The following is a 45,324-nucleotide window of genomic DNA, read 5'->3' as shown; positions in this document are numbered from 1 at the left end:
GAACAATTCTTTTAACCTATGGCATCCTACTAGATAGGAGCGGGCCGGTAGATCAGTGGTAGATCGCTTCCTTGGCATGGAAGAGGCCGCGGGTTCAATTCCCGCCCGGTCCATCCCGTTTTCGATTTCGTTTTCGATTTTTCCTGATTCGTCTTCCCGGTGTCCTGATCTTCCGGGGGTTCCTGGTTGTTTCCGGAAATTTTCCGGCCCGTCAGGCAAATTCCTTCCAGTCAGGAAGTACTTTTTTATACTCAGGGAATAAGGGTAGCTTTGAATATCATGCGTATCCGTGACCTGATCCTGCCCGAAGACAAGGTTTTTTTCACGCTTTTTCTCGAGATGGCGGAAAAAATCGGGGAGTCGGCAACGACCCTCAACGAGATCACCCATGAACTCCCCGGGGGCACGGAGAAGGCCCACAAGGTGCGCCAGATCGAGCACCACGGGGATGAAATCACTCGGAAGATCTTCGAACAGCTGGACGAATCGCTCATCACGCCCCTTGAACCGGAAGAGATCGCACGCCTTGCCCCGGTCCTCGATGATGTGCTCGACCGCCTTGACTGGGTCACCCACCAGCTCTGCAACTATGGGATCCCGGAAACAAACGATGTGCTCAAGGAATACTCGTACCTCATCATGCTGGCGAGCATCGAGATCAGCCACGCAGTGAAGAGTCTTTCAACCCTGAAAGATCCCGACGAGGTCAGGACCCACGTGGCAGAGATCAGCCGGCTCTACAACCTCTCGACCGAGCTCCTGTCCCGCGCCATCCTCGATCTCTTCAAGACAAAGGATCTGCTCCTGATCATCAAACTCAAGGATATTTACGAGGGGTTGGCCCGGGTCATGGAGAAGTGCAATGACGTAGGCCACGCGCTCAGTGACATCGCCAAGGCCCATTCGTGATCATGGATTCCCTTGTCCTCTTCGGGATCATCCTTGCTCTCGCACTGAACTTTGTCAACGGGCTCAACGATGCCTCACATTCCATTGCCACGGTGGTCGCAACCAAGGCCCTTTCACCGGGTAAAGCGGTCCTGTTTACTGCAATCTGCAACATGATAGGACCGTTCCTCTTTACGACTGCCGTCGCTGCTACTATCGGCACGGCAATCGTCTCAAAGAGCGGGCTTACACCCTTCTCCATTGTGGTCGCCATGGGAGCCGCAATCATCCTCGTCTTCGTGGCAACCCGTGCCGGGATCCCCATCTCCAGCAGCCACGCAATGGTCGGGGGCCTGCTGGGAGCCGGGATTGCAGCCGCCGGCCTGTCCGTAGTGATCCTCCCCGATAACGGCGTGCTTGTGCAGGTAGTAATCTACGGCCTGATCGGTGCAGTAATAGGTGGCATCGTGCTTGGCCTGTTTACTGCTTCCTTCCATGAGGACATCCGTCTCGGTGCCATGCTCGGCGCGATCTGCGGAGCGGCGTTGATCATCCCGGTCCTGATGCTCGCGGGCGTCATAAAAGTCTCAGGTCTCCTGGCCATCGTACTCTTCATCTTCATCTCCCCGATCATCGGGATGGTGAGTGCATTCCTCCTGGACATCCTCGTCTCCCACCTCTTCCGGCACTCCCGCCGGAACCGGATGACGCGGATCTTCCAGCCGTTCCACGTGCTCGCCTGCCTTGTCCAGGCGACCGCCCACGGTGCAAACGACGGGCAGCACGCAGTCGGTGTCATCACGGCACTGCTCGTCGCGTCCGGCATACTCATGACGTTTGACGTTCCCTCGTGGGTGATCCTGACAGCGGCAATCGCCATCGGTCTCGGGACCTGTTTTGGCGGCTGGCAGGTGGTGGACAAAATGGCAAAGGACATCACGAAGATCCGGCCGTACCAAGGGTTCTGTGCTGCCACGGCCAGCAGCGCGATTCTTGTCAGCGTGACCCAGGTCGGGATCCCGGTTTCCTCGACCCACGCGATCAACGGTGCGATAATCGGAGTAGGTGCTACCCGGGGCAGGAACGCGGTGCAGTGGAAGGTAGTCCGCGAGATGATGACCGCCTGGATCATCACCATCCCGCTTGCCGTCACCGTTGCATGGGTCGGGTACTTTGTCACATCGTTTGCCCTGACGGTAGTATAGAGTCAACATATTTCGCTATATTTTTAAGATCTACCGTCTATTACCACTGGGTTTGTTATGGGTCTCCGTGAATTGCTGATACCGCAGGATAAGATCTTTTTTGATTTGTTCGAACAGCAGGCAGGGATTGTCAAGGAAGCTGCCTGGCAACTGGTAGCCCTGACCGAGGATTTCACGAATGTCAAGGAGAAACGCCACGCCATCTGGCTGCTCGAGAGCAAGGGAGACCAGGTCACCCATGCGATCTACGACCAGCTGAACCATACCTTCATCACTCCGCTCGACCCCGAGGAGATCTCACGACTCGCCTCGACCATGGACGACGTGCTGGATTATATCGACGGGGCAACGGAGAAGATGTTCTATTACGGGATCGCGTCTACCGACTCGCACATGATCGAACTTGCGAAACTGATCCACATGTCCACCGTAGAGATCGAGAGTGCGGTCAAGGGGATCCGCTCGATCAAGGACCCCCGCTACATCGATGAGCGCTGCATCGAGGTGAACCGGCTGGAAAATATCGCCGACGATGTGCTGGCCCACGCAGTGACTGACCTCTTCAAGACGGATAATGCGATCGAGATCATCAAGCTCAAGGACATCTACGAGCACCTCGAGACGGCAACGGACTACTGCGAAGACGTGGCAAACGTGCTCTCAGACATCGCGATCAGGCATTCATGACCATGGGATACCTGATACGTGAGGGGATTGCATGATCGAAGCCACATGGGAACTCATTGCTGCCATCATCGGCATCGCGCTCGTATTCGATTTTACGAACGGGTTCCATGATTCAGCCAATTCCATATCGACCGTAGTCTCGACAAAAGTCCTCTCCCCCCGGAACGCGGTGGTATTTGCCGCCTTTTTCAATTTCGTCGCTGCCTTCGGGTTCGGTGTCGCCGTGGCAAACACCATCAGCACGATCGTGGAACTCAACGTTGTCTCCCTCGCTGTCGTGCCCTATATCGTGCTCGGGGCGCTGATCGGGGCGATTGCCTGGAACATCATCACCTGGTTCTTTGGTCTTCCCACGTCCTCTTCCCATGCACTGATCGGGGGTCTGGTCGGGGCGGGGATCTCGGCTGCCGGCCTTGCCGCAATTCGATGGAACACGGTCGGGACCGTGGCGCTCTTCATGGTCCTTTCTCCGATCATCGGCCTGATCTGCGGGTTCTTGTTTATGGCCGCAATCCTGTGGCTGACGCGTAAGGCCAACAAACAGTCTGCGGAGAGCCATTTCAAGCGGCTCCAGCTCTGCTCGGCAGCGGCCTACAGTTTCAGCCATGGTACAAACGACGCCCAGAAGACCATCGGCATCATCCTGCCCCTGCTCTTTGTCGTCGGTTATGCTGGTGTCGGCACCAACCCGAACCACCTCCTCGTTCCTGCCTGGGTCATCATCGCTTCCTACACGACCATTGCGTTTGGCACGCTGGCAGGAGGATGGCGTATTGTCAGGACCATGGGGTATAAGATCACCAAGCTCCGGCCGGTCCAGGGTTTTGCTGCGGAGACTGCCGGTGCTGTCACCATCCTCGGCGCATCGGTCGCAGGAATTCCCGTCAGCACGACCCACGTGATCTGCTCCTCGATCATGGGGGTTGGTACGACGATGGGAACCAGCACCGTGAAGTGGGGGGTAGCCCGGAGCATTGTCATCGCATGGGTCCTTACGATCCCGATCAGCGCCATCATCGGGTTTGCCGCATTTGCCGTGATCCGGGTAATCATTGGATATTGATTCTTCGTGAAAGCACCCCCGATGTACCCCCAAAAGCAGCCAGTCCCGGGGATGGAGCGGTTCGTCCTATCTTTTTTTATCCTCACGCGTAAAGAGGACAACTACACAACAACCGCTGCCACGGCCAGTACGTGCAGGGAATTTCCCCGGTAAGATTTCCGGGTAACCGTGACCATCATGGAACCGCTCATACTGTTTGGAATCATCCTTGCGCTCGGCCTTGCATTTGTCAACGGGCTCAATGATGCCTCGCATTCCATAGCAACCGTTGTCGCCACCCGGGCCCTTTCACCGGCAAAAGCGGTCTTCCTCACGGCGATATGCAACATGATCGGCCCGTTCATATTCACCACGGCAGTTGCGGCCACGATCGGCACGACAATTGTCACAAAGAGCGCCCTGACCCCGACATCGATCATCGTAGCCATGGCAGCCGCCATACTCCTCATATTCGTTGCAACCCGGATCGGGATCCCGCTCTCCAGCAGCAATGCAATGGTCGGCGGCCTGATGGGGGCCGGTGTTGCGGTCGGGGGGATCGGTGCCATTCTCCTTCCCGGTACAGGCACGGTACTCCATGTCATATTCTACGGTCTTGCCGGTGGCGTTGCCGGTGCCCTGATCCTTGCCGGCCTGACGTACATGCTCGGGGCGGATGTCCGGCTCGGCGCACTGCTCGGGACGATCTGCGGGGCGGCACTGATCATCCCGATCCTTATGGTGGCAGGCGTACTCAAACTCTCCGGCCTGCTCGTCGTCGTGATGTTCATCTTCATCTCGCCGATCCTAGGCATGGTCTCTGCATTCCTCTTCGATATTGTCATAACCCACCTGTTCCGCCATTCCCGTCAGAACCGGATGAAGCGGATCTTCCAGCCGTTCCATATCTTCGCATGTCTTCTCCAGGCCGCAGCCCATGGGGGCAATGACGGCCAGAACGCCGTGGGGCTGATCACGGCCCTGCTCGTGGCATCCGGCATCCTCGCCAGTTTTGCCGTGCCGCTCTGGGTCATCCTCGCTGCTGCACTCGCCATCGGCCTCGGCACCTGTTTTGGCGGCTGGCAGGTAGTGGAGAAGATGGCACACGGGATCACGAAGATCCGGCCGTACCAGGGATTCTGTGCCGCCACTGCCAGCAGCGGGACGCTTGTCATGGAGACGCTCTACGGTATTCCCGTCTCCTCAACGCACGCGATCAACGGGGCAATCGTCGGGGTCGGGGCAACCCGGGGCAAGGATGCGGTACAATGGCGTGTGGTCCGGGAGATGATGACGGCATGGATCATCACCATCCCACTGGCATTCGTATGCGCATTTGCCGGCTACCTGGCATTCTCCACCGTCATTTTCATCCTCGGGAGCATCTGACGATTAGTTCAGAGAAAATCTATGCATAGCTGAAAGAAGAACTCTGAAGAAACAGACATGAGCCATTAAGGTTCACTCCGGATGAAAATTTGTGAGGCTCCCCCGCCTCAGGGCCACTCCGGGGAGGCAATCGTCGCTTCAGCGAGGATTGACTGGAGAAGAATACGCAAGGATTCTTCGACTTGCTGAATCTCATGAGAGATGAGGCACGGCGGGGCGGGGAAGTTTTTTTAAATTGCTTTCAGTCAATGATCCGTTGCGGGGGCGTCCCGCCGGGGGCGGCGGCTTCCATCGTAACCGGGGGTATGGGGGTTTCAACCCCCATCATCAAACCTGAAGAGCACTATTTTCAAAGGAAATCCTTGTGTTAAAACAATTTTAGTATTATATTTGAGTGAGGTTGTGACAGTACCTGTCCTCATGAAGAACCTTGCGGATTCATCTCAAGCCAGCTCTTCCCTTCGGGAACAGCAGGTTCCCCCGAGAGCGTTACTATTTTTACAATGTATACAGAGCAGAAAAATGAAGTGAGAGGAGGACGGAAAGACCGCTTATTATTTCAGGTCCCGGTAATACCGGCAGTATTCCGTGATCACGCACCGGTCACAGAGCGGCTTCTTCGCATCGCAGGTGGCCCGGCCATGGGCGATGAAGACGTCCGTAAGATCGCCCCATTCGTCCTGCGGGTAGAGGGCCATGAGATCCCGCTCGATCACGGCCACGTTGTCGGTATCCGAGAATCCGATCCGCTGTGCCAGCCGCCGGACATGGGTATCGACCGCGATCCCCGCGTTCCGTCCGTGCGCATGGTACATCACGATGTTGGCGGTCTTGCGCCCCACACCCGGGATCGTCAGGAGCTCGTCCATCGTCTCCGGGACATTTCCCCCGAATGTCGAGAGCAGCGCCTGCGATGCCGCGATGATGTTCTTTGCCTTTGCGTGGAAATAGCCGAGGCTGTGGATGATCGGTTCCACGTCATCCGTCTTTGCCTTTGCAAGTTTCGCGGGCGTCGGGTATTTTGAGAAGAGCGCTTTCTTTACCTTAAGCACAGCCTTATCGGTCGTCTGGGCGGAAAGGATCGTGAGGATGAGTACTTCAAACGGTGTGCCCCGGGCAACGGTCAGGGGAGCTTCCCGGGCATCCGGATAGCGTTTTAGCAGAAGAGAATAAACCCGGAGTGCATCCTGTTTTTTCATGGTCCAATGGGGTAGGGCGGATTCGAACCGCCGTCAAAGCGTCCCAAACGCTCTAGGATGGACCAGGCTACCCTACTACCCCGCGCCATCATAGTTGCGCCGGGAAGATAAAAATAGGTAGTGGTGAGATCGCGCACTGGAAAAATTACGGCCTGTGAGAGAACGAACCTATTGATAGTCTGAACTTTTTATGGTCCGGGGTTGTCATCAGGCAGAACCAGGTCCGACAGGGGCCGTTCTAGCAAAAATATTTTTGCTATATGCCAAAAAGTTTATACATAATGCACAATAAACTGTGCATTGTGGGAAATATGAAACAACACGCCATTGCAATTACTCACCCCCAGAGGGAAAGAGAGCATCGTACCAAACCAGTCCAGGAGAAACCATGAAAATTCAACAGAAATCAGGCACAGTTCTCATCTGCCTCGCCACACTCATCCTCGTCGCGGCCATTGCGATCGCCGGCTGTGTAGACTACGGTCAGGGCCAGCAGAGCCAGATAACACCTAATGGTAATCAGCAGAGTGAACACCCTGCCGCCGTCACGATAGTCACGACAAGGATAACGATTGCACCGGCACCGCTGAAAACTGCTCAGCCCACCCAGGCACCGGGTCTTTCTACCGCGGGCATAGCGATCGATCCTATCGGTGTCAAGAACACCGGGGACAAGTTCCTCATCACCGGCACGACCAGTCTTCCCGCAGGCACAAACCTCTTCTGGCAGGTCATGCCGGATACGGGAACACCCCCGACCGGCCTTGACGGGAACTCACAGATGAGTATTGTGGGAAACAGCCAGGTAACGAAAGGGAGTGGCACATCGAACCGGATATCGATCGCTGCTGACCTGGGCAGTCTTGTGCCGGGGAAGTACGTTGTCATTGTGGGTGAGATGAAAGGAGATCCGTCAGATTTTGCGATTGGGAACCGGTATGGATACACATACTTTACCCTGAAATAGGCCGGTATGCACTCCATGAGAAGACATCCATCAGTCTTTTCCGGAAACCAGGCAAACCAGCAAAAATCCTTGCAACGGGCAGGAAGCGGCTTATCGCAAAAGTTCCTGTTCGCCACGATCCGGGAAAAATCCGGCGATTACTATCCACCATATGAAAGGAGAGAAACCACGGAACAAATGAAGGAGATATCATGAAAAACAAGACCCTCATGTACGGCAGCATCCTCGCTGCCGGTATTATCGTCGTCGTATTATGCGTCGGCATGGTCACCGGATTTTCGGTCGCAAAACCGTTCATCTCCGTTGACCCGATCAGCGATAAGAACATTGGTGACCAGTTCACCATCACGGGAAACACCAGCCTTCCGGCAGGAACTGAAATTCTTTTCCAGATCTATCCGGCATCCTTTGAAGCTGCAGCAACAGATCCACAGACCGGCGCACAAAACGGTGAATTCACCGGGGCAACCGGAACCGTGACAGTCACACAAGGCACCGGGGGTACGAACACCTGGTCTGTGGATGTAGACCTGACGACTTTCCTGCCAACGGAATACCTCGTGAATGTATCATTATTTACCGGGGACGCAAGCAGGGGCGATTTCTCCACGGGCAATCCTTTCGGCACAACGACATTCACTGTCCACCCGGCTTCCGGGTCAGCGGTCACGGCCGGTACATCCCGGCTTTCAGATAACGCTGCCCCGGGCGGTATCCTCATCGATCCCATTCGTGACACAAGCGCCGGAGATCTCCTTGTCGTGACCGGAAGGACCAACCTGACGGTTGGCACGGATCTCATCGTAAAAGTGATCCCTGAATCCACGGATAGTGCTCGTATCGTCGGTGATTACCAGAACCCGGAGAATGCTGCAATTACAAAAGTTGTCAAAGGCTCCGGTTCAGGCAACCGCTTCTCAGTCTCCTTTGATACCCGGCTCCTTCCCCCTGCGGAACATATCGTCACGGTCTCCAACGTGAAAGGCAATGCAGCCGGTATTGATTCCGAACCTGGTACCGTAACCGGGTCCTATCTGTTCAACATTATTGCGGGCGCAGCCGGCACCAGCCAGTCCGGAAATGACACTTCCGTGCCCGGTATCTTCATCAATCCCGTAGGTGATACAACCGTGGGAGATCCCCTGGTTGTATCGGGAACGACCAGCCTACCGGTCGGCACGGGATTCATCGTGAAGGTTATTCCTGAATCAAGTACCGATAACCAGCACCCGGAGATTGCAGCAAGTACAGCTGCTGTCAAAGGTTCCGGTACTGCCAGCCTCTTCTCAGTCACCCTTGATACAACGAAGCTCAGACCGGGCGGGTATATCGTTTTTGTCTCGGATGTGAAAAGTGATGTGTCCAGCGGGAATTATGAGCCCGGCCAAGCAACCGGGTCCGCACTCTTTGCCGTAACATAGGTCGTTATGCACACAACGAGAAGACACCCATCAGTTTTTTCCGGAAACCGGGCAAAACAGAAAAAATCCCCCCAACGACCAGAAACCGGGTTATCGCAAAAGTTCCTGTTCGCCATGATCCGGGAAAAAATCCAGCGATTGCTCTCCCCCATGGGAAAGTGCATCGTACAAAAAAAGTCTGGGAGAAACCATGAAACATCAACAGAAATCAGGCCCCTTACATATCTGCCTCGCCGTACTGATCGTAGTCGCGACCCTTGTGATCGCCGGTTGTATGGAATCTACGCCCGGCCAGCAGGGCCAGATGACCGCCACGAATGATAAGCAGAACGAAAACCATGCCGCTGGCACGACCACCACGACAGGGACAATGAATGCACCAAAACCGCCAATAACTGCACAGCCCACACCGGCACCGGATCCGTCCTCCCCGTCCATAACAATCGATCCCGTCGGTGACAAGAACCTCGGGGATCTGCTGGTTATTTCCGGGACTACGAACCTGCCGGAGAAAACATGGGTCTATCTCAGTTGGACCTATGGGAACTCAGGAGAGGAGAAGATGGTAGCAAACAAACAGGTCCTTCCCGGCACGAACGGGATCAACCACTGGAGATTTGCATTCGATACAAGCGGGTTCAGACCCGGTTCCTATAACCTGACCGTCGCAACCCGGAAAAAAGACGTGGCGGGGTCTGCGCAGTTATCCCTTAAGGGGACGTTCCTTGGCACCGATAATCCGGTATATTATTCCGGAACGTCAGGGTCATCGGGATCGGCCGGTATACCATCTATCGCCGTACAACCGCCGGGAGACCATCAGCAGGGGGACATCTTCCTTATATCGGGCACGACCAGCCTTGCCCCGGGGACGCTCCTTTTATGCCAGGTGTATCCCGCATATTTTGAAGATAAAACAAAAAGGCCGGCCTCCTCATACGGTACGCCCACGAGTATTGCTGTCGACAGCATTGTTGTCAGGGACACGGGAAATGCCAACCGGTGGGCATGTGCCCTGGATACGGAAGGGTATGAAAAGACCGGGTATATTGTGAACGTTTCAACAATGAGTGAGGATAATACCGGGACAGAAATTTCCGGTTCGGCACAATTCACCATCCGGTGATCCGGACAAAGACCCCGTAGCCTGATGCGGGATCAAAGATAAAAAAATTTGTCTTAATGCACAAAATACATTACACGTGGCCCTTATGAAAAAGAAATATCTGACGTATGCCGGGATTGTCTCTGCAGCAATACTTGTCATCATGTTCGCGGGTATTCTCCTGACGGGCACGTTTTCCCTCTTCTCTTCAGTAACCATCGATCCTATCCTGGATCACCCTGCAGGGGATCTCGTTGTTATCACGGGGACAACGAACCACATGGCCGGAACAGTACTGGAACTGGATATAGTCGCAGTTTCACCCGCTCCCGGGACGAACCCCAGTGCCGGTGCAACAGATGCGTTTATTGTCCGGGGCGGGGGAATGTCGAACACCTGGTCAGCTGCACTGGATACTTCCGCTATCCCCCCGGGGGAATACCTGGTAAAAGCCTACTGGGTGAATGAAACCGTGCGGAGCGATCTCCTCGCAACATCCCGTCTCACGCTGACCGGTACGAAACCAACCCTGACTGAATCTCCCGGCACGGGAACGAACCAGACTGTATATATCACGGTAAATCCCCCCGGCACGATATGGCGCGGGGAAAAACTCCTGATAACGGGAACAACCAACCTGCCGGAAGATACCGGACTCCTCTATGCAGTCATCCAGCAGTCCAACACATCGGTCTTCACCGTGGACCCGAAGACCGGAAAACAGGAAGTACGGGGTGGGTCCACGCGAACGGGACTTATCCATGTACTGCCGGGGATAGATGGTGTCAACCGGTGGTCGTTTGCAGCCGATACTACTGAATTCATCCCGGACCAGTACCAGGTAATAGTCACGCTGGAAAATATCAGCACGGAGAATATCGGTAAGGAGGGCCCCTCTGGCACTGCACCCCTGATCGTGAAAGAAGCGATCCTGGACAGTGCTGCATCACCGGTACCGGAAAACAGTCCCTGCCAGGTCATCACAATTGATGCATTCCCCGACAAGTGGATCAATCAGACCTATACGATCACGGGAACAACCAGCTTTCCTCCAGGAACGGAACTGCTTGTACAGGTTTTTCCCATGGAATATGACCTGACCATAAACATGGGAATACAACAACCGGCTGCAGTCATGTCGGGTGCAGTGGGAACAGTGACCGTGGAGAAGGGGAACGGGAGCACAAGCCTCTGGTCCCTGACACTGGATAAGGGGAGGATGGATACGGACCAACAGAATTATCTCGTGAATATCAGTAATGACCGGATCGATAACCGGACATATGAAACCATATACGGGGACACATTCTGCTCAAAAAGACTTGTCCTCCCGGGCTGATTGTCATGAAACGCCTTACTTATCTTACCTGTTCCCTTATCGTGGCATGCATGGTTGCTGCGATGGTCGGGTGGTCGATGGCAGCCGGAAATTTCCTTATCCCCGTCATCGCCATTCCGCTTGGGATCATCGTGGTCCTTGCCTGCCGGGCACAGGTCGACACCGTAATAGCAGATGAGCGGGAAAACCGGATCCGGAGTAAAGCAGCGCTCCGCACTCTCGAAGTCATCGTCATCGGGGGGGCGATTGCCACGATCATCCTGTACTCCTACGTGGTGAGTGTCCCGCTCACGCCGGTAATAACCGGAAAACTGTTCATCAATGACGACGGGACACAATCCATGACGATCGCCGAGTATAAGGCTGGGAGCGTACCGGGCCCCGGGACCCTTATCCGGTCAACGACCATAAAGAACCTGAATGCCATGAACGAAACCGAAGCGATGACGTACTGTACTTACGTCCGTGAGGGCTTTTCTGAGAACGAACGGAAAGGCCTTGCCGGAATGACTATCGGCTTTGGCCTTGTTGCTCTTCTCGCCACGTTCGGAGCATTTTATCTTTATTACAACCGAAAGTACTAACCGCAGACTGCCATGAAAAACCGTATCAGGGTGCTCCGGGCCGAACTCGACATGACGCAGGAACAACTCGCAGAGCTGGCCGGAGTCACGCGGAACACGATCATCTCCATGGAAAAGGACAAGTACTGCCCGTCCCTCAAACTCGGCTTCCGCATCGCCCGCATCTTCGGCGTGGGGATCGATCAGGTATTCACTTATGAGGAGGACAAAGACGGGCCGTCATCAGAAAACGATAACTGACACTCATTTTTTCTTATTTTTCTTATAATTTTTTTAAGAGAGGCCGGTATTACAGCGGCAGTGGTTTCTTCTTCCCTTCCGAGACCACGGTGCCCCGGAACTTCCCCTTGAGGATCGCGTTCGAGAGGTTCTTCGGCTCCCTCCCGTCAAGCACCACGAGCGGGATCCCGCTCCGCTCCACGACACGGGCTGCTACGATATCGAGCACATTGTTGGAACCGGCGCCAAGAGCCGAACTCCCGACAATTTCCAGCAGTTTCTTGGGTGTCATCTCATCAAACCGGGTCGCTTCAGGGTCCTTCCGCGGGTCGGCAGTATAAATCCCGTCGACCGAGGTCGCGTTGATGAAGACCGAAGCCCCGACCCGTTCGGAAAGGACTGCGGCCACTGCATCGGTTGTCTGGCCCGGCGTTATGCCCCCCATCACCACGATCTTGCCTGACTCCCCGTACTTCTTCGCCTCCGCGTGGCTCTCTGCCACTTTCGGGTACGCGTCCTCGCCCAGCGCCGCGATCAGCATGGTCGCATTCAGCCGGGTGATCAGGATCCCGACTTCATCGGAGGTGCCCTCGTCGATCCCGAGTTCACGGGTGATGCTGATGTACCGGCGGGCCTCGCCACCGCCCCCGACCACGACAAAGAGCCGGTGCTTCTTTGCGATCTTCCTGAGGACGGGGACGTACTCTTTGATGGTATGGTTTTCGAGGGACGGAATCAGGATCGAGCCGCCCAGCGAGATGACAACCTTCTTCATTGCACTAGTTTTTGTACCGGGTGCTCATATAGAGTTGCTGACCATGTTTTACTGCCCGGTCTGCAAGAGTCCTGATATCTTCCCGGTAGCGGGAGGATACATGGGCCAGGTCTATGCCTGCAAGAAGTGTAAATACCGCGGTTCGTTCGTGCTCGAAATCGACGAGGCGGATGCGACTCCGGATACAGAAAACCGGGAGTAACCCGACCGTTATTATCCTGCCAGGAGGCACGTCAATGCACGAGGCTCGCCAGTATACAAAGACGGAGAACGATACCGTCACCTGTTCCGTCTGCAACCATCGCTGCATCATCAGGGAAGGAAAACACGGGATCTGCGGGGTCCGCATCAACGACAAGGGGACCCTGTTTGCCGGGACATACGGGAAGATCAGTGCCGAAGCGGTCGACCCGATCGAGAAGAAGCCCCTCTTCCACTACCTGCCCGGCACAACGTCCTACTCACTGGGGAGCGTGGGCTGCAACTTCCACTGCCAGCACTGCCAGAACTGGCATATCTCGCGGACAGATCTCAAAGACGCGATGCTCCGGGACCTCACTCCTGATGAGGGTGTACGCAGGGCAGTTGCCAACGGGAGCCGAAGCATCTCGTGGACGTACAATGAGCCGACCATCTGGCACGAGTACACCCTCGATATGGGCACGCTTGCGCGGAAACAGGGACTCGGGACCATTTACGTCACGAACGGCTACATAACGGAGGAAGCACTGCGGGAGCTATCTCCCATGCTCGGGGCCTACCGGGTGGACCTCAAAGCATTCACAAACGATTTTTACAAGAAGATCTGCGGGGCAAAACTCCAGCCGGTGCTCGACTCCGCGGCCCTGGCCCGGGAACTGGGCATGCATGTAGAGACCGTGACGCTCGTCATCCCGGGGCTCAACGATAGCATGGAAGAGCAGGAGCAGCTGATCCGCTGGGTGATTGAGCACCTCGGGCCGGAGACCCCGATGCACTTCTCCGCGTTCCACCCGGACTACAAGATGACCGACCGTGGCGGGACACCGGTTGCAACGCTCGAGAAGATCTACCGGAAGGCAAAGGAACTCGGGCTCCGGTTCCCGTACCTCGGCAACGTGTACCACCACGAGTACGAAAACACGTACTGCCCGGCCTGCGGGGCGATCCTGATCGAACGGCAGGGATTCAGCAGCCGGTTCCGGGAGCTGGACGTAATGCAGTGCAGGAAATGCGGCGAACACATTGAGATCGTGAGAGATGTTACCTGATTCCCCCCACCCGCCCCCACCAGGTCCCGGGACACGGTTCATTGCTGACAGGATGCTCGGCACCCTGACCCGCTACCTCCGGTTCATGGGGTACGACACCACGAGCGCAAACGGTCTCGCGGAAGGGAACAGCAAGGAGGATACGCTCCTCCTCGATATAGCCATGCAGGAGCACCGCATACTCCTGACCCGGGACGCAGAGCTGGCAAGGCGGGGGAAGGAACATGCGGTGCTTATCGGGCCGGAAGAAGTGATGGACCAAGTGCAGCAGCTGATCGACGCCGGGCTTGCCGAGCGGCGCATCACCATGAGCCGGTGCTCGCTGTGCAACACGCTCCTCCGGGAGGCACGGGACAGGGAAGTTTCAGGTGCGGACTATGCTCCCCGGGACAGGACGGGTTTTGTTTTCAGCTGGTGCGAGCACTGCCGGAAACTCTACTGGAACGGGTCGCATGGCAGGAATATTGGGGAGAGGATCGACCGGGAGCTGAGGGAGCGGTGATCGGGACCAGTGATTATTTTGACAGGTCACGGACTTTTAACGTTCATGGATTCGTCAGCCGGCTGATCCAACCCGGCACGATCCCCCAACCACTATATCCCAAAACATCCCATTTCTACCCATGGCAGTCCACCCCATCGAGGAGCGCTATGGCACAAAGGAGATGCGTGCCATCTGGAGCGAGACAAACCGGTTCTCGGCAGTGGTCAGTGCCGAAGTCGCACTGGCAAAGGCCGAGGCCCACCATGGCATGATCCCGGCAGCCGCCGCGATCGAGATCGATACGAACGCCCACAACGCCTCGCTCGAGCGGGCGAAGGCGATCGAGCTCGAGATCAGCCACGACATGATGGCGATCGTCAAGGCGATCTCGGAGGTCTGCGGGGAGTCGGGCCGCTGGGTGCATTACGGTGCGACCAGCAACGATATCCTTGATACCGCGACCGGGCTCCAGCTCGGCCAGACTCTCGACCTCATCGACGCAAAACTCCGGAAACTGCTCGCCGTTCTCCTGAAGCGGTCGGAGGAGACAAAGCACCTTGTCTGCATAGGCCGGACCCACGGGCAGCAGGGCGTGCCCACTACCTACGGCCTCAGGTTCGCAATCTGGGCAAGCGAGATGGCCCGGCATATCGAGCGCCTCGAACAGCTGCGCCCCCGGGTCGTGGTAGGGCAGATGACCGGCGCTGTCGGGACGCAGGCAGCACTCGGACCGATGGCGATGGAAGTGCAGGCCACGATGATGGCAAACCTTGGTATCAGTGCGGTGGACGTGTCGAACCAGGTGATCTCCCGGGACCGGTACGCGGAGTACTTCATGTTCTGTGCGGGGGTCGCGACAACACTCGACAAGATCGGCATTGAGATCCGCTCTCTCCAGCGGACCGAGATCGGCGAGGTCGAGGAAGCGTTTGGGGCAAAGCAGGTTGGCTCCTCCACCATGCCCCACAAGCGGAACCCGATCAAGAGCGAGCAGGTCTGCGGCCTTGCCCGGATCATCCGTTCCTCCGTCGAACCGTCACTCCAGAACAACACGCTCTGGGATGAGCGGGACCTGACCAACTCCTCCTGCGAGCGGGTGCTCTTCCCCGAGGCCTCCATCCTCACCGACCACTGCCTCAGGCTGATGGCCGTGGTCATCGAAGGACTCGTCATCAACCCCGCCGCGATCCGGCGGAACCTCGCGTTCCTCCACGGGATCAACATGGCCGAGGCCGTGATGATCGAACTCACGAAGAAGGGCATGAACCGGCAGGACTCCCACGAACGGATCCGGATGGCAAGCATGCAGGCCCTTGCCGAAGGCCGGCCGCTTGCCGAGATCCTCGGCACCGATCCCGAAGTGGTGCGGTACTGCTCAAAGGCCGACATCGCTGCTCTTCTTTCGCCGGATTCCTATATCGGCACATCTGTCAAACAGGTCGAGCAACTGATCGCAAAACTCTCACCGCTCTGCAGGTAACAGGATCTTCTCCATTTTTTACCACAGTCTGACACACACGCCTTCGCTCACGACTGAACATGCGTAAAAGATACTATATTTATAACCTCAAAGAGTAAACACCGGGAGTATCCATGGATCGGAACGTCAGGATCGGGGACTATTCCATAACGCACACGGATATCGTGCGTATCTGCGTCATCCTGTCGCTTACCCTTTCCTGTATCTTCATCACGTCGATCTCCCTCTCCCGGCATGTCGAGACCATCTACGCCCAGCTCTTTTACTTCCCTATCCTGTACGCCACTTATTTCTTCCCGAAACGCGGCCTCTACCTTGCCGGGTTCTGTGCGATTGTCTATGAAGTCCTCGCGTATATCTATGTCTTCCCGGACACGGGCGGCCTGATCTTCACCACCGGCCAGGCAATCCTTTTCATAGGTATTGCGGCGGTCGTCGCGTATTTCACGGAGAAGATCAACCAGAGCGAGGCACGCTACCGCAGCATCTTCGAGACCTCGCTCCTCGGGATCATCCTCTTCGACCAGAACAGTTTTGCGATCCGCATGACCAACTCGCACCTCGCGCAAATGCTCGGGTTCCCGGAGGAAGAACTGGGAAAAATGACATTCTCCCAGCTCTTCTTTGCAAAAGACGGGCAGCGGAGGTTCTTTGAATACCTGGGCTCGAGCGAGGATGTAGTCAACTTCGAGACCCTCTTTGTGGCAAAGGACAGGCGCCCGGTCTGGGTGAACCTGTCCTGGAGCAGGATCGACGATAACCTCGTTTCCTGCTCGGTCATCGACATCGACCAGCGCAAACAGGCCGAGCAGGCAGCCGAAGAGAATTACACGCAATACAAGCAGGTCACCGAGAACGCCCCGACCTGCATTATCATCCTTGCCCACAACCGGATCGTGTACGCAAACCCCACATTCCGGGCCTTCACCGGGTACGAACCCGGTGAGCTGATGGGAAACGATCTCCGGCCGATCATTCATCCCGAAGACCGGGACCGGTTCCCTGTCTTTCCCGATGCGCCCGATCCCCGCCAGCCCCTGCCCGGTATGACGGAACTCCGGTTTCTCACAAAATCCGGCGATACACGCCTCGGCACCCTCTTCTTTACCTGGATCCTCCAGAAAGGCAGCCATGCGGTGCTGATCAACCTCGTGGACATCACCGAACACGAGAAACTCAAGGTGACGATCCAGCAGGACAACGAGCGGCGGCGGGGCATCATCAGCACGGTCGCCCACGAGCTCAGGACCCCCCTGCAGCCGATCATGGGATACCTCAACCTGCTCACCCAGGATCCTGAGGCCTATGGTGTGACCGACGAGACAAAGGCGATCCTGGACCGGTGCGCAAAGAGCGTGGACCGCGAACGCCAGATCATCAACCAGATGCTGGAGCTCTCGGTCCTGGATTCGGGAAAGATCCCGCTGAAGTCGTCCATCTTCAATGTCCCTGACATGCTTAAAACGATCATCGAGGCCGGGGGATATACGACCAAGGCAGACATCAGCATGGATGTCCCGCCCGGCCTCCGCTTTGACGCCGATGAGAACAAGATCTCGATCGTGATCGATTCCATGCTCTCAAATGCGGTGAACTACTCCAAGCCTCCGCGGAAGATCCGGATCGCCTACCTCTCGAATGCGCAGGAGAAGATGCACAGGCTGGCCATCCAGGACAACGGGGTCGGCATCACCAACTCCCAGCTCGATGAGATCTTCGAACCATTCCAGCTCCCCGACTCGGGGAACGTGAGCAGGAAATATGATCGCATCGGGCTTTCGCTCTCGATTGCAAAGAAGTATATCCGGATGCACGGGGGATTCATCAGTGTGGATTCCGTAGTGAATATCGGGAGTACGTTTACCATCCATATCCCGAAACAGCGGCAGCATGAGGAAAAAGTATGAAACAGAAGATTTTTGTTGTCGAGGATGACGAGCCCATCCTCGACCTGATGGACATTCTGATCAGGAAACTCGGGTACGAACCGGTTCTGGTCGCAAACGGACTTGATGCACTTGAGATGATACAGAAGGAGCCACCGGCACTCATCCTGCTCGATATCATGATGACGCCGATCGATGGCTGGGAATTCCTGGAGAAACTCCGGGGAGAATATGGTAAGCAGGATATCCCGGTGATCATCTTCACCGCATCACCGGCCGTGGAAGAGCGGATGGCGCAGATCCATGATCCCCGGCTTGGGGTCCTCCATAAACCGGTCTCGTTCACCGAGCTCCGCGAAGCGATAGACCGGTATCTCAAACACTAAAACCGCCTCATTCCCTGCCGGTTCCCACAACTATCCTTATCTAGTATAAGACGAGAGGAATAAATATCAGGCGTGCCCGCCCGGAGAATTCCATGATCTCGATCCTTTACGTCGATGATGAGATAACCCTTCTTGAAGTCACCAAGCTCTACATGGAACGGACAGGTGAGTTCACGGTCGATACCTGCACATCGGCACACGCCGGCATTGAAAAACTGGACGCACACGTTTACGATGCTGTGGTCTCCGATTACCAGATGCCGGAGACGGACGGGATCGAATTCCTCAAGTACCTCCGTCCCCGCTACGGTACCCTGCCTTTCATCCTCTTTACCGGCAAGGGACGCGAGGAAGTGGCAATCGAGGCGCTCAACTCAGGCGCGGATTTTTACCTCCAGAAAGGTGGTGAGCCAAAGAGCCAGTTCGCAGAACTGCAGAACAAGATCCGTCACGCAGTTACACGCCGGCGGACAGAGGCGGCACTCCTTGAATCCGAGGAAAAATACCGGGATCTCGTGGAGAACATCAACGATGTCCTCTTTATCGTTGACACCAAAGGAACGATCACTTATATCAGCCCCATGGTCAGCCAGTTCGGGTATACTCCTGAGCAGGTGATCGGAAGACCGCTGCTGGAATTTGTCATACCGGATAAAGCGTACAATCTCCAGCAGAGGTTTGAGGAGGCAAGGCAGGGAATCATAAAACCCTATGAATTCCGGCTTCGCGACGACAAAGGGAAGAGGCGCTGGATCCGGAGCTCCAGCCGCCCGGTTTTCGAGGGGGAGAAGCTCCTCGGGCTCCAGGGCATCCTGACGGATATAACCGAACAGAAGGAAATGCAGGACGCCCTCCGGGTCAGCGAGGAGCATTACCGGGGAATATTCAACAATGCCCCGATCGGCATCTTCCACTCAACGCCGGATGGGAAGATCATCGACGTCAACCCGGTCTACTCCCGCATGTTCGGGTACGGGACTGCGGAAGAACTCATAGAAATCGTCAACCGTGTTGGCGTGGCCGGGGCACTCTATACCGATCCCACAAAACGGACCGGGTTTGTCTGGAAAGCCAGTGAATCGCGTGACTGGCAAACTTTCGAAAATGTGTACAGGAAGAAAGATGGCAGCACATTCGTTGGTCTCCTTTCATTCCGGTCCTACGTGAACCCATCTGCCGGCAACGAGGAACTGGAAGGATTTATTCTTGATATTTCTGAGAGCAGGAAAGCGGAGGCCCGGATTAGTGCGGTCGAACGGCGTTACCACAATGTCTTCGATGCGGCCGGCGATGCAATGCTTGTGCTGGACTACAATACCGGGGTGATACTCGATGCAAACCCGGCAGCTATCCATATGTACGACTATACCCGGGATGAGCTGAAGTGCCTGCAGCACAGGGACCTGTTTGCAGAGCCGGAGGCAACAAAGGTCACAGAACAGTGTACGGTACCATATCAGCCCCTGTTCTATTACCGGAAGAAAGACGGTACGGTCTTTGCTGCCGAGACCACGTCCAGCCAATACCCCCAGAAAAAGCGCACCATCTGCATCGTGAGCATCCGTGACATCACAGAGCGGAAAAATGCCGAAGAGCGGATGATCGCGGCCCAGCGGCTCTACGCGGTCCTGTCCCAGATCAACCAGGCCATCGTTCGGGTAAAAGATCTTGAGACCCTCGTTGCCGAGATCTGCCGGATATCGGTTGAATTCGGCCGGTTCCGGATGTCGTGGGTGGGCCTGCTCGACCACGAGTCGGGCACCTTCCGTCCCGTAGCACATGCAGGGTACGAGGAGGGCTACCTCGCATCGGGGATGATTAGTGTCGGGGGTGATGATGGGAAAAGCAGGGGCCCGACCGGCACCGCCCTCCGGGAAGGGAGGTACGATATCTGCAATGATATCGGGACCGACCCCTGTATGGAGCCGTGGCGGGATGAGGCACTGAAACGCGGTTACCATTCATCGGCCGCTTTACCCTTCCGGCTCCATGGCGAAGTGATCGGGGCATACACGATCTATGCGTCGGAGACGAACTTCTTCAACGAGACCGAGATCGCCCTGCTTGAAGAGATCGCAATGGACATCTCGTTTGCGCTTGATATGCTCGACGAACAGGCAAGGCGGACGCGGGCGGAGAAAGCCCTTGCGGGCAGCGAGGAACGGGTGGCATTCCTTGCAGAAGTGCTCGAGCTCTCGTCCCAGCCATTCGGCGTGGGATATCCGGACGGCCGCTTTGGGATCGTCAACCCTGCGTTCTGCGATCTTCTCGGATATCCGGAAGAGGAACTGCAGAACCTGACCTGGTCCGGCATCACTGCTGCCGAATACCGTGAGCCTGAGCGGCTCGCACTGGAAGAACTCGTAAAGACCGGCATTCCATTCCGGTACGAAAAAGAGTACGTCCGGAAAGACGGGGCACGCGTGCCGGTGGAGATTTTTGTTCACCGGGTCGTGAATTATGAGGGCAAGCTCCAGTATTTCTATGCCTTTATCACGGACATCTCCGCGCGACTTCTTGCAGAGAAAGCGGTACGGAAAGAACGGGACCAGGCCCAGCAGTACCTTGACGTTGCCGGTGTTATGCTGGCGGTGCTGGGAAGGGAGGGACAGATCACCCTGATCAACCGGCGGGGCTGTGAGATCCTCGGGTACCGTGAAGAGGAACTCATAGGCAGGAACTGGTTCGATCTCTGCCTTGACGAAACGATCCGCCCGGAAGTAAAAGACGTATTTGGAAAACTCATAGCGGGAGATGTTGCTTCGGCCGAATATCACGAGAATCCCGTGCGGACGAAAAGCGGAGAGGAGCGCATTATCGCATTCCATAATACAATCCTTACCGGCCCCGAAGGGATCACCGGCATCCTGTTCTCCGGTCAGGATATCACGGTGCAGAACAAGATGGAGAGCGCACTCCGGGGGAGCGAGGAGCGATTCAGGAACCTGATCCAGAAGGCCTCCGACATGATCCGCATCATCGACCGGAGCGGGCATATTGTCTACAGTTCCCCGTCCACCCTGCGCATAGTGGGGTACGATCCATCCGAGGTAATCGGGAAGGACCCGATCGATTACGTGCACCCCGATGACCGGGAACGCGTGAAAGACGCCCTCGGGGAGGTCCTGACCGGGACAAACCCCGGGATACCGACGGAATACCGGGTCCGCCATGCCGACGGGCACTTCATTGACGTTGAGGCCATTGCGACAAATCTGCTGGACGTGCCGGGGATCAACGGGATCGTCACGACCACCCGGCCGATCACCGAGCGCAGGAAAGTGGAGCAGGCCTTGAGGGAGAGCGAGGAGCGGTACCGTACGATATTCGAGGCCTCGGCTGATGCGATATTCCTGATGACCGATACGTTCCTTGACTGCAACCCGGAAGCGGAGCGGATGCTGGGGTGCAGCCGCGATGAGATCATCGGGCATGTCCCGGAAGAATTCTCCCCGGAGATCCAGCCGGACGGCCAGCGCTCACGGGACGCTCTGGCAGCGCATATCCGTGCGGCATTTGATGGCAGCGCACAGGTGTTCCCCTGGGTGCACCGGAGAAAAGACGGGACCCTGATCGATACGGAAGTCTCGCTCCGGACAGTGACAGTTTTGGACGAACACCGGCTCATTGCAATCATCCGCGACGTGACCGGCCTGAACCGGGCGGAGCGGCAGGTACGCAGGCTCGCCTCGTTCCCTGCCCTGAATCCTGACCCGGTCATCGAGATCAACCTCCGGAAGGAGATCACGTATGCAAACCCTGCCTGTTACCAGGCACTCGGCCGACTGAGTATGCCAGAGGATCCTGCTGCATTCCTTCCCGGCGATACCGGCGGGATAATCCAGGCGATCGGTGAGGGGAATGATGGAGATATCTACCGGGAAGTGCCCGTGGGGAGCGCACTGTTTGGCGAGACTATTGCCTATTCCCCGGAGTTTTCCGCAATCCGGATCTATGCGCACGACATAACGAACCAGGTCCGGATCACCAGTGCACTGGAGCAGGCGAACCGGAAACTGAATCTCCTGTCCAGTATCACACGGCACGATATCAAGAACAAACTGACCGGGGTGCTGGGATACCTGGAGCTCTCCCTTGGATCAACCCAAGACCCGGCCCTGCTGGACTTTTTACACAGGGCCGAGACATCGGCAAACGCTATCCGGCACCAGATCGAATTTACCAAGGAGTACGAGAACATGGGGATCAGGTTCCCCGTGTGGCAGGAACTGTCACCGGTCATTGAAGAGGTTAAAAGCCAGCTCGAGCTGGGGCCGATCACGATCGATGAAGAGACGGGCGGGATCAGTATCTATGCTGATCCGATGATCACAAAAGTGATCTACAATCTCATAGATAACTCTCTCCGGCACGGGCAGAAAGTCAGCAGGATAAGGTTCCTGACACGAATGTCCGAAGATGGCTGTACCCTTGTCTACGAGGATGACGGTGTCGGGGTACCCGCAAAGAATAAGGAGAAGATATTCAACCGCATGACACGATCAAATGTCGGCATCGGGCTCTTTCTGGCACGGGAGATCCTGGGCATCACGGGCATCACGATCGCGGAGACAGGAGAACCGGGCCGGGGTGTGCGTTTTGAAATTTCTGTTCCAAAAGGAAAATTTAACCTGAAATCGACAGAATGAAGTTTTTCCAAATTAATAATATTTAAATACAAAAAAATGGAACTAGTACTGTACCACACCGTCATAAGCCGGTGCAGTGCCCGTGAACCTCCATGATTTCCGTTCTTTTAATCGATGACGAACCGGATCACCTGGCCACTGCCAAGATGCATCTTGAAGGAACCGGCTCGTTTACCGTGGACATCTGCCCCTCGGCACACGAAGCCCTCTTCCTGCTCGCGCAGAAACAATACGATGCCGTAGTCTCGGATTACGATATGCCGGTGATGACCGGGCTCGATCTCCTTAAGAAACTGAAGGCACAGGGCGATCCAACACCATTTATCATGCTGACCGGCTGCGGACCCGAGCATGTCGTTATCGAGGCATTCAACGAGGGGGCCTCGTTCTATCTTAAGAAACACGATGACAAGGAGCGGCAGTTTGCCGAACTCTCCCACAAGATCCAGCTGGCGGTGCGGAGGCACAAGGAGAAACGGAACCTGGATCTCTTTGTGGATGTCACCCGCCATGACCTGCTCAATAAGGTTGCGGCGCTCTCCGGATATGTCGAGCTGGTCAGGGCGGATTCGCAGGATACGAAGATTCTCGGGTACCTGGCAAAACAACAGCTGCTCCTGACTTCGATCCGGGAGCAGATCAACTTCACCCGGGACTACCAGAACCTCGGCTCCCAGAAACCCCGGTGGCAGGAACTCGGAGAGACGATCCGGCATGCAGTCGCCATGTTACCACCCGACATCACTCCACCCGTCTGCACAGGGTGCAAGGACATCGAGATCTTTGCCGATTCACTGCTGGTGAAGGTCTTCTATAATCTGCTGGACAATTCCCTCCGTCATGGCAGGCATGTCACCTCCATGCGCTTTTCCAGTCACAAACAGGCAGCCGGGCTTGCCATCGTCTACGAGGATGACGGGATCGGCATTACGGACCGGGAGAAGGAATCCATCTTCCAGAAAGGGAAAGGCAAAAATACAGGCCTCGGCCTCTTCCTTATCCGGGAGATCCTCGGCCTTACCGGCATCACGATCCGGGAGACCGGCCACCGGGGAACAGGAGTGCGGTTCGAGCTGCTGGTGCCGGCTGACGGGTACCGGACAACAGATCGTAAATCAGCGGAGTGAGACTGGTGCAGCCGGCACATCATATTTGTGATACCAGCCTTGCGCGATTGCGCCCGGGTTTACCGGGGCGAAACAGAGATTCCACGGATTAAAAAGACACTTTTGCAGCCGGGCTTCTCTTAGTCCCCTGACCCGGTCCACTTCGGGTTTCCCCAGGTGATATTGAACACATTATTGATCGCTTTTGTCACGGATTCGTTCGCGATCCAGATCGCGATCAGGTTCTCCCGGTCCGCCATCTCCGCCTCGGCCTGCGGGAACATCATCAGCATCTCCTTGTTGTCGATGGTCAGGGTCCGGATGAACGGCTCCGGGGCTACCTGGACATCCTTGGTGACCTGGGAGAATGCACTGTACACGTCTACGATATTACCTTTCAGTCTCACCGGATTATTCGAGGAAATCCGGATCGTTATGCCCCGCCGCTTTGCGGCAGATACCTGCTGCTTGATCAGCTCCAGCTCCTCGGGATAGTAGAGGGTGCCGAACAGGTACAGGTTTGTCCGTGCCCTCCCCATCATCTCGACCGTTTTTAACGAGATGTTCCCGATACCCCGGATGAGGGTGGTCTTCGGGGATTCCCTCTCCATACGCTTCTCATAATTCATGGTAAATTCGTTCGACATCTTCTCGAGCCCGGCATCCAGCGTAGATTTCCGGCTGCCGATGACCTCCGCAGGACAGAGTGGAGTGACCTTCCCCGGCCTCCCCCGTTCTACTGTGATCCAGTTCTCATTCTCAAGACGCTTGATCGTCTCGTAGATTTTGGTCCTTGGAATGCCGGCCTCTTCGGCGAGGATGAACGGGGTCGTGCTGCCGATCCCGACAAGGGTGGCATACGCCTTCGCATCATACAGTGTCAGCCCAAGAGTCTGCAGGAGCGCGATCGTCTTGGTATCGATCTTCATGCCGGGACAATACACATTATACCCATATATAAGTTACAAAATCATTATCCACTGCGTTATGCATAATGGTTCAACAGACAGGAGGATACCCCAATGTCAACAGTTGAAGAGAATATGCGTCTCATGCAGACGCTGGATGATGCCTGGAACACGCAGGATTGGGCAGTGTTCGAGAAACGCCACGCAAAAGAGGTAGATGTCTTCTGGCCGGGCCAGCCGGTGCCAACCCATGGCCGGCCATCCCACAAGGAAGAGGCAATCGCATTCTTCACAGCATTTCCCGACAACAAGGTCGGGAACCGGCCGTATAAAACCCTCTTCGGACAGGGAAACTGGACGTGTTCAGTAGCCGAGTTCACCGGGACCTTTAAAGGCCCGATGACTGCTCCTGACGGAAAGGTTATCCCACCGACCGGGAAGAAATTCAAAGTCGAGTTCTGCACAGTCGCCCACTGGAAGAATGGGGAGATCATCGAGGAGAAGCTCTTCTACGACAAGATGTCCCTGATGCAGCAGGTCGGGCTGATGTAAGAACCGGTCCATTTTCTTTTAGACAAACCGGAGATGGTCTGACAGAAGAGATGCGATGCGGGAGAGAGACGTCTCCTTCGTTCAACAGACAGATTCCTGTCCCGCACCGGCATCTCTTCTGCGGAGACGGGAGGAGTGAGAAACCATGAATTTTGTTGAAGTTGCATCCGTTAATGAGATCCCGGCTGGTGAGACCCGGCATGTTGAGGCAAAAGGGATCGAGATCGTGCTTGCAAACGTTGAAGGCCGGATCTATGCGGTGAGCGAACGGTGCGGCCACCAGAACGCCCCGCTCTCGAAGGGAACACTGAACGAGAATATCATCACCTGCCCGCTCCACCATGCGCAGTTCGACGTCACCACGGGAAAGATGATCTCCGGCATGGTCGAGCTCTCGCTGTCCGGGATGGACGAGGCGCCACAATCGGTCCAGGAAGCGATGAAGGCGATCGGCGAGATGACGTCGCATATCAAAACCCATGACCTCCAGTCATTCCCGGTGAAAGTAACGGGAAAACGCATTTTTGTTGCGGTGTGACCGGGTCACCCGCTTTTTGAATATCTGAATTTGTATCGCACCACAACCGGGTCACGTGGTGCACAATACCCTGTTTTCGTAGCAGGCTGGTGCACCTGCCAGGAACTGTTGAGGATGCATGTGTGCATTCCGGATCGCATTTGAGCAGGATCAAAATGCGAAAACGATGGCGTTTGAAAAATTTTAAACGCGATCAGTGGGGTCGATTGAAAAAAATTGATCGCGGTTATTATGCGGTTTTGTGTTTTTGAGATGGTGCAGCTGGATGTGGGGATGTGGTGCAGTTAAGTACGTTTTATTGAGTTTTTAAAAATAATAGACCGTAGCGATGCCTTACGCGCAAAACGCCGATCGGGTTTTACGCTACTCATTACCTTCATCCAATAATGAAACGATATGCCCCGCCCCCCCCAGACGGGGGACGTCACTGCGGCGGTCCAATTACCGTACAAAAAGAATTTCAGGGCAAAGGTAATCTGCCCGGCGAGGCCCCGCCGAGGCAGCCGAGCGATCCCCATCAGGGAGTGGGCTGACTCGTATTTACAAAAAATATCCCCAACAATCCTCCCGGAAGCCTAAAATCCCACTTTCCTCATACCCCCGCCATTCAGGGCACCCCCTCTCGGTTTCTCAATCCAAAAAGGAATACAATACGCCGGTTTTTTCGCTTCCAAATCACCCGGTTTCCTGAAATACGTATTTTATACGGATATTCGTAAAACATGATGCAAAAAATGTCGAATTCGGCCGGTCAAAGATGGAAAAAGTCATGAAACAGAGCCCTTATAGGGCCCGGACGGGATCATCTTCCTGAGGGAGATCCGTATTATTGCTCATCCGGAGGGATGGCAATTATGAGGCAACAGGAAAAAGCGTGAAAAAATTCTTACCGGAAGTAACAAAAAAAGAGTTTCAGATATACCGGGCCTTCATCGAAAGTTTCCGGGGAGTATAGAGCGGGCGGAACGGCTTGCCCGGGTTTTCATAACTGACGAGGTAATAATTTCTTACGTCCGGCCACCCGTTCAAGATACTCGCGGGAAGAGAGCGGCATATTCCGGGCATTCTCAATGAAACTGTTGACCAGTGCTCCCTGCTGTCTGCTCCACACGGCATTTGGTGTTCGCTTCACCCAGGACGCATAGCTCCGGACAAACGAGAGGCGTTCTCTCTCATTTTCCTTCCGGTCAAACAACAATTCCATACTCATCCCCCCGGACTCCGAATATCTCCATCTGGCACTTCAGACCGGCATGATCGAGATCGTCTTTGAAGATCTCCCAGAGATACAATGCATCTTCGATATCTTTCTGTGAGCCAAGATAGAGCTTGTATGCGATCTGGATTCCGATTGGTGAAATAAAGACGTTTGCATCCGGCAGGCTCACTTCAATACGATCCCGGAGAACAATACGGTCGACATCATCCTTGAGAAATTTCAGTTCAATGTTGGGAATGAACTGGCCGGCTCTTGCAATACGTATACCCATATTTTTCGAGAGCATGTCGTGCAGACCGTTCGCATCTTCCGCATTCAGGAATTCAAACCCACCATGCACAAGAGCATCGTGCAGCCTGAAAAATGCCTCCTGTTCAAGGAGGGGGATGAGAATATCTACATCCTCCGTACCCCGGGAACGCCCGAAGAGAATGGCGACATACCCGCTCACGATTACATACGGCGTTTCCGGCTCAAGTATCCGGATGAAATCCAGCACGAACTGATCCAACATTGTGAGGTACTTTTCACCCACAACGATCTTCCTGTCAGAGTACTGGATATCCATAATCTCAAACACCATTAGTCTGTTGTATCACAAGAGGATATCGCCCGGGCATATTATGGAAGAAGATCGTAAAAAAAAGAGTTTCAGATATACCGGGCCTTCATCGAAAGCTTCCGGGGAGTATAGAGCGGGCGGAACGGTTTTCCTTCTGTGTCCTTCTTCACTGCGGCAATGAGTGCCTCGGTCGTCAGCTGCTCCTTGTGCGGCTTGTTCGGCTCCGACTTCTTCCGGATCGTCACGGTCAGGTTCTTCGATGCGATCTCATCGTCACCGACAACGATCACGTACGGGATCCAATCCATGCCGGCCTCGCGGACCTTCTTGCCCACGCTCTCTTCGCGGTCATCGAGATCACATCGGACCTGGGCGGCATTGATCGCATTGCAGACCTCGGCAGCGAACGCACCGTGACGCTCGGCAACCGGGATGACCCGTGCCTGCACGGGCGAGAGCCATGTCGGCAGCGCCGGCACTGGCTGGGTGGATATGTTTTCCAGGATTGCGCACATCACACGCTCAATACTGCCCGTTGGCGAGCAGTGGAGGATCGGGGGGAAAACGGGGGTGCCGTCCTCCTTGTGGTACTTGATGTTGAACCGGGTCGAGCTCTCGACATCGATCTGGACAGTCGGGTTCTCGATCGGGCGGAGCTGGCCGTCGATGGCTGCGAGATCGATCTTCGCGACCCAGTAATGGACCCGGTCGGAGAGGATCTCGATGAGCATCGGGCAGTCGGACTCCTTCACGATCTTCTTGACCCAGGCCTCGTGCTGGGCATAGAAGTCCTTCGTGCACCGGAACGCGGCCACGAGTTTGGTCTCGAAGTCCCTGCCGGTCTGCCATCCCATAGCAAGCTGCTCCTCGAAGCACTTGAGGGCCTGCGGCATGTCAAGGCAGAGCGAGTGCATGTCGGGCATGGTGAAGCACCGGAGGCGCTTGAGCCCGATCACTTCACCCTTCTGCTCGTGGCGGAAGGAGTAGGTGGAGAGCTCGTACATCTTCATCGGGAGATGGTTGGGGGAGATGTGCATGTCCCGCATGATCGAGAACATGCCAAAGCAGGCCGCAAACCGCAGCATCATGTTCCGGTTGTTGGACTTGAACCGGTACTGGCGCTCACCGAACTTTTCAGCGTGCTCACAGATCGCCTTGTCGCCAAGGTCGTACATCACGGGGGTTTCGACCGGCGTGCCGCCGTATTCGAGTACCATGTGGAGCACGTAATCGCCGAGCAGGTCGCGGATGATCTTGCCCTTGGGCATCCAGCGGAGGCAGCCGACATCGCTTGCGGGCTCGTAGTCCACGAGCTCTTTTCCGCGCATCAGGTCTACGTGTGCAGGTTCGCCGCCGACCGGGACTGCAACGCCGAGCTCCTTCTTCACAAGGCAGCCGAACGGGGAGTCGTCGAGATACTCCTTGTAGTCGTGCTGTTTCCCGTCGGGAGTAAGCACGAACCAGTCGTGGGTGACCTCTTTCTTCTCCTTCTTGACCGTTATCTCGCCGGGCACGATTGTCTTGGAGAGCTCCGAGAGCGGGTGGCCCTTGCACGAGAGCTTGAAGGACTTATACCAGCCGAACGGGGCGCGCTTGACGGCAAACCCTTCTGCCTCAAGGCCGGCTTTCAGCGCATTGAGGACCGAAATCGCAGTCTCCGGCGACGCAAGGTCGCTCGAGAGGTGGGCGTACGGGTAGACAACGATCTTGGTGACGTTGACCTGTCCGGCAGTCTTTTTTATCTCCTCGATGCCCTGGAGGATGACGCCTTCGAGGTCTTCCTCATCGATCGATTCCACGGCGCAGAAGACGGTGAGTGCCTCGGTCTCCTTATCCGAGAGGACGGAACACTCCTCTGCCATCTTGGTCTTCTTTTTTGCTTCGTATTCTATGTAGTCTGAATGGATCAAAAGAAGTCGCATTGGTTCATCTCCACATGAATCCGGTCATCCGTATAAAATGGGTTTTCCCGGTATATATAGTGCTTAAGTCTCCGAATGGTTCATCAGAACCATGAGGACGAGAAGAACACATCAGTGTTCTTCGAATTCGGAGTCACAGAGTGCTTCAAACGCTAAGACGAGAAGAACACATCAGTGTTCTTCGAATTCCGAATCTTATCGGTCATCAGATATACCCATTACTCGCACTTCCGGTTGCCATGATACCGTGAAAGCGTAGCGGAGTGCTGGTCGAGATACTTCGCGTCGCCTTTCTTATCGTACGGCTTCTCCGCCCGCTCTGTCGTATAGAAAACGAGCTGGCCGATCGGCATCCCGGCGTACACTTTGACCGGGCGGGCATTGACGTTTGCCATCTCGAGCGTGATGGTGCCCCGGAACCCGGCATCAATCCAGCCGCCGGTCTGGTGGAGCGTGACGCCGAGCCGGGCGATGCTGGACTTGCCCTCGATCGTGGCGACGATGTTGTCGGGAAGGCCGATGCACTCCAGTGTCTCGGCAAGGACGAACTGCCCGGGATGCAGGACGAACGAGTCCGCGTGGGTCTCTTCTACTTCGGACGCAACACTCTCCCGGTTGTAGGGGTCGATAACTTCTATCCCGGGTTTGTACCAGATAAAGTGGTTACCGAGCCGGATGTCTACCGAGTTGGGCTGGATAAGTTTTGGGTCGTAGGGATCGATTTTGATATGGCCCCGGGCTATGCGGTCGCGGAGCTGCCAGTCTACGAGAATCATCGGCTCCAGTATGGGTGCTGATCGGACATAAGGGGATCTTCCGGGAACGAAAAAGGGAGGTGTGGATCAGGATGGTGCCCTGCCGATGTGGAATGTTGCCATGGGTTTGAAATTACTCGTAAAGACCACGTCCGTGGGGTCCGGATGCGGCGAGACTTCGAACTCGTTGCCATCGCTGAAGGAGAAGGGCGTCCCGAGGCTTCCACCCTGACTATCGGTATAACAGGACGATGCCGGATCGATGAGTCCTCCCGGCGTAACGGCCTGATCGATAGTGACCGGGCAATCGCCGTCGGTCTGCGTGAGAGATACGGTGTGCCAGAATCCCCCCTCGCCACCCGGCATCTGCAGGAAGGTGACACTCCACGGCCCCGGGTCATTGGTCCTGTTGTAGACCATCATTCCACTGGCGAAGATCTGCCCATCATATACGAAGTGGCAGGGCTTGCAGTCATCCTTTGAGCCGTAACACCCCTCCGACTCGGCGTGAATGGTAAGCGGGATGTTCGTTCCAAGCGGGACCGCATTATACAGTGCATAGCCCATCTGATTATTGTAGTCAGAGGTGATGGGGAATGGCACGTTGCCGGTCAGCGTGAATGAGCCGTGCTGGTTCCAGGGTGCATCACCCTGCGGTCCCATAGTTTTATAATCGCCTTGGCAGTCCAGAGTGAAGTAGGTGTTCGGCGGATAGCTGACCGCACCGGCTGCTGCATTCCCGCTTCCGCCGCCATTACCGCCCGATCCCACGCCGGCCTGCGAGGAGGTGTCCGTCTGGAAATTCGTGCATCCCGCACCGATACAGAAGAGAAGCACAAACACGATACCGGCAATCCATTTCCATTTATCCAGCATGCTGTAGTCACCGTTTCCCGGCTGTTGCCTGAGGTCCGGATATGTCCGGGACAGGATAATAAAACAGAGGATTTGCATCCGGAGAACCGGAAAATACTGCCGGGATTAATTAATCCCCATATTCACGCACGATAACAATTCGGAATTAATATAAGGGCTCAATCCAAACCTGAAAAACTACCTGAATTTGTGCACTTCTCCGGACCGTTCCAGAGAAGATTTTTCGGGAGTGGAGAGTAATACCGTGAAGATTTCGAATTATGGCATCATCGCTGTTCTGCTTGTTGTAATCGCTGTTGCACTTGCCGGATGTACCGCATCGAAGACCATTGGAACCGGGACGGATTCCTCGGGCAGCACCGGATCTGCTTCTTCATCCTCGTCAGCCCCGGCAGCAGCTGCCACTACAGCAGCAACCTGCCCGACACTCAGCTCGGGGACGGGTATGTGGAATGGAACCTGGAGCACTCTCGCGTCTACAAGCAAATGTGCTGACGAGAGAGGACATTTCAATCCTCCCGTGAATGGCGTAGACCAGTGGCAGACCATGTATGCCGGCGAGTTCGCCATGAACCCGGTATCGTTTACCCAGAATGGCTGTGACGTGACCGGGACCGTATCTGTGGCGGGATACCCGGTATCCACGCCAAGCTGCCCGATAACATTCACCGGTACCGCGAGCGGGACCGGGGTAACGGGAACCTGGAAATCCTATTGCATTGTTACATTCGGTACTGATGTTAACAAGCAGGTGGAATCTGGTATCTTCGACCTCTACATGAACCCGGACAATAACGGGTTTGCAGGTACGTTCACTTGTGATACGCCTACCTGCAGGCAATCGATTGCGGACAACTGCCCCAATGCGAACGGCAACTGGGTCGGGAAACGGACATAATTATCTTTTCTTTTTTCATTCAGCATATCTGTGTGCCGGGTTTTACCGGTGTCTGGCCGTTATGGGTAAGACTTGCGGGAGTTGAAAAAATACACGCCAGAATGGGTGTATTGCTTAAAGAAAATCGCCGGTCGGTCAAGGAGGAGAAAACGTGAGATCCCGTTATCCCGTCACTCTTCCCCATCATCGTACAGGTTCTTTCTCCCGGTCTGGTCCCGGTCGAGCAGTGCGGGATCGATGTGCCACTCGCTCCTGCGCAGCAGGCCGTGAAGGGTGCTCGCCTCCCGGGTCGTGAGGTTCGCCCGGCCGAGGACCCGCCGGATCAGGGTCATCGTGTTCTCCCGCTTGAACTTTGGGTGGTGAATCGCGTCGAGATACCGGTCTACGTGCCGGTACAGGTATCCCATGTACTCCGGGGGGGCAAGGGTGTAGGTGGGCAGCGGGAGGTTTGCCAGCTCATAACAGACGACCCCGACCGCATGCGAGAGGTTCAGGATAGGGTACTCCTCCGCAGTCGGGATGGTGCAGATCATGTCGCTGCGCTTCACCTCCTCGTTGTTGAGCCCCCAGTTCTCCCGGCCGAACAGGATCGAGATCCGGCCATCGGCATCCTTGATCCGCTCGCGGAGTTCCTTGGGAGGATAGAATGGCATCCGCATCGCGTGGCAGACAGACTTGCTCACCGTGCCGGTCGTGGCGATGACGATATTGGACCGGGCAAAGACATCCTCGATCGTGCAGAGCTCTGCGCTTTTGAGCACGTCCTGCGCATGCGAGGCCCGTGCCTTCGCCTCCTCGCCAAGTTTGCAGGGATTGATGAGCACGAGGCGGGAAAAGCCGAAATTCTTCATGACCCGGGCGGCAAACCCGACATTTCCCTCGTAGAGGGGTTCGACAAGGACAATGTCAATGGCCGGCATAAAAGGGAATTACCGGGCCGCGTCAACCGTGGCCTTCAGAACCGAGGCGCCCTGGTCGTAGACCGCGTTCCCGACAACGATTGTATCGGCGTACTTACTCATCTGGGCCGCCTTTTCCGCGGAGTTGATCCCGCCACCATAGTAGAGGACGGACTTGTCGATCGCTTCGGACGCGGCTTTCACCACGGCCGGATCGCCGAACGTGCCGCTGTATTCGAGATAGACAACCGGGAAGCGGAAGTAGCGGTCGGCAACCGTCGTGTACGCGGCAACCTCTGCGGCATTTAAGTCGCAGACCGCTTTTGTTACTTTCCCGACTGATGAATCCGGGTTGAGCACGATATAAGCCTCGGGAATCACCATCTCCCAGGGGATCTTTCCTGCATGCATCTGGACCCAGGCCCGGTGCTTGCCCACGAGCCACATTACATCGGTGGTGTTCATGACACTGGGAACGAACACATAGTCGATGCCCTGCACGAGGACCGCATCGGGTCCCGCCGGTTCCATCACGAGCGGCAGGTTATAGGCCTTCACCTGTTTCTGGAGTGCTGCAAGGTTCTCCTTTGTGACATTGAGCGTGCCCGAGAGCATCAGGGCATCCGTACCGCTGGAGGCGATCGCGTCGATATCGCCGGGTTTGAGCTGCTTGTCAGGATCCAGTTTGGTCACGTGCACCCAGTCTTTCCATTTCATCACAATCACTGTACATTATGGTATTCCCTCCCCATAAACGGTACCCCTTCCGGCACGCTGCCGGGGAGTACCCCGGCAAATATAGAATGGTATATATCGGATAAACCGTAATCGGGAAGATATCCAAGGATTCCCATGAAGCTCCAGGAAAAGACGAGTGTCATTCTTATCGCCCTCCTGATTATCATCCTTGTCCTGATCAGCATTTTCGTTTCGGTTGTCTCTATGTCGAGCTACAGCGCGCTGGAACACAAGTACATGTTGCAGGATGTGGACCAGGGGGTGAACCGGCTGCAGGACGATGAGAACTCAATTTCATCGATCGTTGCCGACTGGGGACCATGGGACGATACCTACAATTTTGTCAACGGAAACGAGCCGGATTATGTATCCACAAACCTGTTTCCGGAAGCCTACAAAAACCTGGGGATAGACCTCGTCGTCATCACCAACAGGACGGGGGAGATCGTCTATGCCGGCGAGTATGATGATCAGAATAACACGATGGTTTCAGTACCGGATGCACTCGGGCAGACTCTGACCCCGGCAAACCCCCTGCTTTCCATGGCAGATCCCCACAATGCAGTTACCGGTATCGTAATGCTGGGGGGAAAACCTCTGCTCGCCGCCTCCCGCCCCATTGTCCACACCGATTACTCCGGTATCCCGCAGGGTGTAGTCATCATGGGAAAGTACCTTGATGCTGATGAAATCTCCGATCTCTCGAAATTATCCAGACTGAACATCCACCTGATCCGGGTTGATGATCCAGCGCTCCCCGTCTCGCTGCTTTCGTCCCTGAGAACCGGTTCTGAGGACAGCAGCCCGGGAGTGGTCATCCCCGTCAACAGCAGCCAGATAGCGGGATATTCACTCATTCGGGATGTGAACGGCAAGGACGCATTCATATTAGAGATCCTGCAGCCCCGGGATATCTACCAGCAGGGCCTCACCTCAACCTACCAGTACATCCTGATCGTGCTGGGGGCAGGGCTCCTCTTCGGAGTCGTCGTCCTCTTGATCCTCGACCGGCTTGTACTGTCCCGGGTCAGTTCCTTAAGCCAGCAGGTCCATAACATCGGCATCTATACCGCAGCATCCCATCGGATACATCTTGACGGCAACGACGAGTTCTCATCCTTTTCCCGTGAGATAAACCGCATGCTCGATACCATCGAAAAGACCCACGATGTTCTTATGCAGAGCGAGGCGCGGTTCCGCGATCTTACCGGACTTCTCCCCCAGATCATTTTTGAGATGGATACTACCGGGAATATCCTGTATGTCAATAAAGCAGGATTGGAACAATTCGGGATCACCGAGCAGATGATCGGGCAGGGAGTCAATATCAGCCGGTTTTTATCTCCGGACAACATCGCGCAGATGCAGCGCGGTCTCGCAGCAGTAATGACGGGTTCACCATCCCCTGGTGAGGTCTATGCATTACAACGACCGAATGGCACCCTCATGAATGCGATCGTTTCCACTTCCCTCATAAAAAAGGAAGGAACGAGTACCGGTTTCCGCGGGATTGTCGTTGATGTCACCGAACGGGTGAAACTCGAAGAGGCCTTGATCGAGAGCCAAGAATATCTCCAGACACTCTTCTCATCGATAAAAGTGGGTATTCTTGTTATCGATCTCGAGACGCACAGGATCGTGGATGCCAACCCTGCAGCACTTGAGATGATAGGCATTACAAAGAACAGGATAGTCAACCAGAGCTGCCATCGCTTCATCTGCACGGGGGAGGAAGGTCGCTGTCCCATCACTGATCTCCACCAGAACGTGGACAATACCGAACGTGAACTGCTGACCTGCAGCGGCGATAAAATCCCCATTATCAAACATGTAGTCCGGATCAAACTGCAGGGAAAGTCATGCCTGCTGGAGACCTTCATCGATAACACGATCCGCAAAAAGATAGAACATGACCTGCGCGAGAGTACCGACCTCCTCACCGGCATCCTGCAGGCATCTCCGGTGGGGGTGTTCCGGACGGATCCTTCCGGGCATATCACCTTCATCAACGAGACATTCACCAAAATCACCGGCGTCCCGCTTGAAACAATCAGGGGGACGTACTGGGCAGATATTCTCCCGCAGGGAGAGCGCAATCGCATTCTGAAGGATATTGGCAAATTAATCAGCGAACGGAGAAAAAACAGTGCTGAAGTACGGTACATCCACCCGGATGGAACACCCTACTGGCTTTTTGGCCAGACCGTCCCCATCATCGATAAGAAAGACAATCTTAATGGCTGGGTCGGAACGATCACAGATATCACCGAGCAGAAACTGATCGAGGACGCCCTCAAGGAGAGCGAGGAGAAATACCGGGCCCTCACGGAAAATACCCCCGACATCCTCTTCTCTGCTGACATGACCGGGATTATTACCTATGTCTCGCCACAGGTCAAAAAATATGGTTTCCTTGAAGAAGAGGTGATAGGGAAACCGCTTCGTATTTTCATCCATCCCGCAGACAGATACCAGATAGATACCAATTTCTTCCGTGAATTAAAAGAAGGGGCACAGTTCTTTTCCCGGTTCAGGATCCTGGACAAATGGAGTACCCCCTTCTGGTTTGAGGAAAAAAGCACCCTCCAGCTCGATGTCTCAGGAAAACCGATCGGGATTTACGGGATCCTGCGCGATGTCACTGAGCGAAAGCGTGTTGAAGATGCGATCGATATCGCCAATAAAAAACTGAACCTGCTGAACCAGATCACCCGGCATGATATTCTCAACACGATCACCGGGTTGCTCGGGTGTGTGGATATGGCAAAAGCAACAAGCTCTCCTGAAGAAAAGGAGCAGCTGCTCAATGATATCAGGGATCTTACCCGGGTTATCCAGCGCCATATCACGTTTACCCGGGAATACCAGGAAGTTGGCGTTCACCTGCCGCAATGGCAGAATGTCAATGATATCATCAATAAAACCGTGCAGAATTTCGCAAAATCCGGTCTCACCTTCTGTTCAGAGTTCGAAAAAACAGAAATCTACGCCGATCCGTTGCTGGAAAAGGTGTTTTACAACCTTGTAGACAATGCAATCAGGTATGGTGTAACTCTCACGACAATCTCGATATATCCCAGTATTTCCGATAAAGGTTTCTCGCTTGTTTTCGAGGACGATGGTGAAGGTGTTGAAGACAGGCAGAAAAGCGAGATCTTCAAGCGGGGTGTGGGAAAAAATACCGGCATGGGCCTGTTCCTGACCGCAGAAATTCTGGCAATAACCGGAATATCCATTGAAGAAAACGGGATTTTCGGGAAAGGGGCCAGGTTCGAGCTCCGGATCCCGAACGGTACCTGGCGGTTGCACAAAGATTAACAAGAGGTAAACATATCAGGCAGATGCCCTCTTGATTATATACAGGAGGCAGGATTTATGACAGGTGAAAGGATACTTCTTGTCGAAGATGATGATATCATTGCCAAGGTTGCCGACTGGCGGCTGAAAAACCTCGGCTACGAAGTGTGCGGCAGGGCGGTAAGTTCTGAAGAAGCAATGGAACTGGTAGTAAAAACCATGCCGGACCTTGTGCTCATGGACATAAATATCAAAGGTGACGTGGACGGGATCGAGACTACAAAACTGATAAAAAAAGGGTTCGACATCCCTGTTGTCTATGTAACATCCCACTCTGATGGCCCCACGCTTGAGCGCGCAAAAGAAACGAAACCGGATGGTTTTATTGTAAAGCCATTTGACGATAAAGACCTGCGGGTCGCCATAGAGCTCGCCCTGAAAAAATAAATTCCAGATCCGGTATTTTAAAGCTGGATAATCGCGTTGTCTTTCTTTTTCTGGATCAGTTTCTGGTAGTCCCGGATCTTCTGCTCGGGGATGCCGGTCCCGGCTGCGAGCTTCTTTGCGTCTGCGGCAAGAAGTGCCCCGGTATCGATGACCCCGGCGGTTAACATCGTTTCAACTGCCTTTGCACCAAGGCCGCTGAGGGCAAGGAGTTCTTTTTTGCCCCGCTCGATCTGAAGTTTTGAAAATTTCTTCGGTACGGGTTTCTTGAGATATTCGCAGACCTTTTCGACATGGCGCTGGACGGTGGCAAGGGACATGCCGGTCAGTTCGCTCAGGGTGAGCGGGGGCTGCGTACAGAATGCTTCCGGCTCAACGATGCCTGCGGCAATGTATTTTTTCAGGCTGACTGCGGGGATACCGATCTCCCTGAGTATGTGCGTGTTGAAGACAATTTTTGCCTCATTGACAACCTGCTCTGATTCGACATCGCTGATCCCTGCCTTTTTCAGTACCGATGGATCCGCCTTTGCCAGGTCGGCCATCTCGGAGATACCGGATTCCCGGAGGGAACTCATGATCTTCGCATAGCTGCGCCCCTTGCGGGGGATGAGATGATCCCTGATGAACTTGCGGCATTCCGACCTGCGGCGTAGTTTCTCAAGCACGGTCCCCGCATCCCGGATCAGCTGCTCTGCCTTCACGATGTCCATCCCGAGTTTCTTTGCCAGGGTTTCCGGCGTGCTGCGGGTGATCTCGGCAACCGTGTAGATATGGCGGGACCGGAGGGTGTCTGCCAGTTCCGCGGTCATGCCGGGTATCTCGGCAAGGGACTCCTGGTTCGAGCTGATGTGGTGACAGAGCGGGCAGCCGATATCCCAGGGCCGTGCCCCCTTCCGCACGAGCCGGACATAGTTGAGCTGGTGCTTGTCGCAGACCTCGTCCGTGCGGACCGCAAAGCCCCACTGCGCCATGGGCAGGCCGATGTTGAAACTGCATTCAGGATACCGGGAGCAGCCGATGAACTGGGTGTTGCCCCGGAGGTGCTTGATCGCAAGCGTACCGCCGCAGACCGGGCATTTCCCAAGGTTCATCTCCTCGGCAGTCCGGTCCCGGATATCGTCGCCGATCACCTGCTGGTTTGCCTCGAGCTGGTCGAAGGCATGGTGGAGCATCTCCCGGGACTCCTTGATCACGTCCTCCCGGGTCCGCTGGCTCTGCTTGATCAGCTGCATGTGCGATTCAAGAGTCTGGGTCATTACGGGCTTCGTAATCGCATCGGCATGCTGCTCGAGCGATTCGGTCACTACACGCCCGACAAGCGTGGGGCGTAATGGTGCACCTTCCACGTACTTCCGGGAGACCAGCTTTGCAATCACCTCGTGCCGGGTGCTCTTCGTGCCAAGGCCGAGTTCTTCCATCCGCTGGATCAGTTTGCTCTGGGTATAGCGGGCGGGCGGCTGGGTCTCCTTCTCATCCAGCGTGACTTTTTTGATCGGGAGCTGCTCTCCCGTGGTAAACTCCGGGAGGAGAGTCTCCCTTGCCTCGCTGAAGGGATAGACCGTATGCCAGCCGGGTTCGGTGAGCTGCCCCCCGGTCGTGGTATACTCTTCACCGTTTGCATCGAAGAGGAGCTTGAGGGTCTTCCACGTGGCATCGGGTGCGAGGGTGGCAAGGAAACGCCGGAGCACGAGTTCATAGACCTTGAACGCGTCGTCTCCCAGCTGCTCCCGGGTCGCTCCACCGGTCGGGTGGATCGGGGGATGGTCGGTGGAGGATTTTTTGCCCCGGGTCGGGACTGCACGCCGGTTTGCCATCACCCATTCGACGTCCTTTTTGAACGGCGAGTTCCGCAGTGTTTTGAGGATTCCGTCAAGGTCCAGCGACGGGGGGTACACGGTGTTGTCGGTCCTCGGGTACGAGATGAAACCGTTCATGTACAGGTCTTCGGCAATGCGCATCGCGTTCGCCGCGGAGAGCCCGAGCCGGGCTGCCGCCACGATGTAGGTTGTGGTATCGAACGGCGACGGTGCCCGGTCCTGCTTGACGCCGAACTTCACATCTTTGACCACGAGCGGCGCTTTCGTCCGCTCCCGGGCCTGTTCGGCAACAGCCTTCTCGTGGAACCGGCCGTTGGTGTGCCGTGCCTCGATCACTTCGCCTTTCTTCTCGAAGTCCAGGGACAACTGCCAGTATTTCTCCGGAACAAAGGCTTCGATCTCCTTCTCCCGGTCCACGATCATGGAGAGGGTGGGGGTCTGGACCCTGCCGACCGAGAGGATGTTCTGGCCGCCCCGCCGGGCTGCAAGCGAGATGAACCGGGTGAGGGATGCCCCCCACATGAGGTCGATCGACTGCCGGGCTTCGCCGGCCGCTGCGAGCGCAAAGTCGAGATCCGTGGTATGGGAGAAGGCGTGACGGAGTTCCTGGGATGTGATCGCCGAGAACCGGGCCCGGTCGATCGTGACCTTCGGGTTGACGGCCCGGACGAGCTCGTAGGCTTCCTTGCCGATGAGCTCCCCTTCCGTATCAAAATCCGTTGCGATCGTGACCCGGTCTGCCTTCCGTGAGAGCTTCTGGAGGAGGGAGACGATCTTCTTCTCGGTCGGGATCTTGATGGTCTTTGCATCGATCAGGTGCCGGGGCGTTGCCTCCTCGCTGCGCCAGTTGGAATATCCCGGCTCGAAGTCGATCTCCACGACATGGCCGCGGAGCCCGACGGTAGTAGTGTCCCCGTAACTGTACGTGGAGACACCGGCATCCTTGTTTTCAGAGATCCTCTTTCCTTCTGACAGGATCTCAGCAATACGGCGGGCCGAGATGTTCTTTTCTGCTACGATCAGGTGCACGGGTATTACGCCTCCCGCTTTTTGAGCGCTTCAATAAGCATCCGGTTCAGCTCGCCGGGATCTGCCTTGCCACGCGTCTTCTTCATGACCTGGCCGACAAGGAAGTTCAGGGCCCCGGCTTTTCCGGCCCGGTAATCCTCAAGGGCCTTCGGGTTCTCATTGATCGCTTCCCCAATGGCAACGGTTATCGTGCCGGTATCTCCGTAGGTCTTTGCAAGGTTGAGGCGGGCAACGATCCCCGCCGGGGTTTCCACGGGCTCGTGTTTCAGCCGCTGGTCCAGCATCACCCGGAGCACTTCCACACCGCTCTTGTCGGTGATCGTGCCTGCCTTCAGCAGCAGGACAAGCCCGGTGAAACTCTCCGGGTCGACCGGGTCGAGATCCATGTCCCGGAAGTTCAGCTCCCCGATCAGGGTATCTGCAATCCATGTGGCGGCGAGCGTGGACATACCCTTCGGATTGGAAAGAACGACCTTCTCGAAGAAGTTCGCGAGCTTCAGTTCCCCGGTCAGGGTCCGGGCATGGTTGAGCGAGCAGCCGTACTGCGCCATGAACCGCTCACGGCGTGCATCGGGCAGTTCGGGAAGGACGATCCCCTCCACCCATGACTGTACATGGAGTGGTCGGAGGTCAGGCTCCGGGAAATACCGGTAGTCATGCTCCAGCTCCTTGGACCGTGCAGACTGGGTGACACCCCGGGCTTCGAGGAAGTGCCGGGTCTCCCGGTCCACTTTCTGGCCCCTGCGGAGCACGTTCTTCTGCCGGGTGATCTCAAACGTCAGCGCCTTCTCTACTCCTTTGTAGGACGTGATGTTCTTGACTTCCACGCGCTCGCTGCCCACAATCGAGATATTCGCATCGACCCGCAGCGATCCCTCCTTGTCGGAGTCAAAGACGCTGAGGTATTCGAGCGTTGCACGGAGCTTGTTCAGGAACTTCCGGGCCTCCTTGGGCGAGCGCATATCCGGTTCGCTCACGATCTCGATGAGGGGGATGCCGGCACGGTTATAGTCCACGAGCGAATACTTCCCGCGTTCGGCATTGCCCATGTGGACGAGCCGGCCGGGGTCTTCTTCTACATGGATGCGGGTGAGCCGGATCCGCTTCTCCCCGCCTTCGTCGCCTTCGATCTCAAGGTAACCGCCTTCTGCGAGCGGCTTGTCGTACTGGGTGATCTGGTAGGCCTTGTCGAGATCGGGATAGAAGTAGTTCTTCCGCGAGAACTCGGATTCGTGGAGCACGGTGCAGTTGAGGGCCTTTGCCACCCGCATCGCGTACTCGATCGAACGCTTGTTCAAAACCGGCATCGCTCCCGGGAGCCCGAGGCAGATCGGGCAGACATGGGTGTTTGGCCCGTCGCTCCGGTAGTCTGTTGAGCAGCCGCAGAAGAGCTTGCTCTTTGTATCCAGCTGGCAATGGACTTCAAGCCCTACGATGACATCGGTTTCCGCCATTTCAGACCACCGCCTGTTCGTAGGCATAGGCCACATCAATCACGCGCTCGTCCTCGAAATACCTGCCCATGATCTGGAGGCCGACCGGCATGCCACCGGCTTTGCCGCACGGGACGGAAATCGCCGGGATGCCGGCAAGGTTCGCCGGCACCGTGAGGATATCGGCGAGATACATCGAGAGCGGGTCGCTCTTCTCGCCGAGCCGGAACGCGATCGTGGGCATGGTCGGGCCGACAATCACGTCGACATCGGCAAAGATCCGCTGGAAGTCCTTGCGGACGTTCTCGCGGGCCACCTGCGCCTTGGCATAGTATTTCCCGTAATACCCGCTTGAGAGCGCAAAGGTCCCGAGCATGATCCGCCGGCGCACCTCGGTGCCGAACCCGGCCCTGCGGACTTCCTGGTAGGCCTCGTGCCACGACTTTTTCGTATCTGCAGCGGGACCGTACCGGACCCCGTCGAACCTGGCAAGGTTGGAAGACGCTTCGCAGGTGCAGGTCACGTAGTATGCGGCAAGGGCATATTCCATCGACGGGATGCTGCACGGGACGGTAGTGGCCCCGAGTTCTTCCAGCCGGCCAATTGCCTTCTTCACGACACCGGCAACCGCCGGATCAACACCGGCACCGAAATATTCCTGCGGGATCCCGATCTTCAGCCCTTTGACATCAGCATGGGGGGTATGGGTGTAGGGCTTGTTGTGGGAGGTGGAGTCGTGGCGGTCGTAGCCGGCAATCACCTGCATCAGGGTGGAGACATCGCTCACGGTCTTTCCCATGGGTCCGATCTGTTCAAGCGAGTTCGCGTACGCGATCAGACCGTAGCGGGAGACCCGGCCGTAACTGGGTTTCAGGCCAGTGATCCCGCAGAACGCGGCGGGGCACCGGATCGAGCCCCCGGTATCGGTGCCGAGTGCCATCTTCACCATCCCGCCAGCGATTGCGGCGGCACTGCCACCGCTGGATCCGCCGGGCACGCGCCCGGTGTCGCAGGGATTGAGGGTGGGGCCGAACGCCGAGTTCTCGGTGGTGGTCCCCATCCCGAACTCGTCCATGTTGGTCTTGCCAACGATAGCTGCGCCGGACTTACGGAGGAGTTCCACTGCATGGGCATCGTAGGGAGGTACGTAGCCCTTGAGGATCTTTGATGCGCAGGTGGTCTCGATCCCCCGGGTCGAGATGTTGTCCTTTACGGCAACGGCAACGCCGGCAAGTTTCCCGTCGGTGTGGGATGGCCTGCTGCATACGGTAAGAAATGCATTATATTTGTCGTCCGGTTCGAACACGATCGACTTTTCCGCCACTACATCACCCGCGGAGCCTTGATAAAACCGTCTTCCTGAGCCGCTGCATTCCTGAGTACGTCTTCCTGCGGGAGGGAGGGCTCGGTCTCGTCCTCTCTCATCACATTATAGAGATCTTTTGTTGCAGCCGCATCGCCTTTCACCGCGTCAAGCGTATCGAAATATTCGAGGATTTCGTTGAACTGGTGCGTAAAGGGACCCAGTTCATCGGAACTGATACCGACATCGGCCAGCTCCGCGATATGCTGTACATCTTTTTCAGTGACCATGGTCCACCCTGCTGATGTAATCTATGTAATCTTGCACGGACGTTTTATAACCGTTTTTACGGGCGAGCTTCCGGATCACGTGCCAGACCCCGCTCCCGTATTGCATGGCTTTCTTCTCGTACCATGCGAGATCTTTCGGAATGTGGCGTTCTGCGACCTCCCTTAAGGGGATTTTACGCCGGCCATCCCGCACTTTTTCAGCAGCCGGTATCCTGAAGGCAGCGCGCACAACCCGGGCATCCAGGTAGGGCATCGAAAGGTACGTGCCGTGGAGGGCGGCAACTGCCTGGTCGCGCCGCGCCTGCCCTTCGAGACCGGCAAAGTCCCGCACAAGATCCGCTTCGAGGGTAGGTGTCCCGAGGTAGCGGGAGTAGCCGCCAAAGAGCTCGTCCGCACCCTGGCCGGCAAGAATCCGATGATATCCCTGCTCTCCGGCCCACCGGGCGATGAAGTACTGCGTAACAGCGATCCCGACATTGACCGGGCTCCTGTCCGGAATGACCGGGATGACGAGGGGGAGCGCTTTTTCGATCTCCTGCCCGGTGATTGTCACATATGAACAGGAGAGCCCCAGTGCGTCTGCCGCTTTCCTTGCCTGTGACAGATCATGGGAATCTTCAACGCCGACGGTTATGCATTCCCGGCCGGCAAGGCAGGCAACGAGGGTGGAATCCACGCCTCCGGAGAGGGCGGTAACACCCTCGTCGCTTCGGAGCTGCACGGCTGTGATGATCGCCTCCTCAAGCGACAGGTCAGGTACGTCGGGAGTTATCTGTCCTTTCACCTCGCCATTGCAGAGCAGGGTGCCTTTTGGCCCCTGACCTTCCATAACACCGTAACAGTCGCGGGCCGTGCACCCGTCCCAGGAGAGCGAGAACTCACCGCCGAACCGGAGGATCTCTTCGGGGGTCGTCCTCACGATAGTTTCAAGTGCCTCCGGACCGAGTCGTTTCCCCTTAAGTTCGACCCAGCCGGCAAAAGTCAGTGGATTCATGGCCAGCTCATCACGCGTGCGATCTTCACACTCAGTACTTTTGCCATCGTTTTTAAATCATGGCTTCCGGAACCCGAAAGTGAATACCCGTATAACGCTCCCTGCGATCTGACGCCGGGATCCGGTGATACCGGCCCCTGCGGATCGGGCAGGGATCTGAAAAGAAAAACGATAGAATCTTTTTTGCATGGGGAGGTCAATAGTTTAGAGCACGAGAGTCGCCAAGCCGGCCAACTCCGCCGGACTTAAAACATCGTCGTAAAAATAAGAATTAGAGGGAGGATAGGAAAGCTGGCCAACTCCGCCGGACTTAAGATCCGGTCCTTAGTGGTTCATGGGTTCGAATCCCATTCCTCCCATCGGTTTTAAGAAAAAATGCGGGTTTACAACCCGGCCGTTGTCACCATTCAACCGCGGTCAGGGCCTTCACAACGGCCTCTGCAAACTCCTTTGACGCACCCGGGCCATTCGCCGTGATAATACGGGTGTCTGTGACCACGGGCTGGTTCACCACGATCGCACCCGCGCCTTTCATCTCGCGGAAAACAGCGGGATTATCATAATGGGTCGCCTTCTTTCCTTTCAGGATCCCGGCCCGGGCAAGGATCACCGTGGCAAGGCATATGGCCGCGATCACTTTTACCTTATCCCGGAAATATTTTACGAGGACCGGAAGGATCTCGTCATCCCAGAGATGTGCCTGGGATCCTGTTCCTCCGACAATGATAATACCGTCATACGGTTTGGGATCAATCTCCTCGAATGCAAGGGTGGCAGTTGCCTTTG

General features: G+C 55.9%; 41 protein-coding genes and 3 tRNA genes (1 of these 44 only partly in view). 27 read left to right on the top strand and 17 right to left on the bottom strand.

The features are described 5' to 3' along the window. The first annotated feature begins 41 nt into the window (after positions 1–41). The 6 genes from ABSE13_RS04225 to ABSE13_RS04200 all read left to right on the top strand — a co-directional run bounded on the left by ABSE13_RS04225 (position 42) and on the right by ABSE13_RS04200 (position 5,211). Positions 42–113 (top strand) — tRNA-Ala (locus tag ABSE13_RS04225). Positions 114–279: 166 nt separating this feature from the next. After that, on the top strand, positions 280–909 hold the full coding sequence (locus ABSE13_RS04220) for a DUF47 domain-containing protein (protein WP_424027244.1): 630 nt from the start codon (positions 280–282) through the stop codon (positions 907–909). A gap of 2 nt (positions 910–911) precedes the next feature. Next, a complete protein-coding gene (locus ABSE13_RS04215; protein WP_424027243.1) occupies positions 912–2,093 on the top strand; it encodes an inorganic phosphate transporter in 1,182 nt (393 codons plus the stop codon). Positions 2,094–2,150: 57 nt separating this feature from the next. Further along, positions 2,151–2,780: a DUF47 domain-containing protein gene (locus tag ABSE13_RS04210; protein WP_424027242.1), complete on the top strand. Its 630-nt coding sequence runs from the start codon at positions 2,151–2,153 to the stop codon at positions 2,778–2,780. 31 nt (positions 2,781–2,811) lie between these two features. Beyond that, entirely contained in the window at positions 2,812–3,843 is a 1,032-nt protein-coding gene (locus ABSE13_RS04205) for an inorganic phosphate transporter (RefSeq protein WP_424027241.1), read from the top strand. Positions 3,844–4,020: 177 nt separating this feature from the next. Then, positions 4,021–5,211, top strand: coding sequence for an inorganic phosphate transporter (locus tag ABSE13_RS04200; RefSeq protein WP_424027240.1), 1,191 nt, complete (start codon positions 4,021–4,023; stop codon positions 5,209–5,211). 554 nt (positions 5,212–5,765) lie between these two features. Here the strand turns inward: ABSE13_RS04200 and nth are convergent. Next, on the bottom strand, positions 5,766–6,410 hold the full coding sequence (gene nth / locus ABSE13_RS04195; RefSeq protein WP_424027239.1) for an endonuclease III: 645 nt from the start codon (positions 6,408–6,410) through the stop codon (positions 5,766–5,768). Positions 6,411–6,417: 7 nt separating this feature from the next. After that, positions 6,418–6,492 (bottom strand) — tRNA-Pro (locus ABSE13_RS04190). Positions 6,493–6,798: 306 nt separating this feature from the next. Here ABSE13_RS04190 and ABSE13_RS04185 point away from each other — a divergent pair. The 7 genes from ABSE13_RS04185 to ABSE13_RS04155 all read left to right on the top strand — a co-directional run bounded on the left by ABSE13_RS04185 (position 6,799) and on the right by ABSE13_RS04155 (position 12,066). Then, positions 6,799–7,377, top strand: coding sequence for a hypothetical protein (locus ABSE13_RS04185; RefSeq protein ID WP_424027238.1), 579 nt, complete (start codon positions 6,799–6,801; stop codon positions 7,375–7,377). 15 nt (positions 7,378–7,392) lie between these two features. Next, the gene (locus ABSE13_RS04180) at positions 7,393–7,572 is read left to right on the top strand and encodes a hypothetical protein (RefSeq protein ID WP_424027237.1); all 180 of its coding nucleotides are present in this window, start codon (positions 7,393–7,395) and stop codon (positions 7,570–7,572) included. After that, positions 7,569–8,798, top strand: a complete 1,230-nt coding sequence (locus tag ABSE13_RS04175; RefSeq protein ID WP_424027236.1) for a hypothetical protein — start codon at positions 7,569–7,571, stop codon at positions 8,796–8,798. The genes ABSE13_RS04180 and ABSE13_RS04175 overlap by 4 nt, the downstream gene beginning before the upstream one ends. Before the next feature lie 190 nt (positions 8,799–8,988). Then, positions 8,989–9,924, top strand: a complete 936-nt coding sequence (locus ABSE13_RS04170; RefSeq protein WP_424027235.1) for a hypothetical protein — start codon at positions 8,989–8,991, stop codon at positions 9,922–9,924. Between the two features lie 85 nt (positions 9,925–10,009). Next, positions 10,010–11,242, top strand: coding sequence for a hypothetical protein (locus ABSE13_RS04165; RefSeq protein WP_424027234.1), 1,233 nt, complete (start codon positions 10,010–10,012; stop codon positions 11,240–11,242). A gap of 5 nt (positions 11,243–11,247) precedes the next feature. Further along, entirely contained in the window at positions 11,248–11,826 is a 579-nt protein-coding gene (locus ABSE13_RS04160; RefSeq protein WP_424027233.1) for a DUF2178 domain-containing protein, read from the top strand. A gap of 12 nt (positions 11,827–11,838) precedes the next feature. Then, the gene (locus ABSE13_RS04155; protein ID WP_424027232.1) at positions 11,839–12,066 is read left to right on the top strand and encodes a helix-turn-helix transcriptional regulator; all 228 of its coding nucleotides are present in this window, start codon (positions 11,839–11,841) and stop codon (positions 12,064–12,066) included. Positions 12,067–12,115: 49 nt separating this feature from the next. Here ABSE13_RS04155 and pyrH read toward each other — a convergent pair whose 3' ends face one another. Beyond that, complete coding sequence (pyrH, locus tag ABSE13_RS04150; protein WP_424027231.1) at positions 12,116–12,820, bottom strand: UMP kinase; 705 nt, start codon at positions 12,818–12,820, stop codon at positions 12,116–12,118. 34 nt (positions 12,821–12,854) lie between these two features. Between pyrH and ABSE13_RS04145 the strand changes: the two genes are divergently transcribed. The 8 genes from ABSE13_RS04145 to ABSE13_RS04110 all read left to right on the top strand — a co-directional run bounded on the left by ABSE13_RS04145 (position 12,855) and on the right by ABSE13_RS04110 (position 24,082). Then, on the top strand, positions 12,855–13,022 hold the full coding sequence (locus ABSE13_RS04145) for a hypothetical protein (protein WP_424027249.1): 168 nt from the start codon (positions 12,855–12,857) through the stop codon (positions 13,020–13,022). 34 nt (positions 13,023–13,056) lie between these two features. Further along, entirely contained in the window at positions 13,057–14,070 is a 1,014-nt protein-coding gene (amrS, locus tag ABSE13_RS04140; RefSeq protein ID WP_424027230.1) for an AmmeMemoRadiSam system radical SAM enzyme, read from the top strand. Next, the gene (locus tag ABSE13_RS04135) at positions 14,060–14,572 is read left to right on the top strand and encodes a Mut7-C RNAse domain-containing protein (protein WP_424027229.1); all 513 of its coding nucleotides are present in this window, start codon (positions 14,060–14,062) and stop codon (positions 14,570–14,572) included. Before amrS ends, ABSE13_RS04135 begins: the two co-directional genes overlap by 11 nt. A gap of 121 nt (positions 14,573–14,693) precedes the next feature. Then, positions 14,694–16,034 carry an adenylosuccinate lyase gene (gene purB, locus ABSE13_RS04130; protein WP_424027228.1) on the top strand — a complete coding sequence of 447 codons (1,341 nt, stop codon included), beginning with the start codon at positions 14,694–14,696 and terminating at the stop codon, positions 16,032–16,034. 113 nt (positions 16,035–16,147) lie between these two features. Continuing rightward, positions 16,148–17,941, top strand: a complete 1,794-nt coding sequence (locus tag ABSE13_RS04125; protein ID WP_424027227.1) for a PAS domain S-box protein — start codon at positions 16,148–16,150, stop codon at positions 17,939–17,941. Next, a complete protein-coding gene (locus ABSE13_RS04120; protein ID WP_424027226.1) occupies positions 17,938–18,306 on the top strand; it encodes a response regulator in 369 nt (122 codons plus the stop codon). The genes ABSE13_RS04125 and ABSE13_RS04120 overlap by 4 nt, the downstream gene beginning before the upstream one ends. A 92-nt stretch (positions 18,307–18,398) precedes the next feature. After that, positions 18,399–22,955 (top strand): PAS domain S-box protein, encoded by a 4,557-nt coding sequence (locus ABSE13_RS04115; RefSeq protein WP_424027225.1) that lies wholly within the window; start codon positions 18,399–18,401, stop codon positions 22,953–22,955. Between the two features lie 92 nt (positions 22,956–23,047). Next, entirely contained in the window at positions 23,048–24,082 is a 1,035-nt protein-coding gene (locus ABSE13_RS04110; protein ID WP_424027224.1) for a sensor histidine kinase, read from the top strand. Positions 24,083–24,201: 119 nt separating this feature from the next. Here the strand turns inward: ABSE13_RS04110 and ABSE13_RS04105 are convergent, their stop codons facing one another. Then, on the bottom strand, positions 24,202–24,990 hold the full coding sequence (locus ABSE13_RS04105; RefSeq protein ID WP_424027223.1) for a TrmB family transcriptional regulator: 789 nt from the start codon (positions 24,988–24,990) through the stop codon (positions 24,202–24,204). Between the two features lie 93 nt (positions 24,991–25,083). On the opposite strand from ABSE13_RS04105, the gene ABSE13_RS04100 reads away from it, so the two are divergent. Next, on the top strand, positions 25,084–25,521 hold the full coding sequence (locus tag ABSE13_RS04100; protein WP_424027222.1) for an ester cyclase: 438 nt from the start codon (positions 25,084–25,086) through the stop codon (positions 25,519–25,521). Positions 25,522–25,666: 145 nt separating this feature from the next. Next, positions 25,667–26,059, top strand: a complete 393-nt coding sequence (locus ABSE13_RS04095; RefSeq protein WP_424027221.1) for a Rieske (2Fe-2S) protein — start codon at positions 25,667–25,669, stop codon at positions 26,057–26,059. A gap of 982 nt (positions 26,060–27,041) precedes the next feature. Here ABSE13_RS04095 and ABSE13_RS04090 read toward each other — a convergent pair. The 5 genes from ABSE13_RS04090 to ABSE13_RS04070 all read right to left on the bottom strand — a co-directional run bounded on the left by ABSE13_RS04090 (position 27,042) and on the right by ABSE13_RS04070 (position 31,471). Further along, positions 27,042–27,263, bottom strand: coding sequence for a DUF8150 family protein (locus tag ABSE13_RS04090; RefSeq protein WP_424027220.1), 222 nt, complete (start codon positions 27,261–27,263; stop codon positions 27,042–27,044). After that, positions 27,247–27,846, bottom strand: a complete 600-nt coding sequence (locus tag ABSE13_RS04085) for a hypothetical protein (RefSeq protein WP_424027219.1) — start codon at positions 27,844–27,846, stop codon at positions 27,247–27,249. The genes ABSE13_RS04090 and ABSE13_RS04085 overlap by 17 nt, the downstream gene beginning before the upstream one ends. 83 nt (positions 27,847–27,929) lie before the next feature. Then, a complete protein-coding gene (locus tag ABSE13_RS04080) occupies positions 27,930–29,762 on the bottom strand; it encodes a threonine--tRNA ligase (RefSeq protein WP_424027218.1) in 1,833 nt (610 codons plus the stop codon). 218 nt (positions 29,763–29,980) lie between these two features. Continuing rightward, on the bottom strand, positions 29,981–30,538 hold the full coding sequence (gene dcd / locus ABSE13_RS04075) for a dCTP deaminase (protein ID WP_424027217.1): 558 nt from the start codon (positions 30,536–30,538) through the stop codon (positions 29,981–29,983). Positions 30,539–30,604: 66 nt separating this feature from the next. Continuing rightward, positions 30,605–31,471 carry a hypothetical protein gene (locus ABSE13_RS04070; RefSeq protein WP_424027216.1) on the bottom strand — a complete coding sequence of 289 codons (867 nt, stop codon included), beginning with the start codon at positions 31,469–31,471 and terminating at the stop codon, positions 30,605–30,607. A 166-nt stretch (positions 31,472–31,637) separates the two neighbouring features. Between ABSE13_RS04070 and ABSE13_RS04065 the strand changes: the two genes are divergently transcribed. Next, positions 31,638–32,291, top strand: coding sequence for a hypothetical protein (locus tag ABSE13_RS04065; protein ID WP_424027215.1), 654 nt, complete (start codon positions 31,638–31,640; stop codon positions 32,289–32,291). A gap of 170 nt (positions 32,292–32,461) precedes the next feature. Here ABSE13_RS04065 and ABSE13_RS04060 read toward each other — a convergent pair whose 3' ends face one another. Both ABSE13_RS04060 and ABSE13_RS04055 read right to left on the bottom strand, forming a co-directional pair. Next, entirely contained in the window at positions 32,462–33,211 is a 750-nt protein-coding gene (locus ABSE13_RS04060; RefSeq protein WP_424027214.1) for an RNA methyltransferase, read from the bottom strand. Positions 33,212–33,220: 9 nt separating this feature from the next. Next, positions 33,221–33,907, bottom strand: coding sequence for a phosphoglycerol geranylgeranyltransferase (locus ABSE13_RS04055; protein WP_424027213.1), 687 nt, complete (start codon positions 33,905–33,907; stop codon positions 33,221–33,223). Between the two features lie 135 nt (positions 33,908–34,042). On the opposite strand from ABSE13_RS04055, the gene ABSE13_RS04050 reads away from it, so the two are divergent. Then, positions 34,043–37,246 carry a PAS domain S-box protein gene (locus ABSE13_RS04050; protein WP_424027212.1) on the top strand — a complete coding sequence of 1,068 codons (3,204 nt, stop codon included), beginning with the start codon at positions 34,043–34,045 and terminating at the stop codon, positions 37,244–37,246. A gap of 57 nt (positions 37,247–37,303) precedes the next feature. After that, a complete protein-coding gene (locus tag ABSE13_RS04045) occupies positions 37,304–37,672 on the top strand; it encodes a response regulator (RefSeq protein ID WP_424027211.1) in 369 nt (122 codons plus the stop codon). Positions 37,673–37,689: 17 nt separating this feature from the next. On the opposite strand, the gene ABSE13_RS04040 is transcribed toward ABSE13_RS04045, so the two are convergent. Genes ABSE13_RS04040 through ABSE13_RS04020 form a run of 5 tightly spaced genes read right to left on the bottom strand, consistent with a single transcriptional unit; the run spans position 37,690 to position 44,538 of the window. Further along, positions 37,690–40,518 carry a DNA topoisomerase I gene (locus ABSE13_RS04040; protein ID WP_424027210.1) on the bottom strand — a complete coding sequence of 943 codons (2,829 nt, stop codon included), beginning with the start codon at positions 40,516–40,518 and terminating at the stop codon, positions 37,690–37,692. A 5-nt stretch (positions 40,519–40,523) separates the two neighbouring features. Beyond that, positions 40,524–41,972 (bottom strand): Asp-tRNA(Asn)/Glu-tRNA(Gln) amidotransferase subunit GatB, encoded by a 1,449-nt coding sequence (gatB, locus tag ABSE13_RS04035; RefSeq protein WP_424027209.1) that lies wholly within the window; start codon positions 41,970–41,972, stop codon positions 40,524–40,526. Between the two features lies 1 nt (position 41,973). Then, positions 41,974–43,275, bottom strand: a complete 1,302-nt coding sequence (gene gatA, locus ABSE13_RS04030) for an Asp-tRNA(Asn)/Glu-tRNA(Gln) amidotransferase subunit GatA (protein WP_424027208.1) — start codon at positions 43,273–43,275, stop codon at positions 41,974–41,976. Further along, positions 43,275–43,544, bottom strand: coding sequence for an Asp-tRNA(Asn)/Glu-tRNA(Gln) amidotransferase subunit GatC (gene gatC, locus ABSE13_RS04025; protein ID WP_424027207.1), 270 nt, complete (start codon positions 43,542–43,544; stop codon positions 43,275–43,277). Before gatC ends, gatA begins: the two co-directional genes overlap by 1 nt. Further along, a complete protein-coding gene (locus ABSE13_RS04020) occupies positions 43,534–44,538 on the bottom strand; it encodes an asparagine synthase C-terminal domain-containing protein (RefSeq protein WP_424027206.1) in 1,005 nt (334 codons plus the stop codon). The genes gatC and ABSE13_RS04020 overlap by 11 nt, the downstream gene beginning before the upstream one ends. Before the next feature lie 276 nt (positions 44,539–44,814). Between ABSE13_RS04020 and ABSE13_RS04015 the strand changes: the two genes are divergently transcribed. Next, a tRNA-Leu gene (locus ABSE13_RS04015) sits at positions 44,815–44,897 on the top strand. Positions 44,898–44,938: 41 nt separating this feature from the next. Here ABSE13_RS04015 and ABSE13_RS04010 read toward each other — a convergent pair. Continuing rightward, positions 44,939–45,324, bottom strand: the 3' portion of a protein-coding gene (locus ABSE13_RS04010) for a DJ-1/PfpI family protein (protein ID WP_424027205.1). It continues 139 nt past the right edge of the window; 386 of the gene's 525 nt are visible here — the last part of the coding sequence; its start codon lies beyond the right edge, outside the window; it ends in the stop codon at positions 44,939–44,941.

Source organism: Methanoregula sp. (assembly GCF_049518935.1).
Classification (GTDB): Archaea; Halobacteriota; Methanomicrobia; order Methanomicrobiales; family Methanospirillaceae; genus Methanoregula.
This window is presented reverse-complemented; position numbering and strand designations above follow the sequence as displayed.

What these genes read in the sequence shown, in the direction of transcription:
- ABSE13_RS04055 (WP_424027213.1), bottom strand. Translation starts at nt 33,907, where the DNA reads ATGAAATGGAAAGACTGGGTGCACGTGACCAAACTGGATCCTGACAAG.
- ABSE13_RS04020 (WP_424027206.1), bottom strand. Translation starts at nt 44,538, where the DNA reads ATGAATCCACTGACTTTTGCCGGCTGGGTCGAACTTAAGGGGAAACGA.
- ABSE13_RS04070 (WP_424027216.1), bottom strand. Translation starts at nt 31,471, where the DNA reads ATGCAAATCCTCTGTTTTATTATCCTGTCCCGGACATATCCGGACCTC.
- ABSE13_RS04050 (WP_424027212.1), top strand. Translation starts at nt 34,043, where the DNA reads ATGAAGCTCCAGGAAAAGACGAGTGTCATTCTTATCGCCCTCCTGATT.
- ABSE13_RS04215 (WP_424027243.1), top strand. Translation starts at nt 912, where the DNA reads ATGGATTCCCTTGTCCTCTTCGGGATCATCCTTGCTCTCGCACTGAAC.
- amrS (WP_424027230.1), top strand. Translation starts at nt 13,057, where the DNA reads ATGCACGAGGCTCGCCAGTATACAAAGACGGAGAACGATACCGTCACC.
- ABSE13_RS04120 (WP_424027226.1), top strand. Translation starts at nt 17,938, where the DNA reads ATGAAACAGAAGATTTTTGTTGTCGAGGATGACGAGCCCATCCTCGAC.
- ABSE13_RS04135 (WP_424027229.1), top strand. Translation starts at nt 14,060, where the DNA reads ATGTTACCTGATTCCCCCCACCCGCCCCCACCAGGTCCCGGGACACGG.
- ABSE13_RS04220 (WP_424027244.1), top strand. Translation starts at nt 280, where the DNA reads ATGCGTATCCGTGACCTGATCCTGCCCGAAGACAAGGTTTTTTTCACG.
- dcd (WP_424027217.1), bottom strand. Translation starts at nt 30,538, where the DNA reads ATGATTCTCGTAGACTGGCAGCTCCGCGACCGCATAGCCCGGGGCCAT.
- ABSE13_RS04210 (WP_424027242.1), top strand. Translation starts at nt 2,151, where the DNA reads ATGGGTCTCCGTGAATTGCTGATACCGCAGGATAAGATCTTTTTTGAT.
- ABSE13_RS04165 (WP_424027234.1), top strand. Translation starts at nt 10,010, where the DNA reads ATGAAAAAGAAATATCTGACGTATGCCGGGATTGTCTCTGCAGCAATA.
- ABSE13_RS04115 (WP_424027225.1), top strand. Translation starts at nt 18,399, where the DNA reads ATGATCTCGATCCTTTACGTCGATGATGAGATAACCCTTCTTGAAGTC.
- nth (WP_424027239.1), bottom strand. Translation starts at nt 6,410, where the DNA reads ATGAAAAAACAGGATGCACTCCGGGTTTATTCTCTTCTGCTAAAACGC.
- ABSE13_RS04045 (WP_424027211.1), top strand. Translation starts at nt 37,304, where the DNA reads ATGACAGGTGAAAGGATACTTCTTGTCGAAGATGATGATATCATTGCC.
- ABSE13_RS04085 (WP_424027219.1), bottom strand. Translation starts at nt 27,846, where the DNA reads ATGGATATCCAGTACTCTGACAGGAAGATCGTTGTGGGTGAAAAGTAC.
- ABSE13_RS04105 (WP_424027223.1), bottom strand. Translation starts at nt 24,990, where the DNA reads ATGAAGATCGATACCAAGACGATCGCGCTCCTGCAGACTCTTGGGCTG.
- ABSE13_RS04180 (WP_424027237.1), top strand. Translation starts at nt 7,393, where the DNA reads ATGAGAAGACATCCATCAGTCTTTTCCGGAAACCAGGCAAACCAGCAA.
- pyrH (WP_424027231.1), bottom strand. Translation starts at nt 12,820, where the DNA reads ATGAAGAAGGTTGTCATCTCGCTGGGCGGCTCGATCCTGATTCCGTCC.
- gatC (WP_424027207.1), bottom strand. Translation starts at nt 43,544, where the DNA reads ATGGTCACTGAAAAAGATGTACAGCATATCGCGGAGCTGGCCGATGTC.
- ABSE13_RS04095 (WP_424027221.1), top strand. Translation starts at nt 25,667, where the DNA reads ATGAATTTTGTTGAAGTTGCATCCGTTAATGAGATCCCGGCTGGTGAG.
- purB (WP_424027228.1), top strand. Translation starts at nt 14,694, where the DNA reads ATGGCAGTCCACCCCATCGAGGAGCGCTATGGCACAAAGGAGATGCGT.
- ABSE13_RS04200 (WP_424027240.1), top strand. Translation starts at nt 4,021, where the DNA reads ATGGAACCGCTCATACTGTTTGGAATCATCCTTGCGCTCGGCCTTGCA.
- ABSE13_RS04090 (WP_424027220.1), bottom strand. Translation starts at nt 27,263, where the DNA reads ATGGAATTGTTGTTTGACCGGAAGGAAAATGAGAGAGAACGCCTCTCG.
- ABSE13_RS04170 (WP_424027235.1), top strand. Translation starts at nt 8,989, where the DNA reads ATGAAACATCAACAGAAATCAGGCCCCTTACATATCTGCCTCGCCGTA.
- ABSE13_RS04175 (WP_424027236.1), top strand. Translation starts at nt 7,569, where the DNA reads ATGAAAAACAAGACCCTCATGTACGGCAGCATCCTCGCTGCCGGTATT.
- ABSE13_RS04125 (WP_424027227.1), top strand. Translation starts at nt 16,148, where the DNA reads ATGGATCGGAACGTCAGGATCGGGGACTATTCCATAACGCACACGGAT.
- ABSE13_RS04060 (WP_424027214.1), bottom strand. Translation starts at nt 33,211, where the DNA reads ATGCCGGCCATTGACATTGTCCTTGTCGAACCCCTCTACGAGGGAAAT.
- ABSE13_RS04185 (WP_424027238.1), top strand. Translation starts at nt 6,799, where the DNA reads ATGAAAATTCAACAGAAATCAGGCACAGTTCTCATCTGCCTCGCCACA.
- ABSE13_RS04100 (WP_424027222.1), top strand. Translation starts at nt 25,084, where the DNA reads ATGTCAACAGTTGAAGAGAATATGCGTCTCATGCAGACGCTGGATGAT.
- ABSE13_RS04205 (WP_424027241.1), top strand. Translation starts at nt 2,812, where the DNA reads ATGATCGAAGCCACATGGGAACTCATTGCTGCCATCATCGGCATCGCG.
- ABSE13_RS04160 (WP_424027233.1), top strand. Translation starts at nt 11,248, where the DNA reads ATGAAACGCCTTACTTATCTTACCTGTTCCCTTATCGTGGCATGCATG.
- ABSE13_RS04155 (WP_424027232.1), top strand. Translation starts at nt 11,839, where the DNA reads ATGAAAAACCGTATCAGGGTGCTCCGGGCCGAACTCGACATGACGCAG.
- ABSE13_RS04110 (WP_424027224.1), top strand. Translation starts at nt 23,048, where the DNA reads ATGATTTCCGTTCTTTTAATCGATGACGAACCGGATCACCTGGCCACT.
- gatB (WP_424027209.1), bottom strand. Translation starts at nt 41,972, where the DNA reads ATGGCGGAAACCGATGTCATCGTAGGGCTTGAAGTCCATTGCCAGCTG.
- ABSE13_RS04080 (WP_424027218.1), bottom strand. Translation starts at nt 29,762, where the DNA reads ATGCGACTTCTTTTGATCCATTCAGACTACATAGAATACGAAGCAAAA.